55 protein-coding genes, 1 tRNA gene, 1 pseudogene, 1 riboswitch and 1 other annotated feature (1 of these 59 only partly in view) are annotated in these 57,493 nt (G+C 39.2%); of the genes and pseudogenes, 48 read left to right on the top strand and 9 right to left on the bottom strand.

Annotated features, from left to right (window positions below; translation table 11 throughout):
- A protein-coding gene (atpD, locus tag HMPREF2987_RS01735) for a F0F1 ATP synthase subunit beta (protein WP_036757320.1) crosses the window boundary here: on the top strand, window positions 1-1,373 show its 3' portion. 34 nt of this gene lie to the left of the window's left edge; 1,373 of the gene's 1,407 nt are visible here — the last part of the coding sequence; the start codon falls outside the window, past its left edge; it ends in the stop codon at window positions 1,371-1,373.
- Between the two features lie 10 nt (window positions 1,374-1,383).
- Window positions 1,384-1,803 (top strand): F0F1 ATP synthase subunit epsilon, encoded by a 420-nt coding sequence (locus HMPREF2987_RS01730; protein ID WP_075229066.1) that lies wholly within the window; start codon window positions 1,384-1,386, stop codon window positions 1,801-1,803.
- 195 nt (window positions 1,804-1,998) lie between these two features.
- Here the strand turns inward: HMPREF2987_RS01730 and HMPREF2987_RS01725 are convergent, their stop codons facing one another.
- Window positions 1,999-3,012, bottom strand: a complete 1,014-nt coding sequence (locus HMPREF2987_RS01725) for a lactonase family protein (RefSeq protein ID WP_075229065.1) — start codon at window positions 3,010-3,012, stop codon at window positions 1,999-2,001.
- A gap of 209 nt (window positions 3,013-3,221) precedes the next feature.
- Between HMPREF2987_RS01725 and HMPREF2987_RS01720 the strand changes: the two genes are divergently transcribed.
- From HMPREF2987_RS01720 to HMPREF2987_RS01700, 5 genes are all read left to right on the top strand, one after another.
- Window positions 3,222-4,385, top strand: coding sequence for an AI-2E family transporter (locus HMPREF2987_RS01720; protein ID WP_075229064.1), 1,164 nt, complete (start codon window positions 3,222-3,224; stop codon window positions 4,383-4,385).
- Window positions 4,375-5,607 (top strand): tetratricopeptide repeat protein, encoded by a 1,233-nt coding sequence (locus tag HMPREF2987_RS01715; protein ID WP_075229063.1) that lies wholly within the window; start codon window positions 4,375-4,377, stop codon window positions 5,605-5,607. Before HMPREF2987_RS01720 ends, HMPREF2987_RS01715 begins: the two co-directional genes overlap by 11 nt.
- A gap of 183 nt (window positions 5,608-5,790) precedes the next feature.
- Window positions 5,791-6,627, top strand: a complete 837-nt coding sequence (locus HMPREF2987_RS01710; protein ID WP_075229062.1) for a DegV family protein — start codon at window positions 5,791-5,793, stop codon at window positions 6,625-6,627.
- A gap of 106 nt (window positions 6,628-6,733) precedes the next feature.
- On the top strand, window positions 6,734-7,009 hold the full coding sequence (locus tag HMPREF2987_RS01705) for an HU family DNA-binding protein (protein ID WP_001284633.1): 276 nt from the start codon (window positions 6,734-6,736) through the stop codon (window positions 7,007-7,009).
- Between the two features lie 318 nt (window positions 7,010-7,327).
- On the top strand, window positions 7,328-7,648 hold the full coding sequence (locus tag HMPREF2987_RS01700) for a heavy metal-binding domain-containing protein (RefSeq protein ID WP_075229061.1): 321 nt from the start codon (window positions 7,328-7,330) through the stop codon (window positions 7,646-7,648).
- A gap of 44 nt (window positions 7,649-7,692) precedes the next feature.
- Here HMPREF2987_RS01700 and HMPREF2987_RS01695 read toward each other — a convergent pair whose 3' ends face one another.
- Both HMPREF2987_RS01695 and HMPREF2987_RS01690 read right to left on the bottom strand, forming a co-directional pair.
- Window positions 7,693-7,935 (bottom strand): type B 50S ribosomal protein L31, encoded by a 243-nt coding sequence (locus tag HMPREF2987_RS01695; RefSeq protein WP_000710764.1) that lies wholly within the window; start codon window positions 7,933-7,935, stop codon window positions 7,693-7,695.
- A 96-nt stretch (window positions 7,936-8,031) separates the two neighbouring features.
- On the bottom strand, window positions 8,032-8,967 hold the full coding sequence (locus HMPREF2987_RS01690; protein ID WP_075229060.1) for a DHH family phosphoesterase: 936 nt from the start codon (window positions 8,965-8,967) through the stop codon (window positions 8,032-8,034).
- Window positions 8,968-9,070: 103 nt separating this feature from the next.
- Here HMPREF2987_RS01690 and HMPREF2987_RS01685 point away from each other — a divergent pair, with 103 nt between their 5' ends.
- From HMPREF2987_RS01685 to HMPREF2987_RS01655, 7 genes are all read left to right on the top strand, one after another.
- Complete coding sequence (locus HMPREF2987_RS01685; protein ID WP_075229059.1) at window positions 9,071-9,514, top strand: flavodoxin; 444 nt, start codon at window positions 9,071-9,073, stop codon at window positions 9,512-9,514.
- 121 nt (window positions 9,515-9,635) lie between these two features.
- Window positions 9,636-9,902 (top strand): chorismate mutase, encoded by a 267-nt coding sequence (locus HMPREF2987_RS01680; protein ID WP_075229058.1) that lies wholly within the window; start codon window positions 9,636-9,638, stop codon window positions 9,900-9,902.
- On the top strand, window positions 9,899-10,273 hold the full coding sequence (gene crcB / locus HMPREF2987_RS01675) for a fluoride efflux transporter CrcB (RefSeq protein ID WP_075229057.1): 375 nt from the start codon (window positions 9,899-9,901) through the stop codon (window positions 10,271-10,273). Before HMPREF2987_RS01680 ends, crcB (HMPREF2987_RS01675) begins: the two co-directional genes overlap by 4 nt.
- Window positions 10,267-10,596 (top strand): fluoride efflux transporter CrcB, encoded by a 330-nt coding sequence (crcB, locus tag HMPREF2987_RS01670; RefSeq protein WP_075229056.1) that lies wholly within the window; start codon window positions 10,267-10,269, stop codon window positions 10,594-10,596. The genes crcB (HMPREF2987_RS01675) and crcB (HMPREF2987_RS01670) overlap by 7 nt, the downstream gene beginning before the upstream one ends.
- A 118-nt stretch (window positions 10,597-10,714) precedes the next feature.
- Complete coding sequence (rplS, locus tag HMPREF2987_RS01665) at window positions 10,715-11,062, top strand: 50S ribosomal protein L19 (RefSeq protein ID WP_001068669.1); 348 nt, start codon at window positions 10,715-10,717, stop codon at window positions 11,060-11,062.
- 42 nt (window positions 11,063-11,104) lie between these two features.
- A tRNA-Arg gene (locus tag HMPREF2987_RS01660) sits at window positions 11,105-11,176 on the top strand.
- A gap of 271 nt (window positions 11,177-11,447) precedes the next feature.
- Window positions 11,448-13,514, top strand: a complete 2,067-nt coding sequence (locus HMPREF2987_RS01655; RefSeq protein WP_075229055.1) for an SEC10/PgrA surface exclusion domain-containing protein — start codon at window positions 11,448-11,450, stop codon at window positions 13,512-13,514.
- Between the two features lie 238 nt (window positions 13,515-13,752).
- Here HMPREF2987_RS01655 and yidA read toward each other — a convergent pair whose 3' ends face one another.
- Both yidA and HMPREF2987_RS01645 read right to left on the bottom strand, forming a co-directional pair.
- A complete protein-coding gene (gene yidA, locus HMPREF2987_RS01650) occupies window positions 13,753-14,559 on the bottom strand; it encodes a sugar-phosphatase (RefSeq protein ID WP_075229054.1) in 807 nt (268 codons plus the stop codon).
- A 12-nt stretch (window positions 14,560-14,571) separates the two neighbouring features.
- A complete protein-coding gene (locus HMPREF2987_RS01645) occupies window positions 14,572-15,876 on the bottom strand; it encodes an HD domain-containing protein (RefSeq protein WP_075229053.1) in 1,305 nt (434 codons plus the stop codon).
- Window positions 15,877-15,947: 71 nt separating this feature from the next.
- Here HMPREF2987_RS01645 and HMPREF2987_RS01640 point away from each other — a divergent pair, with 71 nt between their 5' ends.
- Window positions 15,948-16,325 carry a YwiB family protein gene (locus tag HMPREF2987_RS01640; protein ID WP_142995333.1) on the top strand — a complete coding sequence of 126 codons (378 nt, stop codon included), beginning with the start codon at window positions 15,948-15,950 and terminating at the stop codon, window positions 16,323-16,325.
- A 179-nt stretch (window positions 16,326-16,504) separates the two neighbouring features.
- Here HMPREF2987_RS01640 and HMPREF2987_RS01635 read toward each other — a convergent pair whose 3' ends face one another.
- Window positions 16,505-17,587, bottom strand: coding sequence for a DEAD/DEAH box helicase (locus tag HMPREF2987_RS01635; RefSeq protein WP_075229051.1), 1,083 nt, complete (start codon window positions 17,585-17,587; stop codon window positions 16,505-16,507).
- Window positions 17,584-18,561: a Gfo/Idh/MocA family protein gene (locus HMPREF2987_RS01630; RefSeq protein WP_075229050.1), complete on the bottom strand. Its 978-nt coding sequence runs from the start codon at window positions 18,559-18,561 to the stop codon at window positions 17,584-17,586. Before HMPREF2987_RS01630 ends, HMPREF2987_RS01635 begins: the two co-directional genes overlap by 4 nt.
- 145 nt (window positions 18,562-18,706) lie before the next feature.
- Here HMPREF2987_RS01630 and HMPREF2987_RS01625 point away from each other — a divergent pair, with 145 nt between their 5' ends.
- The 10 genes from HMPREF2987_RS01625 to sdbB all read left to right on the top strand — a co-directional run bounded on the left by HMPREF2987_RS01625 (window position 18,707) and on the right by sdbB (window position 26,482).
- Entirely contained in the window at window positions 18,707-19,393 is a 687-nt protein-coding gene (locus tag HMPREF2987_RS01625) for a YoaK family protein (RefSeq protein WP_075229049.1), read from the top strand.
- Between the two features lie 64 nt (window positions 19,394-19,457).
- Window positions 19,458-19,637 (top strand) — a sequence feature (ribosomal protein L21 leader region).
- A gap of 34 nt (window positions 19,638-19,671) precedes the next feature.
- On the top strand, window positions 19,672-19,986 hold the full coding sequence (gene rplU / locus HMPREF2987_RS01620; RefSeq protein ID WP_000109141.1) for a 50S ribosomal protein L21: 315 nt from the start codon (window positions 19,672-19,674) through the stop codon (window positions 19,984-19,986).
- 15 nt (window positions 19,987-20,001) lie between these two features.
- A complete protein-coding gene (locus HMPREF2987_RS01615) occupies window positions 20,002-20,346 on the top strand; it encodes a ribosomal-processing cysteine protease Prp (RefSeq protein ID WP_075229048.1) in 345 nt (114 codons plus the stop codon).
- A gap of 16 nt (window positions 20,347-20,362) precedes the next feature.
- A complete protein-coding gene (gene rpmA, locus HMPREF2987_RS01610) occupies window positions 20,363-20,656 on the top strand; it encodes a 50S ribosomal protein L27 (protein WP_075229047.1) in 294 nt (97 codons plus the stop codon).
- A gap of 289 nt (window positions 20,657-20,945) precedes the next feature.
- Window positions 20,946-22,205, top strand: a complete 1,260-nt coding sequence (locus tag HMPREF2987_RS01605) for a UDP-N-acetylglucosamine 1-carboxyvinyltransferase (RefSeq protein WP_075229046.1) — start codon at window positions 20,946-20,948, stop codon at window positions 22,203-22,205.
- 15 nt (window positions 22,206-22,220) lie between these two features.
- Window positions 22,221-22,772, top strand: coding sequence for a GNAT family N-acetyltransferase (locus tag HMPREF2987_RS01600; RefSeq protein WP_075229045.1), 552 nt, complete (start codon window positions 22,221-22,223; stop codon window positions 22,770-22,772).
- Window positions 22,765-24,042: a CBS-HotDog domain-containing transcription factor SpxR gene (gene spxR, locus HMPREF2987_RS01595; protein ID WP_075229044.1), complete on the top strand. Its 1,278-nt coding sequence runs from the start codon at window positions 22,765-22,767 to the stop codon at window positions 24,040-24,042. The genes HMPREF2987_RS01600 and spxR overlap by 8 nt, the downstream gene beginning before the upstream one ends.
- Before the next feature lie 15 nt (window positions 24,043-24,057).
- Window positions 24,058-24,918 (top strand): methionyl aminopeptidase, encoded by an 861-nt coding sequence (locus tag HMPREF2987_RS01590; protein WP_075229043.1) that lies wholly within the window; start codon window positions 24,058-24,060, stop codon window positions 24,916-24,918.
- A 298-nt stretch (window positions 24,919-25,216) separates the two neighbouring features.
- Window positions 25,217-25,924 carry a thiol-disulfide oxidoreductase-associated membrane protein CcdA2 gene (gene ccdA2 / locus HMPREF2987_RS01585; protein ID WP_075229042.1) on the top strand — a complete coding sequence of 236 codons (708 nt, stop codon included), beginning with the start codon at window positions 25,217-25,219 and terminating at the stop codon, window positions 25,922-25,924.
- 12 nt (window positions 25,925-25,936) lie between these two features.
- On the top strand, window positions 25,937-26,482 hold the full coding sequence (sdbB, locus tag HMPREF2987_RS01580; RefSeq protein WP_075229041.1) for a thiol-disulfide oxidoreductase-associated lipoprotein SdbB: 546 nt from the start codon (window positions 25,937-25,939) through the stop codon (window positions 26,480-26,482).
- Between the two features lie 55 nt (window positions 26,483-26,537).
- Here sdbB and HMPREF2987_RS01575 read toward each other — a convergent pair whose 3' ends face one another.
- Window positions 26,538-27,524, bottom strand: coding sequence for an L-lactate dehydrogenase (locus HMPREF2987_RS01575; RefSeq protein WP_075229040.1), 987 nt, complete (start codon window positions 27,522-27,524; stop codon window positions 26,538-26,540).
- 194 nt (window positions 27,525-27,718) lie between these two features.
- On the opposite strand from HMPREF2987_RS01575, the gene gyrA reads away from it, so the two are divergent.
- From gyrA to HMPREF2987_RS01500, 15 genes are all read left to right on the top strand, one after another.
- Window positions 27,719-30,187 carry a DNA gyrase subunit A gene (gene gyrA / locus HMPREF2987_RS01570; protein ID WP_075229039.1) on the top strand — a complete coding sequence of 823 codons (2,469 nt, stop codon included), beginning with the start codon at window positions 27,719-27,721 and terminating at the stop codon, window positions 30,185-30,187.
- Window positions 30,187-30,933 carry a class A sortase gene (locus tag HMPREF2987_RS01565; RefSeq protein WP_075229038.1) on the top strand — a complete coding sequence of 249 codons (747 nt, stop codon included), beginning with the start codon at window positions 30,187-30,189 and terminating at the stop codon, window positions 30,931-30,933. The genes gyrA and HMPREF2987_RS01565 overlap by 1 nt, the downstream gene beginning before the upstream one ends.
- A 155-nt stretch (window positions 30,934-31,088) precedes the next feature.
- Window positions 31,089-32,165 carry an aspartate-semialdehyde dehydrogenase gene (locus HMPREF2987_RS01560; protein WP_075229037.1) on the top strand — a complete coding sequence of 359 codons (1,077 nt, stop codon included), beginning with the start codon at window positions 31,089-31,091 and terminating at the stop codon, window positions 32,163-32,165.
- Between the two features lie 358 nt (window positions 32,166-32,523).
- Window positions 32,524-33,459 carry a 4-hydroxy-tetrahydrodipicolinate synthase gene (gene dapA / locus HMPREF2987_RS01555; protein ID WP_075229036.1) on the top strand — a complete coding sequence of 312 codons (936 nt, stop codon included), beginning with the start codon at window positions 32,524-32,526 and terminating at the stop codon, window positions 33,457-33,459.
- Between the two features lie 103 nt (window positions 33,460-33,562).
- On the top strand, window positions 33,563-34,426 hold the full coding sequence (dprA, locus tag HMPREF2987_RS01550; protein WP_075229035.1) for a DNA-processing protein DprA: 864 nt from the start codon (window positions 33,563-33,565) through the stop codon (window positions 34,424-34,426).
- A 118-nt stretch (window positions 34,427-34,544) separates the two neighbouring features.
- Window positions 34,545-36,632, top strand: coding sequence for a type I DNA topoisomerase (gene topA, locus HMPREF2987_RS01545; protein ID WP_075229034.1), 2,088 nt, complete (start codon window positions 34,545-34,547; stop codon window positions 36,630-36,632).
- 107 nt (window positions 36,633-36,739) lie between these two features.
- The gene (locus HMPREF2987_RS01540) at window positions 36,740-37,099 is read left to right on the top strand and encodes a YbaN family protein (RefSeq protein ID WP_075229033.1); all 360 of its coding nucleotides are present in this window, start codon (window positions 36,740-36,742) and stop codon (window positions 37,097-37,099) included.
- Between the two features lie 92 nt (window positions 37,100-37,191).
- Complete coding sequence (locus HMPREF2987_RS01535) at window positions 37,192-37,824, top strand: copper homeostasis protein CutC (RefSeq protein WP_075229032.1); 633 nt, start codon at window positions 37,192-37,194, stop codon at window positions 37,822-37,824.
- 43 nt (window positions 37,825-37,867) lie between these two features.
- Entirely contained in the window at window positions 37,868-38,524 is a 657-nt protein-coding gene (locus HMPREF2987_RS01530; RefSeq protein ID WP_075229031.1) for an MmcQ/YjbR family DNA-binding protein, read from the top strand.
- A gap of 314 nt (window positions 38,525-38,838) precedes the next feature.
- The gene (locus tag HMPREF2987_RS01525; RefSeq protein WP_075229030.1) at window positions 38,839-40,401 is read left to right on the top strand and encodes a 2-isopropylmalate synthase; all 1,563 of its coding nucleotides are present in this window, start codon (window positions 38,839-38,841) and stop codon (window positions 40,399-40,401) included.
- Between the two features lie 11 nt (window positions 40,402-40,412).
- The gene (gene leuB, locus HMPREF2987_RS01520; protein WP_075229029.1) at window positions 40,413-41,450 is read left to right on the top strand and encodes a 3-isopropylmalate dehydrogenase; all 1,038 of its coding nucleotides are present in this window, start codon (window positions 40,413-40,415) and stop codon (window positions 41,448-41,450) included.
- Complete coding sequence (locus HMPREF2987_RS01515; RefSeq protein ID WP_075229028.1) at window positions 41,447-41,716, top strand: DUF1294 domain-containing protein; 270 nt, start codon at window positions 41,447-41,449, stop codon at window positions 41,714-41,716. The genes leuB and HMPREF2987_RS01515 overlap by 4 nt, the downstream gene beginning before the upstream one ends.
- 3 nt (window positions 41,717-41,719) lie before the next feature.
- Window positions 41,720-43,102, top strand: coding sequence for a 3-isopropylmalate dehydratase large subunit (gene leuC, locus HMPREF2987_RS01510; RefSeq protein WP_075229027.1), 1,383 nt, complete (start codon window positions 41,720-41,722; stop codon window positions 43,100-43,102).
- A gap of 9 nt (window positions 43,103-43,111) precedes the next feature.
- Window positions 43,112-43,705 carry a 3-isopropylmalate dehydratase small subunit gene (leuD, locus tag HMPREF2987_RS01505; protein ID WP_075229026.1) on the top strand — a complete coding sequence of 198 codons (594 nt, stop codon included), beginning with the start codon at window positions 43,112-43,114 and terminating at the stop codon, window positions 43,703-43,705.
- Between the two features lie 27 nt (window positions 43,706-43,732).
- A complete protein-coding gene (locus HMPREF2987_RS01500; protein WP_075229025.1) occupies window positions 43,733-44,512 on the top strand; it encodes an L-threonylcarbamoyladenylate synthase in 780 nt (259 codons plus the stop codon).
- Window positions 44,513-44,954: 442 nt separating this feature from the next.
- Here the strand turns inward: HMPREF2987_RS01500 and HMPREF2987_RS01495 are convergent, their stop codons facing one another.
- Window positions 44,955-46,658, bottom strand: a complete 1,704-nt coding sequence (locus tag HMPREF2987_RS01495; RefSeq protein WP_075229024.1) for a thiol-activated cytolysin family protein — start codon at window positions 46,656-46,658, stop codon at window positions 44,955-44,957.
- Between the two features lie 176 nt (window positions 46,659-46,834).
- On the opposite strand from HMPREF2987_RS01495, the pseudogene HMPREF2987_RS01490 reads away from it, so the two are divergent.
- The 8 genes and pseudogenes from HMPREF2987_RS01490 to HMPREF2987_RS01455 all read left to right on the top strand — a co-directional run.
- Window positions 46,835-47,620: pseudogene (locus HMPREF2987_RS01490) on the top strand (3-isopropylmalate dehydrogenase); the annotation flags it as partial.
- Between the two features lie 170 nt (window positions 47,621-47,790).
- Window positions 47,791-48,774 (top strand): GMP reductase, encoded by a 984-nt coding sequence (gene guaC, locus HMPREF2987_RS01485; protein ID WP_075229023.1) that lies wholly within the window; start codon window positions 47,791-47,793, stop codon window positions 48,772-48,774.
- Window positions 48,767-48,863: riboswitch (purine riboswitch) on the top strand. It overlaps the preceding gene by 8 nt.
- A gap of 76 nt (window positions 48,864-48,939) precedes the next feature.
- The gene (locus HMPREF2987_RS01480) at window positions 48,940-49,521 is read left to right on the top strand and encodes a xanthine phosphoribosyltransferase (protein ID WP_075229022.1); all 582 of its coding nucleotides are present in this window, start codon (window positions 48,940-48,942) and stop codon (window positions 49,519-49,521) included.
- Window positions 49,521-50,780, top strand: a complete 1,260-nt coding sequence (locus HMPREF2987_RS01475; protein ID WP_075229021.1) for a nucleobase:cation symporter-2 family protein — start codon at window positions 49,521-49,523, stop codon at window positions 50,778-50,780. Before HMPREF2987_RS01480 ends, HMPREF2987_RS01475 begins: the two co-directional genes overlap by 1 nt.
- 92 nt (window positions 50,781-50,872) lie before the next feature.
- Window positions 50,873-52,831: an NAD-dependent DNA ligase LigA gene (gene ligA / locus HMPREF2987_RS01470; protein ID WP_075229020.1), complete on the top strand. Its 1,959-nt coding sequence runs from the start codon at window positions 50,873-50,875 to the stop codon at window positions 52,829-52,831.
- A gap of 3 nt (window positions 52,832-52,834) precedes the next feature.
- The gene (locus HMPREF2987_RS01465; protein ID WP_075229019.1) at window positions 52,835-53,767 is read left to right on the top strand and encodes a diacylglycerol kinase family lipid kinase; all 933 of its coding nucleotides are present in this window, start codon (window positions 52,835-52,837) and stop codon (window positions 53,765-53,767) included.
- A 49-nt stretch (window positions 53,768-53,816) separates the two neighbouring features.
- Window positions 53,817-56,099: a type I pullulanase gene (pulA, locus tag HMPREF2987_RS01460; protein WP_075229018.1), complete on the top strand. Its 2,283-nt coding sequence runs from the start codon at window positions 53,817-53,819 to the stop codon at window positions 56,097-56,099.
- A gap of 286 nt (window positions 56,100-56,385) precedes the next feature.
- Entirely contained in the window at window positions 56,386-57,426 is a 1,041-nt protein-coding gene (locus HMPREF2987_RS01455) for a DMP19 family protein (RefSeq protein WP_075229017.1), read from the top strand.
- The last annotated feature ends 67 nt before the right edge of the window (window positions 57,427-57,493 follow it).

The following is a 57,493-nucleotide window of genomic DNA, read 5'->3' as shown; positions in this document are numbered from 1 at the left end:
CCGTTGTAGACGTCATGTTTGCAGCAGGTGAGAAACTACCAGAGATTAATAATGCACTTGTCGTCTACAAAAATGACGAAAGAAAAACAAAAATCGTCCTTGAAGTAGCCTTGGAGTTGGGAGATGGTATGATTCGTACCATCGCTATGGAATCAACTGATGGCTTGACTCGTGGTTTGGAAGTATTGGACACAGGCCGTCCAATCTCAGTACCAGTTGGGAAAGAAACTCTAGGACGTGTCTTCAACGTTTTGGGAGATACCATTGACTTGGAAGCTCCTTTTGGTGAAGATGCAGAGCGTCAGCCAATTCATAAAAAAGCACCAACTTTTGATGAATTGTCTACCTCTTCAGAAATTCTAGAAACCGGGATCAAGGTTATCGACCTTCTTGCCCCTTACCTTAAAGGTGGTAAGGTCGGACTCTTCGGTGGTGCCGGAGTTGGTAAGACCGTATTGATCCAAGAATTGATTCACAACATTGCCCAAGAACACGGTGGAATCTCAGTATTTACTGGTGTTGGGGAACGTACTCGTGAAGGGAACGACCTCTACTGGGAAATGAAAGAATCAGGCGTTATCGAAAAAACAGCCATGGTATTTGGTCAAATGAATGAGCCACCAGGAGCACGTATGCGTGTTGCCCTTACTGGTTTGACAATTGCTGAATACTTCCGTGATGTAGAAGGTCAAGACGTTCTTCTCTTCATTGACAACATTTTCCGTTTCACACAAGCTGGTTCAGAAGTGTCTGCCCTTTTGGGTCGTATGCCATCAGCCGTTGGTTATCAGCCAACCCTCGCAACAGAAATGGGTCAATTGCAAGAACGTATCACGTCAACTAAGAAGGGTTCTGTAACCTCTATCCAGGCTATCTACGTGCCAGCGGATGACTATACTGACCCAGCGCCAGCAACAGCCTTCGCTCACTTGGACTCTACAACAAACTTGGAGCGTAAATTGGTTCAATTGGGGATTTACCCAGCCGTTGACCCACTTGCTTCAAGCTCACGTGCCTTGGCACCTGAAATTGTTGGAGAAGAGCACTATGCAGTAGCTGCAGAAGTTAAACGTGTTCTTCAACGTTACCATGAATTGCAAGATATTATTGCCATCCTTGGTATGGATGAACTTTCTGACGAAGAAAAGACTTTGGTTGCTCGTGCACGTCGTATCCAGTTCTTCTTGTCACAAAACTTCAACGTTGCGGAACAATTTACTGGTCAACCAGGTTCTTATGTTCCAGTAGCTGAAACAGTTCGTGGCTTCAAAGAAATTCTTGACGGTAAATACGATCATCTCCCAGAAGATGCCTTCCGTGGAGTAGGTTCAATCGAAGATGTTATTGCTAAGGCTGAAAAAATGGGATTTTAAGAGGTGATCTATGGCTCATTTAACTGTCCAGATCGTGACACCAGATGGCCTCGTCTATGACCACCATGCCAGCTTTGTATCGGTACGAACTCTGGATGGTGAGATGGGGATCTTGCCACGACATGAAAATATGATTGCGGTTTTAGCGGTTGATGAAGTTAAAGTCAAACGCATCGATGATGATACTCATGTGAACTGGATTGCAGTAAACGGAGGAATCATTGAGATTGCTAAAGATGTCATTACCATCATCGCCGACTCAGCTGAACGTGCTCGTGATATCGATATTAGCCGTGCAGAACGTGCTAAACTTCGTGCAGAGCGTGAAATTGAAGAGGCACAAGACAAGAATCTTATCGACCAAGAACGTCGTGCTAAGATTGCGCTTCAGCGTGCCATTAACCGTATCAATGTCGGAAATAAATTATAAAATAAAAATGAACTTGATTAGACAAGTTCATTTTTATTTTATCTTATACTCAATGAAAATCAAAGAGCAAACTAGGAAGCTAGCCGCAGGCTGCTCAAAGCACTGCTTTGAGGTTGTAGATAAGACTGACGAAGTCAGTCACATATATAATCCAAGGCGAAGCTGACGTGGTTTGAATTTGATTTTCGAAGAGTATTAGTCAGCAAAACTGATACAAACTGCCTCTGGGACATGGAAGTCATTAGACAATTCTGCCAGGCGACCTGTTTCTGGGTTGCGCTTAAAGACTGTTGCATTGTCAGAATCTTGATGAACTGCGATGAGAAATTCTTGATCAGGAGTCAAATCAAAGTCACGAGGGGTTTTACCACTTGTAGGGACAAATTCAAGTAGTTCTAAACTACCGTCAGCGAGAATAGTGTATACCGCAATAGAATCATGTCCACGATTAGATGCGTAGAGATATTTTCCATCTTTTGATAAACGAATAGCAGCAGTACCATTAAATCCATCATAATCTTGTGGTAAAGTAGAGATGGTCTGCATGCGTTCAAATTCACCAACACCGTCGTAAATCAATACCTCAATTGTACTATTTAATTCACAAATCAGGTAGGCAATCTTATAGTGATGATGGAAAACAAGATGGCGAGCACCTGCACCAGCTTGACAGTTATAAGTCGCGATTTTACTTAGCTTACCCTCTGCTGTCACATGGTAGCTAGTCACTTCATCAGTACCCAAATCACAAGTCACTAAATATTGGTCTGGAGTCAAATCAGTGTAGTGGACGTGGGGAGAAGTTTGATTTGCATGAGGACCATGGCCACTATGTTGGTCCATGTCAGTCAATACAAGACTGCCATCCTCTTTTCGTTTATAGACTAAAACTTGTCCCTTGTGGTAGTTAGCACCATATACTAGGCCACGTTTCTCATCGACGGCAACATAACAATGTGGGGCACCCTCTTCGACTACATGATTTAGTAAAGTACCATCAGTCTGATAAGCAGCGATACCACCTTGCCCGTCTTTACTACCTACTGAATAGAGGTGATTTTTTTGATCAAATGCAAGATAGGTAGGACTTGGCTCAGCAGCAAACAGTTTAAGATTTGCTAATTGTCCAGTTTCTGTATCAAAATCAGCTTGGTAAATACCTTGGGACAAACGACGAGTGTAGGTCCCGAAATAAATAGTTTCAATCATATCTATACCTCGAAATAAAGATGTTTCTATTATATCATAAATTAGGAGACCTGAAAAAATAGAGGGTAGAAGTCTAGCAATTCTAAGTATAAAAGTAGTAAAAGACGTGAGCATGGTTTCGAGATATTCTCATCTTCCTTAAACGCTTTAAAAACGGTTTATTCTTAGTAAAAATGGTATAATGAAAAGACAAAAGAAAGGAAGTAGATATGGAACAAAAAGAGAAACAGTTTAATCTATCTTGGTTTTTTAAGTGGTTTTTAGATAATAAAGCCGTCACTTTTTTCCTAGTAGCCTTGCTATTGGGACTCAATATTTTTATTCTCAGTAAAATCAGCTTTTTATTTATCCCTGTTGTGGATTTTCTATCGGTCGTTATGCTGCCAGTTATTTTATCGGGCTTACTTTTCTATCTTTTAAATCCTATTGTTGATTTGCTTGAACGATACAAGGTAAACCGTGTCCTTGCTATTAGTATGATCTTCGTTGTGATTGCTATTCTCTTGATTGTTGGACTAGCCGTGGCAATTCCAAATCTTCAACGTCAAGTAATTGTTTTTGCGCAAAATGTACCAAGTTATCTCGAAGATGCTGACAGAGTTATTAATGACCTTGTAACCAAGCGTTTACCAGATGATTTCAGACCCCAACTGGAACAGGTTCTTGCTAATTTTTCAACACAAGCAACTGCCTGGGCAAGTAATATTTCATCAAAAGCTGTGAACTGGGTGAGTGCTCTTATTAGCGGAACGTCACAAGTCATCGTCGCTCTAATTATCATGCCGTTTATGCTCTTTTATCTCCTAAGAGATGGAAAAGGTTTAAGAGATCATATCACTCAATTCTTACCAAATAAATTGAGAGAACCAGTTGGTAAGGTTCTTTCAGATGTCAATCAGCAACTTGCTAATTATGTTCGAGGTCAAATTACTGTAGCCGTTATCGTGGCTATCATGTTTATTATCTTGTTCAAGATCATTGGCTTAAGATATGCGGTGACACTTGGAATTACTGCGGGTGTTTTAAATCTCGTTCCTTACCTTGGAAGTTTCCTTGCCATGATTCCAGCCCTAGTCTTAGGTTTGATTGCTGGACCTGTCATGCTCTTAAAGGTTATCATCGTCTTTATCGTTGAGCAAACCATTGAAGGTCGTTTTGTTTCGCCACTGATTTTAGGTAGCCAGCTTAATATTCATCCAATTACCATTCTATTTGTTTTGTTAACATCTGGCTCTATGTTTGGTATTTGGGGAGTATTGTTGGGAATTCCTGTCTATGCTTCAGCCAAGGTTGTTATTTCTGCGATTTTTGAATGGTATAAAACTGTCAGTGGTCTCTATGAGCTAGAAGAGGAGGTTGAAGGTGAACAATAGTCAAGAAATGCTTGAGGCCTTAAATCAGCAGGATTTAACAAGGGCTGAACATTATTTCCAAAAAGCACTTGTAGAAGACCCCGATGACCTACTGCTAGAGCTCGCATATTATCTAGAAGGTATTGGATTTTATCCTCAAGCTCGTCAAATCTACGAAAAACTTGCTCCAGTATTTCCAGAGGTAAATCTCAATCTAGCAACTATTGCTAGTGAAGATGGTCAAATAGAAGAAGCATTTGCTTATCTGGAAGAAATTCAACCTAACAGCGATTGGTATGTATCTGCACTTGTTTTGAAGGCAGATTTCTACCAAATGGAAGGCTTGACGGATGTAGCTCGTGAGAAGCTCCTAGAGGCGCGTAGCTACTCTGATGATCCTCTCCTAATATTTGGTCTAGCTGAATTAGATAGTGAGCTAGGAAATGATTTAGAAGCGATTAAGGGCTATGCACAACTAGATAATCGCGAGCTATATGAACAAACTGGGATTTCAACCTATCAGCGAATTGGAACTGCCTACGCTCGTCTTGGAAAGTTTGAATCTGCAATTGAATTTTTAGAAAAAGCTTTGGAGTTAGAGTATGAAGATCAAACTGCTTTTGAATTAGCGAGTCTTTACTTTGACCAAGAGGAATATCAAAAAGCTGTCTTATATTTTAAACAGTTGGATACTATTTCTCCAGATTTTGAAGGTTATGAATATGGCTATAGCCAGGCTCTACATAAGGAACATCAAACTGAGCAAGCCTTACAGATAGCTCAACAAGGTTTGGAAAAAAATCCTTTCGAGACACGTTTGCTACTCCTTGCCTCACAATTATCTTACGAATTACATCAACCTGAACAAGCAGAAGCTTACCTTCTTCAAGCCCAAGAAGATGCAGAGGACCAAGAGGAAATCTTATTGCGTCTAGCAACTATGTATCAAGAACAGGAACGTTATGAGGATATTCTAGCCTTAGAAGTTTATGAGCCAGAAAATCTCTTAACTAAATGGATGATCGCAAGGAGCTATCAAGAAACTGAAGATTTGGATGCAGCATTTGAATCTTATCAGGAATTGCTTCCAGAATTAAAGGAAAATCCAGAGTTTTTGGAGCTATATATTTACCTCTTGCGTGAACTTGGGAAATTCGAAGAAGCTAAAGTCCAGATTCAAAGTTATCTCAACCTGGTTCCTGATGATATACAGATGCAGGATTTGTATGAACGTTTATTGTAATGTTAAAGTAGTCGTCTTACTAGGCGGCTATTTTTATATTCATCTATAATACGAAGAAAATTACTGAAATTAGGTTACGAAATTCAAAGGATACAGTATGAATTTTTAGCATTTTTTTGATATAATTGATATAGTTAAATTGAAAAACTCGCTTTATCGGTGAGACATAGAAAGATTTGAATTATGACACAAGTAAAAATTGTAACGGATTCGTCAGTTACCATTGAACCAGAAGTGGTCAAAGCATTAAATATTACCGTTGTTCCTCTCTCTGTAATGATTGATAGTGTTCTTTATTCGGATGCTGATCTTGAAGAAGGGGAGTTCCTTCGTTTGATGAAAGAGAGTAAAAATCTCCCTAAAACGAGTCAACCTCCAGTGGGACTTTTTGCTGAGATTTTTGAAGAGTTGAGTAAGGATGGTAGTCAGATTTTAGCCATTCATATGTCGCATGCCTTATCTGGCACTGTAGAAGCAGCTCGTCAGGGAGCCAGCCTATCGACTGCTAAAGTAACTGTAGTAGATAGTTCTTTTACAGACCAAGCTCTCAAGTTTCAAGTTGTTGAAGCAGCCAAATTAGCTCAAGAAGGGAAAGATTTAGAAACAATCTTGGCGCATGTAGAAGAAGTCAAGAAAAATACAGAGCTCTTCATTGGTGTTTCTACCTTGGAAAATCTTGTTAAAGGTGGTCGTATTGGCCGAGTTACAGGTCTTTTAAGCTCTCTATTAAATATCCGAGTAGTCATGCAGATGAAGGATGACGAGTTGCAACCTATCGTGAAAGGACGTGGTTCCAAGACCTTTAAAAAATGGTTGGATGAGCTAGCTTCAAAATTATCAGAACGTTCTGTTGCAGAAATTGGAATTTCTTATTCAGGCACTAATGACTGGGCTAAAGAGATGAAAGAAGTCCTACAAGCCTATGTTGAAAAACCAATCTCTGTCTTAGAAACAGGTTCAATTATTCAAACTCACACAGGTGAAAATGCTTGGGCTATTTTGATAAGATATGATTCCTAAAAAAATAAAGAAAATCGCAAGAAATAGCGTTTTTGACTTGACCTATAAGAGATTTTAGGATATGATTGTAATTGTTAATTAGAAATTATTTGGAGGAATTATTAACATGGCAAACAAACAAGATTTGATCGCTAAAGTAGCAGAAGCTACAGAATTGACTAAGAAAGATTCAGCAGCAGCAGTAGACGCTGTATTCGCAGCAGTAGCTGATTACCTTGCAGCTGGTGAAAAAGTTCAATTGATCGGTTTTGGTAATTTCGAAGTTCGTGAGCGTGCAGCACGTAAAGGTCGCAACCCACAAACTGGTAAAGAAATTACAATCGCAGCTTCAAAAGTTCCAGCATTCAAAGCTGGTAAAGCTCTTAAAGACGCTGTTAAATAATAAATTTCGAAAAAGCCCGTCTTATCAAGCATTTGAGCTTGTGTGACAGGCTTTTTTATGTATAGCGGAGGGCAGAACAGCCTCTTCTTTGCCAGTCATGAATTCCAAGCTATACCCATTGGTAAGATTGATGAAGCTGAGAAAGCTATCCAGAGCTAGGTTCGCAAAGGAAACATTCAAGTCTTTATCAGTACAGTTGGTACTAAACGGAAAGCAGACAAGGATGGTGAGCAGAGCTTCTGAGCCCCTTATAGAATTTCTTGACAAAAGTAATGAAAGGGAATAGAATCTTGTCAAAGAAGTAAGGAGGAAATGAATATGATTATTTCAACTACGGGAATTGAAGGAAAGAAAATCCTAGCCTACAAAGGAATTGTCTTTGGTGAAGTGGTTGCTGGCGTTAATATGCTCAAAGATATGGCTGCTGGCTTCCGTAATGTTTTTGGTGGTCGTGCTAGTAGTTATGAAGGTGAATTGACTCAAGCTAGGGAAGAAGCTCTAGCGGAAATGATGGAGCGTGCAAGTGAACGTGGAGCAAATGCTATTATAGGCGTAAAAATGGACTATGAAACTTTAGGTGCTGAAAATGGTATGCTGATGGTCACCTGTAGTGGAACAGCAGTGGTGGTTGAATCTTAATTTTAGGAACAAAAAAAGAACAGTCGGAACTGTTCTTTTTATGATTATTTGAGACCGTATTTTTTGTTGAAACGATCCACGCGTCCATCTGCTTGAGTGAACTTTTGACGTCCAGTGTAGAATGGGTGTGAGTCTGATGAAATTTCCACACGGATCAATGGGTAAGTTTCGCCTTCGAACTCAACAGTTTCGTTAGAGCGTTTTGTTGAACCGCTAAGGAATTGGTAACCAGTAGTTGTGTCCATGAAGACAACTGGGCGATATTCTGGATGGATATCTTTTTTCATTTTGCAATATTTCCTTTCTGCCATGGTCTCTTTGCGAGCCATAGATTGTTACCATACTAGTCTATCAGATTCTGATAAGTTTGGCAAGCTTTTTATCTATTTTTTCAGTAAGTTTTTTAATTTTTGGTAGATGACTTCATTTTCCTCTAGGCTATAGGAGTTAGCACCACTTGCAAGGGGATGGCCACCGCCATCATGTTCTTTTGCAACACCATTGATTGGGACAAATTTACTACGAAGACGAACGCGATAGTGGCCATCTGCTTGTTCCACAAATATTCCCCAAAGGTTAACAGTATCAATACGACCTGGAGCTCCGACAATAGCAGCTGTTTCAGAATCAGTTATTTGGTAAGACTGGAGAAGTTCTTGGCTTAGAATCACACGGGCAACTCCATTTTCATCGACTTCTAGGTGATCATAGACATAACCTTGTAGTTTGGCAATTTTGAAACTAATCGTGTCCATCTTACGAGTTAATTCAGCATAGTCAAAATTATGTTCGCGTAGATGGCTTGCGATTCGAAGAGTACGACTAGAAGTAGAAGGATATAAGAAACGACCAGTATCACCAATAATACCCGCACACAACAGTTTAGCAGCATAATCCGAAAGCTCAAGCTTTGTTTCTTCTGCAAAGAGGGCAATCATCTCACTAGCACTACTTGAATTAGTATCCACCCAGACCAAGTCCCCATAAACTTCGTCATTTGGATGGTGGTCAATCTTGATAACAGTTTCAGCCTGTTGGTAACTCTTGTCATCAATACGAGCCGTATTGGCAGTATCACAGATAATTGCAAGAGCACCGTGGTAGTCACTATCTGCAACCTGATCCATCTTTGCAAGCCATGTTAGAGTTGGTTCATCATAACCGACTACCTTGATATTTTTCTCTGGGAAATGATGTTCCAAGAGAGCCTTCAGTCCGACCTGACTTCCCAAGGCATCAGGGTCTGGTTTCATATGACGGTGAATGATAATGGTATCGTATTCTTTAATTTTTTCTAAAATTTGGTGGCAAATCTCCATAAATAACCTCAATTCTTTCTCATTTCATTGTAGCACAAGAGTTTTTATTTTTAAAATGAAAAAGATGTGATATAATGGAGAAAGATAAATTGAGGAGGACGATATGGCATTAGCAAAAATTGTATTTGCCAGTATGACCGGTAATACCGAAGAAATTGCAGATATTGTAGCAGATAAATTACGTGACTTGGGATTGGATGTCGATGTGGACGAGTGTACAACTGTTGACGCTTCAGACTTCCTAGAAGCAGATATCGTAATTGTAGCAACCTATACCTACGGAGATGGAGAATTACCTGATGAGATGATGGACTTCTATGAAGACCTTGCAGATCTCAACTTGAATGGCAAAATCTACGGAGTGGTCGGTTCAGGTGATACTTTCTACGATGAATTCTGTAAGGCTGTTGATGATTTTGATCATGTATTTGCTTCTACAGGAGCTGAAAAGGGTTCAGAATCTGTCAAAGTAGATCTTTCTGCAGAAGAAGAAGATATTGAACGCTTAGAGCAATTCGCAGAAGAGTTAGCTGCTAAAGTAGGGTAAAGATCTGACTGTGCTGACTAAACAAGGTTGGTGCAGTCTTTTTCGTTTCTTAGCAGTTTCTTTTTTGAGCCACTTTGAAGAAGACTTTTGTATAAAACCATGAAAGAAAAAAGGAGACGAGATGGATTTGGAAGTTATTCGTCAACAGATAGATCAAGTTGACCAAGAATTAGTTGGCCTTTTAGAAAAACGTATGACCTTAGTAGATCAGGTGGCGACCTTTAAAAAAACGTCAGGAAAGCCAGTCTTTGATAGTAAAAGAGAGGGAATAATATTTGAGAAAGTAAGAAATCGGGTAGAGGATAAGCAGTATCAGGAGCCGATAGTTGCGACTTTTTCAGATATTCTCAAGCGGTCTAGAGACTACCAGGAGCAGAAACTCTTATGAAAAAAGAACGATTCTATCCGTTAGGAATTTTTCTAGCTGCTATGTTGGGTGGCCTTGTCCGCTATCTGATTTCTACATGGTTACCAGCTAGTCCAGGCTTCCCTTGGGGAACTCTTTTTGCTAACTATCTAGGGATTTTTTGCTTAGTTTATCTTGTAAAAGGCTATCTGGTTTATAAGGGGACCAGTAAGGGCCTGATTTTGGCACTTGGTACTGGCTTTTGTGGCGGTTTGACCACTTTTTCTAGTCTCATGTTAGATGCCGTAAAATTGCTGGATACAGGTTCTTATCCAAATCTAGTTATCTATCTAGTTTTGAGTATTGGTGGAGGGCTTTTATCGGCTTATTATCTAGGGAGGAAGAAATGGTAATCATTTATCTAGCACTTGCTTGTGGAGTCGGAGCACTTGTCCGTTATTTCCTATCTAGTCTCAATCAAGAGAGGGTTTTACCACTAGGGACACTTCTTGCAAATCTTCTAGGTTGCTTTTTAATTGGTTTATTCTATAATTATGTGGAAGATAAAGAGATCTATACTATTCTTGCTACAGGTTTTTGTGGAGGTCTAACCACTTTTTCAACCTTGAATGATGAACTTCAAAGACTGTTGAGCGATAAGAAAGTATTTTTCAGCTATTTTATCTTAACCTACCTAGGTGGTTTGGTTGCGATTTTTTTAGGAATTTTGCTATAAATTTCTTTACTTTTTTTTAGAAATTTGATAAACTGTATCTTGTGTGTAATGGACGCACAAAAATACAGTTTATCCGCTGAGGAAGTTTCCTCAAGATTGACAAAGATAGGAGAATAAAATGAATCCATTAATCCAAAGCTTGACTGAAGGTCAACTTCGTACTGATATCCCATCATTCCGTCCTGGTGACACTGTTCGTGTACACGCGAAAGTTGTCGAAGGAAACCGTGAACGTATCCAGATTTTTGAAGGTGTTGTTATTGCACGTAAAGGTGCTGGCATCTCAGAAAACTACACAGTTCGTAAAATCTCTAACGGTGTAGGTGTTGAACGTATCTTCCCAATTCACACTCCACGTGTTGAAAAGATCGAAGTTGTTCGTTACGGTAAAGTACGTCGTGCGAAATTGTACTACTTGCGTGCTCTTCAAGGTAAAGCAGCTCGTATCAAAGAAATCCGTCGTTAATTCGACCAAAAAACTCTGCTCATTCGGCAGAGTTTTTCTCTAGCTCCCTTAGTTCAATGGATATAACAACTCCCTCCTAAGGAGTAGTTGCAGGTTCGATTCCTGCAGGGGGCATTTTTAGAAATGTAAAGAAAGACAAAGAAAATTCAAAGTGTTTACTTAATGGCTTTTTCCACAATTTCATTTTTAAAAATAATTTAGTATTTTTTGTCTTTTTGACCAAATCATGACTAAAATTTGACTAAAAGTCAATGAATATAGAATGAAGTAGATTAGGAGACTGATCTATTTTATTTTCAATACTTTAAAATGGGATCCTCAGTATGTTTAGTACTTATTTATGGTATAATACAATAAAAAATATTATTTCAAAGGGGATTTTAGAATGAATTTCAAGAGGTCGTTGACTTTACTGACTACTGCAACTTTATTTGCATTTAGTTGTAGTGTTGTTCATGCTGATTCTGCAAGACAATCTAAGATTAAAGAATTAGATAATCAAAGAAGTGAACTTGCTAAGAAGAATGGTGTTACTAGCTATTCAGGTGATGGTCGTTGGTATTCACTTGTTGAATCTGAGGATAAGGTTGATACCTTGAAGAAACAAGTTGAAGCCTTGAAAGTTCCATATAGTGAGAAGAATACGATTAAGGTAAGTCCTGCTTATGCTAAAGCATTAAAGGATAACTTTGATTTTAGTAAGAGTGAACAAGAGCGAGATCAGGCAGAAGAAATTTTGAAAAGTGAAAGTGCGAAGTTAGCTTTACAGAAAAATGACTTTGTAACTGTTGGTTCTGATGAAGCTGAGGTTTATGATCTAGATAGTCTTCCTAAAGAAGTATTGATTGAATTGAACTATTTTGCCTTTGATATGATAAATCAAGTAAGAAGGCAAATGGGAACTAAGGAACTAGTTCTTGCTGAATCGTCTATTGATTTTGCTAGTAAACTCTCTGTTAAAATGCAAAAAGCAGATAGAAGTGTATGGGATTGGCACTATGTGAAGGGAATCAATGAGGTAGCTAGAGAGTATGGTTTGCTTACCTCTACTAAGGAAGATGAAGAAAAAAAATATGGTGGTCAATATTATGAAAATGGCGCAGGTACGACTCAGCGTTTAAATGATGTTACTAAAGCAGAATTAAAACGAGTTATTTATGATGCCATTTTAGATTTTATGTATAATGGTTATGAATACCTTCATGCTCAATCTATTGCTGGTTTGAATTGGGGGAATCCGAATAATGTAGATTATTTTGGTCTTTCAATTTTCTTGTTGAAAGATGGAACTCAAATGAGTTTCATTACTGTTTCGGACGAGGAAATTTCAAAATCAACTAAGAATAATTTTAGTATAAAAACTCCTGTGAATACTACAGAAAGTAACAGAAAATCAACTCTTGGAAAGAAAGAAAAAGAATTGGAAACTGAAAAAAGTAAGCTGGAAAAATTGCAAATTTCTTATAAAGAGTATGAAAGGATTTCTAAAGAAATTGATAAGTTAAATGAAGAGGAAGAGAAAGAAAAGGAGAAAGAGCGTAAAGCAAAAGAAGCCTTAAAAGAGAAAAAAGGCTGGATAAGAGAAGGAAATGATTGGTATTTCTACAAGAATAATCAACCTTTAAAAAATACCTGGGAAAGTGATTATTGGTTCGGTTCTGATGGAAAAATGGCTACCGATTCATGGGTAGACAATGGACGTTATTACGTTGACAAGTCAGGAAAATATGTTCAAAATAAAAATCAAAAGTATGGTTGGGTTCAAGAAGGAACAGCATGGTATTTCTATAAAAATAATAAACCTATAAAAAATACCTGGGAAGGTGATTATTGGTTCGGTTCTGATGGAAAAATGGTTACCGATTCATGGGTAGACAATGGTCGATACTATGTTGATGGAACTGGAAGATATGTTCAGAATAAAAAACAAGTAGAAAAAACTCCTTCTAAGCCTGCTATAGTTCCTTCATCTAAGAAGAATGGCTGGATTCAAGAAGGTAAAACATGGTATTTCTATAAGAATAATCAACCATTGAGAAATACTTGGCAAGGTTCATATTATTTGAAATCAGATGGTAAAATGGCTGTGAATGAATGGGTTTATGACTCATATTACAAATCATGGTACTATTTGAAGTCTGATGGAAACTATTCACGTAGTAGCTGGCAAGGTTCATATTATCTGAAATCTAATGGTAAGATGGCCGTAAGTGAATGGATTTATGACTCGTATTACAAAGCATGGTACTATTTGAAGTCTGATGGAAGCTATTTACGTAGTAGCTGGCAAGGTTCATATTATCTGAAATCTAATGGTAAGATGGCCACAAGTGAATGGATTTATGACTCAAGCTATAAAGCGTGGTATTATTTAAAATCTAATGGTGTGTATGCTCGAAATGAAGTGATTGAAGGTAAATATAAATTAGATTATTCAGGTAAGTGGATATAATTTTAAAAGTCAGTTTTAACTGGCTTTTTTTGTTTATAGAAAAGGATAAAAAATGATTTTAGTGTTTTATAAACGATCTCGTTCACCTTCATAGAATTGGGATTGTAAAATTGAAAAAATATTTAATATTTCTCATTTTTTTGTACTCTCAAGATTTAAGTAACTGTACAACCAATACTGGAAATTGAGTTCTAACATAGTAAAAACCGCTCAGCAGAGCGGTTTTTGCCTATTCTTTCTACAACACCCATGTTCGGATGGCATGAGCAACGCCTGATTCGTCATTAGATTTAGTGATGTATTTGGCGATTTTTTTGAGTTCTGGATTTCCGTTTTCCATAACAACGGGGTTACCAACAACTTCAAGCATGGCACGGTCATTTTCCTCGTCACCGATAGCCATAGTTTCTTCCTTGGTAAATCCGAGTTTTTCAGCTAGGTGAGTGATAGCTGACCCCTTGTCTACATTCTTTTTAAGGAGCTCAAGGTAGAAAGGAGCAGATTTGTTGATAGAGTAGCGGTCGTAAAATTCTGCTGGAATCTTTTCAATCGCAGCATCGAGAATTTCCGGTTCATCGATAAACATACACTTGACGATTTCCTTATCAGCCATTTCTTCAGGTGTACGATAGAAGATTGGCATGCTGACGAGGGTTGATTCGTGAACAGTGTATTTTCCGATATTGCGATTGGCTGTGTAGATGCCATCCTTGGTAATGGCATGCATATGGACACCGAGCTTACGACTGAGGAATTCCATATCTAGATAATCCTCGTAAGTCAAGGATTCGCTGATAATTTCATGACCTGTAGCGGTTTCTTGAACAAGGGCACCGTTGAAGGTAACAACGTAGTCCCCTTCGTCTCTTAATTTCAAGTCATCTAGAAGTTTGGCAACTCCTGCGATAGGGCGACCAGTTGCAATCATAACTTTAACACCAGCTTGTTTGGCATCTTGGATGGCAGAAAAGACTTCTGGAGTGATTTCCTTTTGACTGTTGACAAGGGTTCCATCGATATCGACGGCGATTAGTTTAATACTCATATAGTTCCTCTTTTAGTTTTTATTTGGTTTAAAATGATCGTTTTCAATCAAGTGTAAAAATTGCTGAGTGATGCTTGCAAAGATGCTGTTTTGATCCAACATTTCTTTTGGGAAGTAGAAACGATTATCTCCGTGGCGACTGCCAGCAAGGGATTGAACGATAGGAGAAAGGCTAGAGAGTTCTGCTAGTTCTCCATTTTTTTGTATAATCTCAATCTGCGTTCGTGGGTTTTCAGATTCAGGGCGATAGATATCATAAGGAAGGTCAAAGTTCTTATGGATAGCTGTGTAATAGTCAGGGTCAAAGCCGATATCTTCTACCAGTTTTCTCATAGATGCAAGCTGTTCTTGATCTTCTTGTGAAAAGGTGATGGATTTAAAGACCTTGCGATTGACAAAGCGTTGTGAGAGGTCAGCTAAAATCTTGTCAGGACTGGTCATCCATAGTTGGAAATAGGTATTCATAACCCCGTCATCCAAAGATAGATAGTCAGCTAAGTTAACATTTTTTTCGAAAAATGGCAGTAGATGAGGAGAAGTTCGAGCAAAGAATTCTTTGTTGTCTGAATAAAGTTCTTTAGCACGTTTCAAAAGATTCTGCAGAAGTACTTCCATAGCACGTGTTGCTGGATGGAAATATACCTGCATATACATTTGATAGCGACTAAGAACATAGTCTTCGATGGCATGCATCCCGTTTCGTTGAAAAGCAATTCCGTTTTCGATAGGGCGAATAACTCGTAAGATACGTGTTAGGTCAAATTCCCCATAAGAAGCCCCTGTAAAATAGGAGTCACGTAAGAGATAGTCCATGCGGTCTGCATCGATTTGACTCGAAATCAATTGAACCACCTGCTTATTTGGATAAGTATGGTCTATAACACTAGCTACCTTTTCAGGGAAATCTGGAGCTACCTGTAAAAGAACCTGGTGAATCTCTGTTTCAGGGCTTTGGATAATTTCCTGCGTAATAGTCTCATGATCGGTATCAAAGAGATTTTCAAAGGTATGCGAGTAGGCACCATGTCCTAAGTCATGAAGGAGGGCTGCAGTCATGGTTAGGAGGGACTCCGAGGAATCCCATTCTTTAGGATACTTTTCCTCAAAAATCTCGGTGATGCGTCGTGCAATCTCGTAAACACCTAGACAGTGAGAGAAACGACTATGTTCTCCACCATGAAAGGTGTAACTGGATGTTCCGAGCTGCTTGATACGACGAAGCCGTTGAAATTCTTTGGTATTGATTAAGTCATAGATAATCTGATTATCAACATGGATATAATTGTGAACAGGGTCACGAAATACTTTTTCATTCATAAAACCATTATAGCAAAAAGCCACAGTTTTTGGTAAAATAGTAGGATAAGAGTGAAGAAAGAGGACTTGTAGTGAAGATTCGAATGAGAAATACCATCCAATTTGATGAACAATTGGAAGTGATCGACCAACTTTATGACGTTGAGTTACGTGAGAAAGGTGATTTTTCCTATCTCCTTTTTTACAATGAAGAGAAGGAAAAAGTGGTACTCAAGTTTAATGATACAGAGTTGGTGATGTCTCGATTTTCCAACCCTAAGACCATCATGCGTTTTCTGAAGGAAGCTGATAGTTTAGCCTATATTCCTACACCAATGGGGATTCAGGAGTTTATCATCCAAACAAGCCATTATCAAGTTGAACAACAAAAGATTGAACTAGCCTATCAACTACAAAACAAAGAAGGAAATCCATTTGCAAACTATCGCTTAGAAATTACCTGGGGATAAGAAAAAGAGGCTGGGACAAAAGTCCTAGTCTCTCAATTGTCTTTGGATTGTCGAGTAAGACGCAGTGGTTGAGTGGGCTCTACTACACTGATTTCATCAGCTTTTACAGACTTACTCAACTGTGCGGAGGTGGGACGACGAAATCGAATTCTAACGAATTAACTATTTCTGTCCCACTCTCATTTGATATAGAGTTCTTGATTTTTCAAAACAATTTCACGTACACTTGCAAATTTCTTAAGTTTTTTAAGATCTTCTGGATGTGTCACAAGAGTGATGACATAGCCTTCTTTACCCATGCGTCCTGTCCGACCCGCACGGTGAGTGTAAGTTTCCTTGTCTCTAGGGACATCAAAATTAATCACGCATTCCAAGCTATCAATGTCGATACCACGAGCGAGAAGGTCTGTGGCAAGAAGTAGTGTCAGTTGATTATCTTTGAATTTTTCTAGAATAACTTTTCTAAATTTAACGTTGACATCGCTAGCTAGCGAAACTGCTAAAACATCACGATATTGTAATTTTTCCTCTGCACTTCCAAGGTCTGACAAGCTATTAAAGAAGACAAGACCACGGAAATCTTCAACCTGTGCCAGTTTACGAAGCATATCTACTCTGTGACGTTGGTCTACTTGCATGTAGAAGTGTTGAATATTGTCTAACTTTTGGTCTGATAGGTCAATGATGCGCGTGTTAGGTGCAATCTTATCTTGGTCAAATTTGGTGGTGGCACTCATGTAAATGAGTTGATGGTCACGAGGTGCGTAGTTGGTAATTTTCTCGACAAAATGAATTTGAGAATCATCAAGGAGCTGATCAAATTCATCAAGAATGATTGTTTCCACATTCATCATCTTGATTTTTTTCAGTTTAATGAGTTCAAAGATACGACCAGGTGTCCCAATCAGAATTTCTGGTCCTTTTTTAAGTCGTTCAATTTGGCGTTTCTGGCTCGAACCGGAGAGAAATAGCTGAGCTGTTAATCCGATGGCCTCACCCCAGGTTTTAGTGACTTCAAAAATTTGTCCAGCAAGTTCGGTATTAGGTGCCAAGATCAAAAGTTGTTGGGCTTTTTTCATTTGCAGTTTGAGAAGACTAGGTAGGAGATAGGCTAAAGTTTTCCCTGTACCAGTTGGACTGACTCCAAGTAGGTTTTCACCTTCTGTTATAGGTTCAAAAAGTTGAATTTGAATGGGAGTAAATTCTTGGAATCCCAGTTGGTCAATCAATTCTTGCCATTCGGTAGGTAGTTTGGTTTTCATTTTTCTGCCTCAAATCTAATGCCAGCAGTCTGGCGCATGGTGTAGAGTAGCTTATGTACGTGTGTTGCATCATCCAGCCAAGCTTGGTAAAGTTCTAGGTTTGGCTGCTTGATCATGTTAGCAAAAGCAGCGACCTCCTCAGTCATGGTATGAGGTGCCTGCTGAATAGCTAGATGTGTTTCATTACCTTGATGATCTGTTAAAATAGCAGAGCGGATATGCTCAATGGTGTTGAGTGTCAAGGTTCCATCTGTTGTATATATTTCACAAGGCAGATTAGAAGTAATGTTTTTACCAGCTTTTATATGAACTTGATATTCAGGATAAGATAAGATACCATCTCCGTTTAGATCAATGGTGTTGTCAAGTTGCTGCGCTTGATAGGTCGCATCAAGTGCCTTTCCAAACAAGCGAACCGCAGCATAGATCGGATAAATTCCCAAGTCCATGAGAGCCCCACCAGCAAAACGGTCTGAAAAGACATTCGGAGTCTTTCCAGAAAGAAGGTCTGGCATCTTAGAAGAAAACTTGGCATAGTTAAAATCTGCCCCTAAAACTTGCTTGTCTGCAAGAAAGTCTTTAATTGTCGCAAAAGCATCTTCGTGATAGTTTCTTGCTGCTTCAAAGATAAAACCTTGATTTTCTTGAGCGGTTTCAACTAAATCCTGCCATTCTTGTGGTTGAGTGACAGCTGGTTTTTCAAGGATAACATGCTTGCCAGCAGATAAAGCGGCCTTAGCTTGAGTAAAGTGTAGAGAATTTGGACTTGCGATATAGACAACATCAAATTCAGACTGGAAGAAATCCTCTAAATTATCAAATAGACTAACATTTTGATAAGGACTAGCAAATTGCTGGGCAGTCGTAAGCTTTCTTGAATAAACAGCGACCAGCTGGAATTCCTGACTAGTATGAGTAGCTTCTATAAAGTGGTGACTGATTGCACCAGTACCGATAATACCAAGTTTTAGCATGAAATATCCTTTTCTACAAGTAATGACTGCTTTCATTATATCACAGATAGACTAAACTAGCCAAAGGGAGACAAATCTTTTATTTGACACTTCGAAAAATTAAGAGAAAATGGTACAATAGTTTTAGTAGAATTAGGAGTGTAGTATGAGATTATTACCAATGAGAAAAATTTCTCGTCATTCAAAAAGATTGGCGCTTTTTTTGACTTTTTGTGCAGGCTATGTAGACGCCTATACCTTTATCGAAAGAGGAAATACTCTAGTTGCAGGTCAAACTGGGAATGTGGTTTTTTTATCAGTTGGAATCGTTCAACACAATGTAGCAGATGCTGAAGTGAAAATATTGACCCTTTTGTCCTTCATGTTGGGAGTATTTCTCCTAACTATTTACAAGGAAAAATTGAAAATTGTAAAAAAACCAATTCTATCCCTTGTTCCTTTGGGAGTTTTATCCTTGATTATCGGATTTGTACCTTTAACAGTCGATAATCACTTTATAGTTCCGCCGCTTGCATTTTGTATGGGATTAGTAACGACTGCTTTTGGAGAAGTTTCAGGAATTGCCTATAACAATGCTTTTATGACGGGAAATATTAAACGAACTATGTTGGCTTTCGGGGACTATGTTCGAACCAAACATACCCCTTTTTTGCGAGAAGGTCTAATCTTTGTTAGTTTGCTATCGAGTTTTGTTCTTGGAGTTGTTTTCTCAGCTTATTTGAGTATTTTTTATGAAGAAAAAACAATTTTAGGGGTTCCACTCATGATGAGCATTTTTTATCTAAGTATGCTTTTTGCTGCTTGGAGGAAAAAAGTCGGAGAAAAAGCTTAATTTTGATGATAAATGCTTGTCAAAAAAAAGGATTCATGCTATACTTGTAGAGTTGACTATGCACGATCCTGTGCAACCGCACGAACATCGTTGCTCGTCGTATAACAAATTTAAACTTCGTCATTATCGCCTTGCCTAACATAAGTTATGTCTTTGGCTCAATTCCTAGTTTATTCTTTGTTATACTTAGAGCTCTTCTTTTAAGTGGTTCGTCCCACGATGCTAGGCGAGTCTTCACAAAAATACGGGGAAACCCAAAAAATCATAGGAGGTGCATAATGAGCACATACGCAATTATCAAAACTGGCGGAAAACAAGTTAAAGTTGAAGTTGGTCAAGCAGTTTACGTTGAAAAATTGAACGTTGAAGCTGGTCAAGAAGTTACTTTTAACGAAGTTGTTCTTGTTGGTGGTGAAAACACTGTTGTCGGAACTCCACTTGTTGCTGGAGCTACTGTAGTTGGAACTGTTGAAAAACAAGGAAAACAAAAGAAAGTTGTTACTTACAAGTACAAACCTAAAAAAGGTAGCCACCGTAAACAAGGTCACCGTCAACCATATACTAAAGTTGTCATCAACGCAATCAACGCTTAATTTTAAGGAGAACACATGATACAAGCAGTCTTTGAGAGAGCCGAAGATGGCGAGCTGAGGAGTGCGGAGATTACTGGACACGCCAAAATTGGCGAAAACGGCTTTGACGTCGTGTGTGCATCGGTTTCTACGCTTGCCACTAACTTTGTCAATTCTATTGAGAAATTTGCAGGCTATGAACCAATCTTACAATTAAACGAAGATGAAGATGGTTATCTAATGGTGGAAATTCCTAAAGATATCCCTTCACATCAGAGAGAAATGACTCAGTTGTTTTTTGAATCATTTTTCTTAGGTATGGCAAACTTATCGGAGGACTCTTCTGAGTTCGTCCAAACCAGAGTTATCACAGAAAACTAACACGGAGGAAAACATTATGTTAAAAATGACTCTTACTAACATGCAACTTTTCGCCCACAAAAAAGGTGGAGGTTCTACATCAAACGGACGTGATTCACAAGCGAAACGTCTTGGAGCTAAAGCAGCTGACGGACAAACTGTAACAGGTGGATCTATCCTTTACCGTCAACGTGGTACACACATCTATCCAGGTGTAAACGTTGGACGTGGTGGAGACGATACTTTGTTCGCTAAAGTTGAGGGCGTAGTACGCTTTGAACGTAAAGGTCGCGATAAAAAACAAGTTTCTGTTTACCCAATCGCAAAATAAAAAGGTCCAGTGAACCTTTTTATCCCGAGCCTTGAAATAAAAAGGCGAGGATGCTGAAAGTAGCATTAAATAAGGCTTTCCGAGCTTTCGGAGAGCCTATTTTTTTGTTTTGATACCCACGCTGATACCCATATTTAAAATCCGATAGAAATGCGAATTTGTTTCTAAGTTTTTTAAGCCTATCTAAAGACTAGTGTTGACTTATTTCTTTAATAGGAATAGCTATTATGGATCAAATATGGTATAATGTAGGGTGAGACCTTCATAATAAATAGTGAAAGAGTATAACATGAAAAAAATTGTCATTAACGGTGGAAGACCATTAAAAGGGGAAATCACGATTAGCGGTGCTAAAAATAGTGTCGTTGCTTTGATCCCCGCCATTATTTTAGCTGATGATGTGGTGATCCTGGATTGTGTTCCAGACATCTCTGATGTGGCGAGTCTTATTGAAATTATGGAAATCATGGGAGCTAGTGTCAAACGCTATGATGATGTTTTAGAGATTGACCCTCGTGGTGTTCAGAATAAACCGATGCCTTATGGTAAAATTAACAGTCTTCGAGCTTCCTATTACTTTTACGGTAGCCTTTTGGGGCGATTTGGTGAAGCAACTGTAGGGTTACCAGGAGGGTGTGACTTAGGTCCACGTCCAATCGACCTACACTTAAAAGCTTTTGAAGCAATGGGAGCTAAGACAAGCTATGAGGGAGATAACATGAATCTCTCTGCTCAGGGGGCAATGCTACATGGTGCAAATATTTACATGGATACAGTTAGTGTTGGTGCAACTATTAATACCATGTTAGCAGCTGTCAAAGCCAAGGGGCGTACAGTCATTGAGAATGCTGCCCGTGAGCCTGAAATTATCGATGTAGCTACTCTATTAAACAATATGGGAGCTCATATCCGTGGTGCAGGTACTGACATGATTATCATTGATGGTGTTGAGAGCCTTCATGGAACTCGCCATCAAGTTATTCCCGATCGTATTGAAGCAGGTACTTATATTTCCATGGCTGCAGCTGTTGGTCAAGGAATTCGTATCAATAATGTCTTGTACGAGCACTTGGAAGGTTTTATTGCCAAATTAGATGAAATGGGTGTTCGTATGACTGTGTCTGAAGATAGTATTTTTGTTGAAGAACAATCCAACTTAAAAGCTATCAACATTAAGACTGCGCCATATCCAGGTTTTGCCACTGACCTCCAACAACCAATTACACCTTTGCTATTAAAAGCAGAGGGGCGTGGAACATTGATTGACACTATTTATGAAAAACGTGTCAACCATGTTTTCGAATTGGCAAAAATGAATGCAGATATCTCCACAACAAACGATCACATCATTTATAAAGGAGGCAATCCTTTACACGGTGCAAATGTCAAGGCGACAGACCTACGTGCAGGTGCAGCACTGGTGATTGCTGGTTTGATGGCTGAAGGAAGAACTGAAATTACCAATGTTGAATTTATCCTTCGAGGCTACTCAAATATTATCGAGAAATTACGAAACCTCGGAGCAGATATTGAACTAATCGAAGACTAATCTTAGAGGATTAATATGAATATCTGGACAAAATTAGCAATGTTTTCTTTCTATGAGACGGAACGGTTATATTTCCGTCCCTTCTTTTTTACGGATGTAGATGACTTTCATCAATTAGCATCTGATCCGGAGAATCTACAATTTATCTTTCCAGCTCAAGCCAGTCTTGAAGAAAGTCAATATGCCCTTGCCAACTATTTTATGAAGTCACCTTTGGGAATCTGGGCGATTTGCGATAAGAAGGATGAGAAGATGATTGGTTCCATCAAGTTTGAGAAACTTGATGAGATTAAGAAGGAAGCTGAAATTGGCTATTTTTTAAAGAAAGAGTATTGGTCTAAGGGATATATGACAGAAGCGGTAACTAAGTTATGTGAACTGTCAATGGATCAATTTGGCTTAAAGCAATTATCAATCGTAACGCATTTGGAAAATGGTGCTAGTCAGAAGGTAGCGCAAAAGTCAGGTTTTAGTCTTTATCGTCGCTTTAAAGGCAGTGATCGCTATACCCGAAAGATGCGAGATTACCTAGAATTCCGCTATACTAAAGGAGATCTGAATGAGTAAACATCAGGACATATTGGCTTATTTAGAAGAATTACCAGTCGGAAAACGCGTTAGTGTTCGCAGTATTTCAAATCGACTCGGAGTAAGTGATGGTACTGCTTATCGGGCTATTAAAGAGGCTGAGAACAGAGGTTTAGTTGAAACCAGACCACGTAGTGGAACAGTTCGGGTAAAATCTAAAAAAGTAGCAATTGAAAAATTAACCTTTGCAGAGATTGCAGAAGTCACAGGATCAGAAGTTTTAGCTGGCCAAGCAGGTTTGGAGAGAGAATTCAGTAAATTCTCCATTGGAGCTATGACAGAAAAGAATATTCTTTCTTATCTTCATGATGGCGGTCTACTTATTGTCGGTGACAGAACACGAATCCAATTATTGGCACTTGAAAATGAAAATGCAGTTTTAGTCACAGGTGGATTTGAAGTTCACGAAGATGTTTTAGAATCAGCCAATAAGAAAAATATCCCAGTTTTACGTAGTAAACACGACACATTCACGATTGCGACCATGATTAACCGAGCTTTGTCAAATGTACAAATAAAGACAGATATTTTAACGGTTGAAAAAATCTATCGCACTTGTCATGAATATGGTTTTTTACAGGAGACAGACACAGTTAAAGACTATTTAGACTTGGTTCGTAAAAATAGAAGTAGCCGTTTTCCTGTTATTAATCAGCATCAGGTTGTCGTTGGTGTAGTAACCATGCGAGATGCAGGTGATAAATCACCTGGTACAACGATAGATAAGGTCATGACAAGGACAGTCTATATGACTGGTTTAGCGACGAATATCGCTAACGTTAGCCAGAGAATGATTGCTGAAGACTTTGAAATGGTACCTGTTGTGAGAAGCAATCAAACCTTACTTGGTGTCATTACTAGACGGGATGTCATGGAAAAGATGAGTCGCTCTCAAGTTTCAGCTTTACCAACATTTTCAGAACAAGTTGGTCAGAAGTTATCTTACCACCATGATGAAGTTGTCATTACGGTTGAACCATTTATGTTGGAAAAAAATGGAGTCCTAGCCAATGGAGTTCTTTCAGAAATCTTGACTCATATGACCCAAGATTTAGTCGTTAATAGCGGGCGTAACCTCATCATTGAACAGATGTTGATTTATTTCTTGCAAGCTGTTCAGATTGATGACATTTTACGGATTCAAGCTAGAATTATTCACCACACCAGACGTTCTGCTATCATTGATTATGATATTTACCTCAATCATCAGATTGTATCAAAAGCAAATGTAACTGTAAAAATTAATTAGAATCTAGGAGTAAACATGATTACATTAAAATCAGCAAGAGAAATTGAAGCAATGGATAAGGCTGGAGATTTCCTTGCGAGTATTCATATTGGCTTGCGTGATATCATCAAGCCAGGTGTAGATATGTGGGAAGTAGAAGAGTATGTTCGCCGACGTTGTAAAGAGGAAAATTATCTTCCTCTACAAATCGGTGTGGATGGAGCTATCATGGATTATCCATATGCGACTTGTTGTTCGCTCAATGACGAAGTAGCACACGCCTTCCCTCGTCATTATATTCTCAAAGAGGGTGACCTTCTCAAGGTTGATATGGTTCTAGGTGGACCTATTGCCAAGTCAGACCTCAATGTTTCTAAACTCAACTTTAACAAGGTTGAGCAGATGAAAAAATATACTCAAAGCTTTGCTGGTGGCTTGGCTGATTCTTGTTGGGCATATGCAGTTGGTAAACCATCAGAAGAAGTTAAAAACTTGATGGACGTGACCAAGGAAGCTATGTATAAAGGTATTGAACAGGCAGTTGTAGGAAATCGTATCGGTGATATCGGTGCGGCGATTCAGGAATATGCTGAGAGTCGTGGATACGGTGTTGTCCGTGATCTTGTTGGCCACGGTGTTGGTCCAACTATGCATGAAGAACCAATGGTTCCAAACTACGGTGTCGCAGGTCGTGGCCTTCGCCTTCGTGAAGGTATGGTTTTGACAATTGAACCTATGATTAATACAGGTGATTGGGAAATCGATACTGATATGAAAACAGGTTGGGCTCATAAAACCATCGATGGTGGTCTATCATGCCAGTACGAGCATCAGTTTGTTATTACCAAGGATGGCCCTGTAATCTTGACAAGTCAAGGTGAAGAGGGAACTTATTAATAATACTTTCAAGGAGCTAAGCTCCTTCAGACTGAAGAAAAAGTCCATTTTGGACAATTTTCTTCAGTCTTTTTCTTTTATTATAGAAACTAAAAAACTCTTAAGAATAGCGCTATATCAACATTCCTAAGAGTTTTTACAATATGGCAATTTTTCTATTGCTGGTAGGGTTTGTCTTCGTTCTGCAAGGAGCTAAGCTCCTTTTTGTTTTCTCTAAAATAATAGCGTAGCAAAGTTAAGACTTATAATGTTATTTGTAGTAAAATATAAAGTGAAAATTATGAAAGAAGGTATTTAATTGGAAAGTAGTTTATTTTTTATCTCCGTTTTTTTAGCGGGAGTTTTATCGTTCTTTTCTCCCTGCATTTTCCCCTTATTACCTGTCTATGCGGGTATACTATTGGATAATCAGGAGAAATCAAGTACCTTTCGTTTTTTGGGAAGAGATGTGGCATGGTCAGGCTTGATACGCACCCTTTGCTTTATTGGAGGGATATCGGTCATCTTCTTTATTCTGGGATTTGGAGCCGGCTTTCTTGGCCATTTACTCTATGCTGACTGGTTCCGCTATGTCATGGGCACTATCATTATAATCCTCGGTTTACATCAGATGGAGGTCCTCCATTTACGCAAGCTAGAAGTACAAAAGACGCTTAACTTCAAGCAGAGTCAATCTGGTCACTATCTATCAGCTTTTCTTCTTGGTATCACCTTTAGCTTTGGTTGGACGCCATGTATCGGTCCAGTCTTAAGCTCAGTGCTAGCTCTTGCAGCTTCAGGAGGCAATGGAGCCCTTCAAGGTGCTTTATTAACCTTAGTCTACACTATGGGAATGGCTCTTCCATTTTTACTATTAGCTTTGGCGTCTGGTTTTGTCATGCCTTATTTTAGTAAAATAAAACCTCATATTCTCTTGCTTAAGAAAATTGGAGGTCTGCTCATTATTCTTATGGGAATACTATTGATATTTGGGCAATTAAATGTACTATCAGGAATATTTGGATAAAAGGAGTTAAAGATGAAAAAAATTATATGTCTTGGACTTAGTTGTTTATCACTCTTTCTTTTGACTGCTTGTGGGCAAGAGGAAAGCAAACAAAGTCAAAATCAACAACAACCCAGCTTACAACAAGTTGCAGTCGGAAAAGAAGCACCAGATTTTACTTTGCAATCTATGGATGGAAAAGAAGTAAAATTGTCTGATTACAAAGGTAAAAAAGTTTATCTCAAATTCTGGGCATCTTGGTGTGGGCCTTGCCGTAAAAGTATGCCAGAATTGATGGAGCTTGCTGCTAAGACTGACCGTGATTTCGAAATTTTATCGGTGATTGCGCCAGGGCTTCAAGGTGAAAAAACTGTTGATCAATTCCCAAAATGGTATCAGGAACAAGGTTATAAAGATATTCCAGTCTTGTATGATACAGAAGGTTCAATATTCCAAGCCTATCAAATTCGAAGTATTCCAACAGAAATTTTGATTGACTCACAAGGGAAAATTGGAAAAATTCAGCTTGGAGCGATTAGTAATGCCGACGCTGAAAAAGCCTTTGCTGAGATGGAATAAATAAGATAAGAAAAGCTGTCTAAACGTTTGTCTAGACAGCTTTTTTAATATTAAATTAGTTTTTAGAAGCTGCTTGGAATTCTGGATTTTTCCATGCTTCGTCAATAATTTCTTGCAATTCACGAGCAGAAGCTTGCATTTTTTGCGTTTCAGCGTCGTTCAATGGGATGTTAACTGGACGAACGATACCATGTGCACCAACGATAGCTGGTTGACCGATAAAGACGTTCTCAACTCCGTATTGACCTTCTTGGAATACTGAAAGTGGTAGAACCGCATTTTCATCATCAAGGATTGCTTTTGTAATACGAGCTAGGGCAACAGCGATACCATAGTAGGTAGCACCTTTTTTGTTGATGATTGAGTAAGCTGCGTCACGAACTGAGATGAAGAGTTCAACAAGGTCAGCTTCATTCAAGTCACGGTTAGCTTGCAACCATTGTTCCAATTTAACACCAGCAACGTTAGCGTGTGACCAAACAGCAAACTCTGAGTCACCGTGTTCACCCATGATGTAGGCATGGACTGAACGAGCATCAACACCGATAGTTTCAGCAAGTGCTTGACGGAAACGAGCTGAGTCAAGTGAAGTACCTGAACCGATAACGCGTTCTTTAGGGAAACCTGAGAATTTCCAAGTTGAGTAAGTTAAAATGTCAACTGGGTTAGCCGCTACAAGGAAGATGCCATCAAAACCTGACGCTACAACTTGTTCAACGATGGATTTGTTGATTGCAAGGTTTTTACCAACAAGGTCAAGACGAGTTTCACCTGGTTTTTGTGGAGCACCTGCAGTGATAACTACAAGATCCGCATCTGCACAGTCATCGTAAGAAGCTGCGTAAATCTTCTTAGGTGAAGTGAAGGCAAGCGCGTGGCTAAGGTCTTCTGCATCACCAACAGCTTTTTCAAACAATTGAGGAATTTCAATGATACCAAGTTCTTGTGCAATACCTTGGTTAACAAGTGCAAAAGCGTAAGAAGAACCTACGGCACCGTCGCCGACAAGGATAACTTTTTTGTGTTGTTTAGTTAGTGTCATTTGTCTAAACATCTCCTTCATTTTTTTAAGGGCTTCCCCTATTTGATTTCATTTTATCACTTTTAAATAGCTTTGTCACGGATATAACCTCCATATGGATATGTAAACGTTTTAGTCGGATTGGAAGCCTGAAATCTAAGGCAAACTATGGTATAATATATCTAGTTACTAATAGTGAAATGAGGCATTTGTTAATGCAAGATAAAAATTTAGTGAATGTCAATCTGACAAAGGAGATGAAGACCAGCTTTATTGACTACGCCATGAGTGTTATCGTATCGCGGGCCCTTCCTGATGTTCGAGATGGATTGAAACCAGTTCATCGTCGTATTCTTTACGGTATGAACGAATTGGGTGTGACACCTGACAAACCCCATAAGAAATCTGCCCGTATTACAGGGGATGTCATGGGTAAATACCACCCACACGGGGACTCATCTATCTATGAAGCTATGGTTCGTATGGCTCAATGGTGGAGCTACCGTTACATGCTTGTAGACGGTCACGGAAACTTTGGTTCTATGGACGGTGATGGTGCCGCTGCCCAGCGTTATACTGAAGCACGCATGAGTAAGATTGCTCTTGAGATGCTTCGTGACATCAATAAAAATACGGTTGATTTTGTAGATAACTATGATGCCAATGAACGTGAACCTGTGGTTCTCCCAGCTCGTTTCCCAAATCTTTTGGTCAATGGAGCTACAGGGATTGCTGTTGGTATGGCGACCAATATCCCACCGCATAACTTGGGTGAAACGATTGATGCTGTTAAGTTGGTTATGGATAATCCAGAAATTACCACCAAAGATTTGATGGAAGTTTTGCCTGGTCCAGACTTCCCAACTGGTGCCCTAGTTATGGGTAAATCAGGTATCCATAAGGCTTATGAAACAGGTAAGGGTTCGATTATTCTTCGTTCTCGTACAGAAATCGAGGAAACAAAAACAGGTCGCGAACGTATCGTTGTTACCGAATTCCCATATATGGTCAACAAGACTAAAGTCCATGAGCATATCGTGCGTTTAGTTCAAGAAAAACGTATTGAAGGTATTACAGCCGTTCGTGACGAATCTAACCGTGAGGGTGTTCGCTTTGTAATCGAGGTGAAACGTGATGCATCTGCGAATGTTATTTTGAATAATTTGTTCAAGATGACTCAGATGCAAACTAGCTTTGGATTTAACATGCTAGCTATCCAGAATGGTGTTCCAAAGATCTTATCTCTTCGCCAAATCTTGGATGCTTATATTGAGCACCAAAAAGAAGTGGTGACTCGTCGTACTCAATTTGACAAAGAGAAAGCTGAAGCGCGTGCTCATATCTTAGAAGGTCTCTTGATTGCACTAGACCATATCGACGAAGTGATTCGTATCATCCGTGCTAGTGAAACGGATGCAGAAGCCCAAGCTGAATTGATGAGCAAGTTCAAGTTATCTGAACGTCAAAGTCAAGCAATTCTCGATATGCGTCTTCGTCGTTTGACAGGTTTGGAACGTGACAAGATTCAGTCAGAATATGATGAGCTTATTGCTTTGATTGCTGACTTGGCAGACATTCTTGCAAAACCAGAACGTGTAGCGCAAATCATCAAGGAAGAATTGGATGAGGTCAAACGTAAGTTTGGCGATCCACGTCGTACTGAGTTGATGGTTGGTGAAGTCTTGACGCTTGAAGATGAAGACTTGATTGAAGAGTCTGATGTTCTCATCACTCTATCAAATAAAGGTTATATCAAACGTTTGGACCAAGACGAGTTCACAGCTCAAAAACGAGGTGGACGTGGCGTTCAAGGAACTGGAGTCAAGGATGATGATTTTGTCCGTGAGTTGGTTTCGACCAGCACACATGATCATTTGCTCTTCTTTACCAATAAAGGACGTGTCTATCGTCTTAAGGGATATGAAATTCCAGAATATGGTCGAACTGCCAAGGGCTTGCCAGTCGTCAATCTTTTGAAACTAGACGAAGGTGAAAGTATTCAAACCATTATCAATGTCGAATCTGAACGTAGTGATGATGCCTATCTCTTCTTTACAACACGAGCTGGTATTGTTAAGAGAACCAGCGTTAAAGAATTTGCCAATATCCGACAAAATGGTCTCAAAGCCTTGAATCTGAAGGATGAGGACGAATTGATTAATGTCTTACTAACTGAGAAAGACACAGATATCATCATTGGTACTAAATTAGGATATGCAGTTCGATTCAACCAGTCTTCAGTCCGTGGTATGAGTCGCAGCGCTACAGGTGTTAAGGGAGTAAATCTCCGTGAAGGTGACACAGTAGTTGGCGCTAGAGTGATTACCGACCAAGATGAAGTCCTTATCATCACTGAAAAAGGGTATGGGAAACGTACAGTTGCCACTGAATATCCAACTAAGGGCCGTGCTGGTAAAGGAATGAAAACAGCCAATGTCACTGAGAAAAATGGTCCACTTGCGGGTCTTCTGACTGTTAAAGGAGATGAAGACTTGATGATCATTACAGATACTGGTGTGATGATTCGGACTAATGTCGCCAATATTTCTCAAACTGGACGCTCAACCATGGGAGTGAAAGTCATGCGTCTAGACGAGAATGCCAAGATTGTGACCTTTACAAGTGTTGCAGCTGCGGAGAAAGAAGAAGTTGGGACAGAAAAAGAAACAGAAAGTGAAGCATAATGTCTCAAAAAAAGAATGTAAGTAAAAAAAATAAACGTAAGAATCTACTCATTAATATCCTAGCAGGATTCTTAATCGTGCTATCAATTGCTCTGATCTTTAACTCGAAAATTCGTGATATCTTTATGGTTTGGAATACCAATAAGTATCAAGTGAGCCAAGTAACAAAGGAAAAGCTTGAAGAAAACTTGGAAATAGAAGGAAATTTTGATTTCGATTCTGTAAAGGCTATCTCATCCGAAGCGGTTTTATCTGCCCAGTGGGATGCCCAACAACTTCCTGTTATTGGAGGAATTGCCATTCCTGAAGTAGAGATTAACCTACCTATCTTTAAAGGTTTGGATAATGTTAACTTGTTCTATGGAGCAGGAACCATGAAACCAAATCAAAAAATGGGAGAGGGAAATTATTCTCTAGCTAGTCACCATATTTTTACCGCTGAAAATGCAAGTCAGATGCTCTTCTCACCTTTGGTCAATGCCAAAGAAGGCATGAAAATCTATCTGACTGACAAGGAAAAGGTTTATACCTACGTTATTCGTGAAGTCAAACACGTTACACCTGATCGTGTTGATGAAATAGAAGATCGTGAGGGTATTAATGAGATTACTTTGGTAACCTGTGTGGACTATAACGCAACAGAACGGATTATCGTAAAGGGAGATTTCAAAGAGATGAAATCTTATGCAGAAACTCCATCAGATGTCTTAGAGGCCTTTAATAAGCCTTACAAGCAAAGATATTAATAAATAAGATTATTGAAAAAGGATTCGCTAAAATTAGCGAGCCTTTTTCTTATTCATTCAGAAAATTGATATAGAAAAGACTTTTCATTTTTATGAAAAAGTAGTATAATGTTTCTATTATAGAAATTTTTAGAAAATTCCGAAAGAGGTTACTTATGGGATATACAGTTGCTGTAGTCGGCGCGACAGGTGCTGTCGGTGCTCAGATGATAAAAATGTTGGAAGAATCAACACTTCCAATCGAAAAAATCCGTTTACTTGCTTCTGCACGTTCAGCAGGTAAGACTTTGAAATTTAAAGATCAAGATATTACGATTGAGGAAACGACTGAAACAGCATTTGAAGGAGTTGACATTGCTCTCTTTTCAGCAGGTGGTTCGACATCAGCTAAGTATGCACCATATGCAGTTAAAGCAGGTGCAGTGGTAGTTGACAATACTTCTTATTTCCGTCAAAATCCAGATGTACCATTGGTTGTTCCTGAAGTCAATGCTCACGCCCTTGATGCCCATAACGGAATCATTGCCTGCCCTAACTGTTCAACAATCCAAATGATGGTGGCTCTTGAACCAGTTCGTCAAAAATGGGGCTTGGATCGTATCATCGTTTCAACTTATCAAGCTGTTTCAGGTGCGGGCATGGGTGCTATCCTTGAAACGCAACGTGAACTTCGTGAAGTTTTGAATGATGGTGTAAATCCACGTGATTTGCAAGCTGATATTCTGCCCTCAGGTGGTGATAAGAAGCATTATCCAATTGCCTTCAATGCTCTTCCACAAATCGATCTTTTCACAGATAATGATTACACTTATGAAGAGATGAAGATGACTAAGGAAACTAAGAAAATCATGGAAGACGATAGTATCGCTGTTTCAGCAACTTGCGTGCGTATTCCAGTATTGTCAGCTCACTCAGAATCAGTTTATATTGAAACAAAAGAGGTTGCTCCAATTGAAGATGTCAAAGCAGCTATCGCAGCTTTCCCAGGCGCAGTTTTAGAGGATGATGTAGCTAATCAAATCTATCCACAAGCAATCAACGCTGTTGGTTCACGCGATACCTTTGTAGGTCGTATTCGTAAGGACCTAGATGCTGAAAAAGGTATCCACATGTGGATAGTTTCTGATAACTTGCTTAAAGGTGCGGCTTGGAATTCAGTTCAAATCGCAGAAACTCTTCACGAACGTGGTCTTGTTCGTCCAACAGCTGAATTAAAATTTGAATTGAAATAGGGAGTAAAACAGAAATCAGCAACTCGAAGAGTTTGATTTCTTCCTCACTTTTTGGATTTAAGGCTCGGGCAAAAAAGGTTCGCAGGACCTTTTTAGTACCCCTGCACAGTTGATTAGGTTATCTTTAGGGATTTGATGGCATGTTAAAACTTAAGGAAGAACTTACTTCGTAAGTCTTATCTGCTACCTTAAAGCATTGCTTTGAGCAATCAACCACTGCGTTATGATACAGAAATCAGTAACTCGAGGAGTTTGATTTCTCCTTCGCTACCTAACGAATCTACTTGTTTTACTTACAGAACAGGAGGCAAAGGCAAGTATGCCCCAGCCTCTTTCTTATATAGAGAAAGGTGTTTATATGTCCTATCAAGATTTAAAAGAATGCAAAATCATCACAGCTTTTATAACTCCCTTTCATGCAGATGGCTCTATAAATTTTGATGCAATTCCAGATTTGATTGAGCACTTATTGGCCCATCATACAGATGGAATTCTATTAGCGGGAACTACTGCTGAAAGTCCAACTCTTACCCACGATGAGGAACTGGAGCTTTTTGCAGCGGTTCAAAAGGTGGTTCAGGGGCGTGTTCCTTTGATTGCTGGTATCGGTACAAATGACACACGTGACTCGATTGAGTTCGTCAAAGAAGTAGCAGAATTTGGTGGCTTTGCAGCAGGACTTGCCATTGTTCCTTACTACAATAAGCCTTCTCAAGAAGGGATGTACCAGCACTTTAAAGCTATTGCCGATGCATCTGATTTGCCAATTATCCTCTATAATATCCCAGGTCGTGTAGTGGTAGAATTAACTCCTGAGACCATGCTTCGTTTGGCTGAACATCCAAATATTATCGGTGTCAAAGAATGTACCAGCCTTGCTAATATGGCTTATTTGATCGAGCATAAACCAGAGGAATTCTTGATTTATACAGGTGAGGATGGTGATGCCTTCCATGCGATGAACTTGGGTGCTGATGGAGTTATCTCTGTCGCATCGCATACAAATGGTGATGAAATGTATGAGATGTTCACAGCTATCGCAAACAGTGATATTAAAAAAGCAGCTGCAATTCAAAGACAATTTATTCCTAAAGTCAATGCTCTCTTCTCATATCCAAGTCCAGCTCCTGTTAAAGCTGTGCTGAATTATATGGGATTTGAAGCTGGGCCAACTCGTTTGCCTTTAGTTCCAGCTCCAGAAGAAGATGCTAAACGCATCATCAAGGTTGTTATAGATGGTGACTATGAAGCAACTAAAGCGACAGTAACTGGTGTTCTTCGTCCAGACTATTAATAATTCGATGAATGATTAACTTCCTAAACAAAATATTTTTGTTAGGAAGTTTTTTTCTTTTATTTACGAATAAATAACTAGAGAGATAAACAAGGAGTCGATGATGAAGATAAAAATTGATAATTTTGAGATCTATAAGTTGAAGCAAGCAGGTTTAAGTAATCAGCAGGTATTGAAGGTTCTTCAATTTGGAGAAATTTATGATCAAGAGTTAAGCTTAGAAACAATTGCAGAAGCATCCGAGTGTCGCAATCCCGTTCTCTTTATGGAACGATACCACAAACTAAGCCTTGAGAGTATGGACCGTTTAAAGAGAGATTTTGAAAAATTTCCGTCCTTCTCCATTTTAGATGATGTCTATCCTTTTGCCCTTTGTGAAATCTACGATGCACCAGTTTTGCTTTTCTATAAGGGAGATATAAATTTATTAAAGTTGCCCAAAATTGCAGTTGTTGGAAGTCGCACTTGTAGCCAAACAGGTACAAAATCAGTTCGTAAGGTTGTTCAAGAATTGGAAAATGAACTAGTCATTGTCAGTGGTCTTGCTAGGGGAATTGATACGGCAGCTCATATGTCTATTCTTCAAAGTGGCGGAAAAACTATTGCTGTCATTGGTACTGGCTTAGATGTCTACTATCCTCGATCGAATAAACGTTTGCAGGACTACATCGGTCAACATCACTTGCTCCTCAGTGAATATGGGCCTGGTGAAGAACCTTTGAAATATCATTTTCCAGCAAGAAATCGGATTATAGCAGGATTATGTAGGGGTGTAATTGTTGCAGAAGCTAAGATGCGTTCAGGAAGTTTGATTACATGTGAACGAGCTATGGAAGAAGGAAGAGATGTCTTTGCCATTCCAGGTAGTATTCTAGATGGACGTTCAGATGGTTGTCATCATTTGGTACAAGAGGGGGCAAAGCTGGTTACAAGTGGTCAAGATGTCTTGGCAGAATTTGAATTTTAGAAGTCTATAAGATTTCAATAATCAAACTTTTCTTCTATATATAGTAGTTAAGTCTTGACAGGTCTCTAAAAATGGTTTACACTTTATAAAGTTTATTACTTTGAAAAGGTGTGATACTGTGGCTACGGCAACAAAGAAGAAAAAATCAACAGTTAAAAAAAATCTAGTAATCGTGGAGTCGCCTGCAAAGGCTAAAACGATTGAAAAATATTTGGGTAGAAACTATAAAGTTTTAGCAAGTGTCGGTCATATCCGTGATTTGAAAAAATCCAGTATGTCGGTCGATTTTGAGAATAACTACGAGCCCCAATATATCAATATTCGCGGAAAAGGTCCTCTGATCAATGACTTGAAAAAAGAAGCTAAAAAATCCAATAAAGTCTTCCTCGCAAGTGACCCGGACCGTGAAGGAGAAGCTATTTCTTGGCATTTGGCTCATATTTTGAATCTAGATGAGAATGATGCTAACCGTGTTGTTTTCAACGAGATTACAAAAGATGCGGTAAAAAATGCCTTTAAAGAACCTCGTAAGATTGACATGGATTTGGTGGATGCCCAACAAGCCCGTCGTGTCTTGGACCGCTTGGTAGGTTATTCAATTTCACCAATTTTATGGAAAAAGGTTAAGAAGGGCTTATCAGCAGGGCGCGTGCAATCTGTTGCCCTTAAGCTCATCATTGACCGTGAAAATGAAATCAATGCCTTTCAACCAGAAGAATATTGGACGATTGATGGAGTCTTCAAAAAGGGGACTAAGCAATTTCAAGCATCCTTCTATGGAATGAATGGCAAGAAAATGAAATTGGCTACCAATGAAGAGGTCAAAGAAGTTTTGTCTCATCTGTCTAGCAAAGACTTTACAGTGGATCAGGTAGATAAAAAAGAGCGCAAGCGTAACGCTCCACTACCTTATACTACCTCAACTATGCAGATGGATGCAGCCAACAAGATCAATTTCCGTACTCGAAAGACCATGATGGTTGCCCAACAGCTCTACGAAGGAATCAATATTGGTACAGGTGTCCAAGGTTTGATTACTTATATGCGTACGGATTCTACTCGTATTAGTCCAGTGGCGCAAAACGAAGCAGCAAGCTACATTAATGAACGTTTTGGTAGCAAGTATTCTAAGCATGGAAGCAAGATTAAGAATGCTTCTGGTGCCCAAGATGCCCATGAGGCTATTCGCCCATCAAGTGTCTTTAACACGCCAGAAAAAATTGCTAAATACTTAGATAAAGACCAACTCAAACTCTATACCCTTATCTGGAACCGTTTTGTAGCGAGTCAGATGACTGGTGCCATCTTTGATACCATGGCTGTTAAGCTCTCTCAAAATGGAGTTCAATTTGCAGCAAATGGTAGTCAAGTTAAGTTTGATGGTTACTTGGCCATTTACAATGACTCAGATAAGAATAAGATGTTGCCGGACATGGCAGTTGGTGATGTTGTCAAACAGGTCAATAGTAAACCTGAGCAACACTTTACTCAACCCCCAGCACGTTATTCTGAGGCTACTTTAATTAAGACCTTGGAAGAAAATGGGGTTGGACGTCCATCAACTTATGCACCAACCATTGAAACTATTCAAAAGCGCTATTATGTGCGTTTGGCAGCCAAGCGTTTTGAACCGACTGAATTGGGAGAAATTGTTAACAAACTGATTGTTGAGTACTTCCCTGATATTGTCAATGTGACCTTTACAGCTGAAATGGAAAGAAAACTTGATGATGTCGAAGTCGGTAAAGAACAATGGCAACGAGTCATTGATGAATTTTACAAACCCTTCTCTAAAGAGGTTGCCAAAGCCGAAGAGGAGATGGAAAAAATCCAAATCAAGGATGAGCCAGCAGGATTTGATTGTGAAGAGTGTGGTAGTCCGATGGTCATTAAACTTGGTCGTTTTGGTAAGTTTTATGCTTGTAGCAATTTCCCAGATTGCCGTCATACACAGGCTATCGTGAAAGAGATTGGTGTTGAGTGTCCAAGCTGTCATCAAGGACAAATCATTGAAAGAAAAACCAAGCGTAATCGTATCTTTTATGGTTGCAATCGCTATCCAGAGTGTGAATTCACTTCTTGGGATAAACCTGTTGGACGAGATTGTCCAAAATGTGGTAACTTCCTCATGGAGAAAAAAGTCCGTGGTGGCGGTAAGCAAATCGTTTGTAGCAATGGTGATTACGAAGAAGAAAAAATCAAATAAAAAAATGAGTCCTGAAAGTAAATTTCAGGCTCTTTTTAGTAAAGGCTTGACAAAATTCCTTACTTTGTGGGAAACTAGTAGTTGATTATTTTAAACTAGGAGAAGTTATGCGTATTATTTATCTGATTATTGGATTTCTGTCATTAGCTCTGGCTATTGTTGGAGTTGTCTTGCCCTTGTTGCCAACAACACCCTTTCTCTTGTTGTCCATTGCTTGCTTTTCCAAATCTTCTAAGCGTTTTGAAGATTGGCTTTATCATACCAAACTTTATCAGACTTACGTAGCGGACTTTCGTGAGACCAAGTCTATTGCGCGTGAACGTAAGAAAAAGATTATTGTATCGATTTATATCTTAATGGGAATTTCCATTTATTTTGCGCCTCTTTTACCAGTCAAAATCGGTTTGGGATGTTTAACCATCTTTATTACCTACTATCTTTTTAAGGTGATTCCTGATAAAGACTAGCTTTAATAAGTAAGGATTTCTCTTGATAAAAATAAAACATATTCAAAATAATATGATATAATAAATTTAAACTAATCTTCAAGGAGAATCAAATGATTTACGAATTTTGTGCTGAAAATGTGACCTTGCTTGAGAAAGCTATGCAGGCAGGAGCTCGCCGTATTGAACTCTGTGATAATTTAGCGGTTGGTGGAACGACACCAAGCTACGGAGTAACCAAGTCAGCTGTTGAACTTGCATCAAACTATGACACGACTATCATGACGATGATTCGTCCACGTGGTGGTGACTTTGTTTACAATGACCTCGAGATTTCTATTATGCTCGAGGATATTCGTCTAACTGCTCAAGCAGGTAGCCAAGGGGTTGTCTTTGGTGCCTTAACAGCAGATAAGAAATTGGATAAGGCTAACCTTGAAAAATTGATTGCTGCATCTAAAGGTATGGAGATTGTCTTTCATATGGCTTTCGATGATTTGAGCGATGAAGATCAGTTGGAAGCCATTGATTGGCTCAGCCAGGCTGGTGTAACACGCATCCTGACTCGAGCTGGTGTATCTGGCGATTCTTTAGAGAAACGCTTTTCTCACTATCATAGAATTCTAGAACACGCTGCAGGAAAAATTGAAATTTTACCTGGTGGGGGGATTGACATGGACAACCGTCAAACCTTTATCGATCAATTAGGTGTGACACAATTACATGGAACAAAGGTTGTCTTTTAAAAAATAGAAAGGAACTGCTAGCTTTTGGTAGCAGTTTTCGCTTATGTTTGAAATTTTTAAAGCTTATCAGTTTAATAGTAAAAAAGCCAAAGAGTATGGATTTGTAGAAAATCAAGGCGTATGGACCCATAGTTCGACTATCTTGCAGAGAGACTTTCTCATGATGGTTACAGTTGAGGATGGAGTCTTAGGTTTTCAAGTTTATGACCAAGAAACTGGTGATCTCTACCCACAAGTTCATATGACCAGTATGAGAGGTACGTTTGTTGGAACTGTTCGAGAGGCTTGTTTAGAAGTTCTTTATGACATTCGAAAGGCCTGTTTTGACGTGCAGGATTTTATCTGCCCTCAGACTAAGCGCATCATGGATCAAGCTCAAGAAAAGTATGGTAATCAGTTGGAATATCTATGGGAAAAATCACCTGATACGGCAGTTTTACGTCATGAAGATAATCAGAAGTGGTATGCTGTACTAATGAAGATTTCCTGGGAAAAACTAGATAAGTCACGGGAAGGACAAGTAGAAGTTGTTAATCTTAAGCATGATCAAGTAGCTGATTTATTAGTAGAAAAAGGCACTTACCCAGCTTTTCATATGAATAAACGTTATTGGATAAGTCTGCCACTTGATGATACTTTATCAGATGAACAGGTTCTTGAACTATTTGAAAGAAGCTGGTTTTTAACCTCTAAGAAATGAAGGAACATATTTGAGTTTTCAAATACTTTCAATCGGCAAAATATTCTTTATTGAAGAAATTTTCAGAAAATATTGGATTTTTTCTTGACAAGTGATTTTTCCTATGCTAGAATACTAAACAAGACATCAAACAAAGGAGAAAGCCAAACATGAAAACAGCTAAGTTTAATCAATTTGCTTTGTTGTTGAGGTACTCGGACTAGTGCAAAAGCATTAGTCCTGTTTGGCTTACCAAGCGGGAGTAAATCAACATCTCGCTTGGAACTCCGAGCGAGATGTTTTTTCTATATCGAAAATGTGAAGGGAGAATTCTCATGCGTGTAGTTGAGTTTTTAGATACCAGTCTCCGAGATGGTGAGCAGACGCCGGGTGTCAATTTTTCAATTAAAGAAAAGGTTGCTATAGCTAGACAACTTGAAAAATGGGGAATTTCAGCAATCGAAGCTGGTTTTCCAGCAGCTAGTCCAGATTCATTCACAGCTGTCCAAGAAATTGCTAAGGCTATGAAAAAAACAGCAGTAACAGGATTAGCTCGTTCTGTTAAATCTGACATTGACGCTTGTTATGAGGCACTGAAGGATGCCAAGTATCCACAAATCCATGTCTTTATTGCTACTAGTCCTATTCATCGTGAATTTAAGTTGAATAAAAGTAAAGAGGAAATATTGGAAGCTATTAATGAGCATGTTTCCTATGCAAGGAGCAAGTTTGAAGTAGTAGAATTCTCTCCTGAGGATGCGACAAGAACTGAGATTGATTTTCTTCTACAAGTCGTTCAGACAGCAGTTGACGCAGGCGCGACTTATATCAATATACCTGATACTGTTGGTTTTACTACTCCAGAGGAATATGGAAGTATCTTTAAATATCTGATTGACAATGTACAAACGGACCGTCAGATAATCTATTCCCCTCACTGTCACGATGACCTTGGAATGGCGGTAGCAAATAGCCTTGCTGCTGTAAAGAATGGGGCAGGACGTGTTGAAGGAACCATTAACGGAATCGGAGAAAGAGCTGGGAATGCTGCTTTAGAAGAAATAGCAGTGGCCCTAAATATTCGCCAAGATTACTACCAAGCAGAGACAAGTATCGTCCTAAACGAAACGATTAATACGTCCGAAATGGTCTCTCGCTTCTCAGGAATTCCAGTTCCAAAAAATAAGGCGGTTGTTGGAGGAAATGCCTTCTCTCACGAATCAGGTATTCACCAAGATGGCGTTCTTAAAAACCCACTTACCTATGAAATCATCACACCTGAATTGGTTGGTGTCAAGAGTAATAGTCTTCCGCTTGGGAAATTATCTGGTCGACATGCCTTTGTAGAGAAACTGAGAGAACTGGCCTTAGACTTCACAGAAGAGGATATCAAGCCACTCTTTGACAAATTCAAATCACTTGCAGATAAGAAACAAGAAGTCACAGACGCGGATATTCGTGCTCTGGTAGCTGGAACCATGGTTGAAAACCCAGAAGGCTTCCACTTTGATGATTTACAACTTCAAACTCATGCAGAAAATGAAATTGAAGCGACTGTCAGATTGGCTAATTTGGATGGTGAGAAAGTCGACTTTAATGCGACTGGACAAGGTTCTGTTGAAGCTATCTTTAACGCTGTTGACAAGTTCTTTAATCAATCTGTTCGCCTGGTATCCTACACCATTGATGCGGTAACGGATGGAATCGATGCTCAGGCAAGGGTTTTGGTTACTGTTGAAAATAGAGAAACAGAAACAATCTTTAACGCAGCCGGAATTGATTTCGATGTACTAAAGGCCTCAGCTATTGCCTACATCAATGCCAATACTTTTGTCCAAAAAGAGAATACCGGAGAGATAGGTCCAAATGTTTCCTATCGCGATATACCTAGTCTTTAAAGGAGAATACCATGACAAAGAAAATTGTTGTCCTAGCAGGTGATGGGATTGGACCAGAAATCATGGAAGCTGGTTTAGAAGTTCTAGCATCTATAGCCAAAAAAACAGACTTTGACTTTGAGATAGTCAGACAACCTTTTGGCGGTGCAGGTATTGATGTTGCAGGACATCCCTTGCCAGACGAAACGCTCAAGGCTTCTAGAGAAGCGGATGCTATTTTACTCGCTGCAATTGGTAGTCCTCAGTATGATGATGCTCCAGTGCGACCCGAACAAGGGCTTTTGGAACTCCGCAAGGAACTAAATCTCTATGCTAATATTCGTCCAGTTAAAATTTTTGATAGTCTTAAGCACTTATCGCCTCTCAAACCTGAACGAATTGCTGGTGTTGACTTTGTTGTAGTACGTGAGTTGACAGGTGGGATTTACTTTGGTGATCATATCCTTGAAGACCGAAAAGCGCGTGATATCAACGATTATAGCTATGAGGAAGTAGAGCGGATTATTCGCAAGGCCTTTGAAATCGCAAGAAGTCGGAGAAAAATCGTTACTAGTATCGATAAGCAAAATGTTCTAGCAACATCAAAACTCTGGCGCAGAGTAGCTGAGGAGGTTGCGCAAGATTTTCCAGATGTAACCTTGGAGCACCAGTTGGTCGACTCGGCTGCCATGTTCATGATTACCAATCCAGCCAAGTTTGATGTAATCGTGACAGAGAACCTTTTCGGAGATATCCTCTCAGACGAATCAAGTGTTCTATCTGGTACACTTGGGGTTATGCCATCAGCCAGTCACTCTGAGAATGGACCGAGTCTCTATGAACCCATTCATGGTTCGGCGCCTGATATAGCAGGCCGAGGAATCGCCAACCCTATTTCTATGATTTTATCAGTTGCTATGATGTTGCGAGATAGTTTTGGGCGATATGAGGATGCTGACCGTATCGAAGAAGCAGTTGAAGCAACTTTAGCTGCAGGAATTTTAACGAGAGATATAGGAGGACAGGCTTCAACAAAGGAAATGACGGAAGCTATTATTGCAAGGTTATGAAGTTAGACGAAAAAATTACTCTAGTACTTTTGATTTGGAATGTCATGGTTTTCTTGATTTATGGCATTGACAAATCCAAGGCTAGGAGAAGAGTTTGGCGCATCCCTGAGAAAATCTTACTCATTTTAGCCTTTACTTGTGGTGGTTTTGGTGCCTGGCTAGCAGGAATCACTTTTCACCACAAGACTCGAAAATGGTATTTTAAAACAGTTTGGTTTCTAGGAATGGTGACCACGCTAGTAGCCTTATATTTTATTTGGAGGTAATGGATGGCAGGAAAATCGATTTTTGATAAATTATGGGACCTCCATGTGATTACAGGAGAAGAAGGACAGCCCCAACTCATGTATGTAGATCAGCACTATATTCACGAGGTGACCAGTCCTCAAGCTTTTCAGGGATTGCGAGATTCAGGACGTAGATTGAGACGACCCGATTTAACATTTGGTACCTTTGACCACAATGTCCCGACGGTCAATATATATGATATTCGAGATGTAATCTCCAAAGCACAGATTGATAAGTTAGCTGAAAATGTTGAAGAGTTTGAAATCGAACATGCTGCCCACGGTTCAGAAAAACAAGGTATCGTTCATATGGTTGGTCCAGAAACAGGAAGAACACAACCAGGAAAATTTATCGTCTGTGGTGATAGCCATACTGCTACCCACGGTGCCTTTGGAGCTATTGCCTTCGGAATTGGAACCAGTGAGGTTGAACATGTCTTTGCAACCCAAACCATTTGGCAGGTTAAACCCAAGAAAATGTTGGTGGAATTCACAGGAGTTCCTCAAAAAGGGGTTTATGCCAAAGATTTCATTCTAGCCTTGATTGCCAAGTACGGTGTTGCTTGTGGTGTTGGCTACGTGGTGGAGTATCGAGGTCAGGCCATTGATGCACTTAGCATGGAAGAGCGAATGACCATCTGCAATATGTCCATTGAATTTGGCTCTAAGATGGGAATCATGAATCCAGATCAGACCACTTTTGATTATTTGAAGGGTCGAGAGTGTGTTCCCAAGGATTTTGATGCAGCAGTAGCTGATTGGAAAAGACTGGTTAGTGATGAAGATGCCGCTTATGATAAGGTTATTCGTCTGGATGTCTCAGAATTGGCTCCTATGGTGACTTGGGGTACTAATCCCGCTATGGGTGTTGACTTTGATACTAGTTTCCCAGAAATTACGGATATGAATGATGAACGAGCCTATCATTACATGGATTTGCAACCAGGTCAAAAACCAGCAGATATCCAACTAGGCTATGTCTTTATTGGTTCTTGTACAAATGCTCGTCTCAGTGATTTGCAACTGGCGGCTCGATTTGTAGAAGGGAAGAAGATTGCCCCTAACTTAACAGCTATTGTGGTACCTGGTTCTCGACCAGTCAAGCGAGCTGCTGAAAAGTTGGGCTTGGATAAGGTTTTCCAAGATGCTGGCTTTGAGTGGAGAGACCCAGGTTGCTCCATGTGTCTAGGAATGAATCCTGACAAAGTACCAGATGGTGTTCACTGCGCCTCAACCAGTAACCGCAACTTTGAAGATAGACAAGGTTTTGGTGCTAAAACACACCTCTGCAGTCCAGCAATGGCAGCAGCAGCAGCTATTGCTGGGCGCTTCGTAGATGTTCGACAAATGCCAGAAGCCCAGTAAGGAGAGGATATGGAGAAATTTACAGTTTATACGGGAACGACCGTTCCTCTCATGAATGATAACATCGATACCGACCAAATCCTACCCAAGCAGTTTCTAAAGTTAATTGATAAAAAAGGCTTTGGTAAGTACCTTATGTATGCTTGGCGTTATCTGGACGATCTCTATACTGAGGATCCAGACTTTGTCTTTAACCAACCTGAATATCGCAAGGCGAGTATTCTCATCACAGGAGATAACTTTGGGGCTGGTTCCTCTAGGGAACACGCTGCTTGGGCTCTAGCAGACTATGGCTTTAAGGTCGTGATTGCAGGATCTTTTGGAGATATTCATTACAATAATGAACTCAATAATGGCATGTTGCCTATTGTTCAGCCTAGGGAGGTTAGAGAAAATCTAGCCCAACTCAAACCGACCGACCGGGTAACTGTAGACTTGGAACAACAAAAAATCATCTCACCAGTTGGGGAATTCACTTTCGAAATCGATAGCGAATGGAAACACAAGCTCTTAAATGGTTTGGATGATATCGGTATTACTTTGCAGTATGAAGAATTGATTGCTGCCTATGAAAAACAACGACCGGCCTACTGGCAGGATTAGAATAAATATAGAAAAGGAAATAGAACTATGACAAAACACATTCAATGGAACGGAACACTTTCACAAGAAGGCTATGACATTTTAAAAGGTGTGGGCGGCTGTATCGTTTGCCCTACTAAAGTCGGTTACATTATCATGACTAGTGACAAGGCAGGACTTGAGCGTAAGTTTGAAGCCAAAGAACGTAATCGTAACAAACCAGGCGTTGTCCTCTGTGGTAGTATGGATGAGCTTCGCGATTTAGCACAACTCAATCCTGAAATCGAAGCATTCTACCAAAAACATTGGGACGAAGATATTCTCCTTGGTTGTATCCTTCCTTGGAAACCAGAAGCCTTTGAAAAACTAAAAGCTTATGGAGATGGCCGTGAAGAACTGATGACGGACGTGCGTGGTACTAGCTGCTTTGTTATCAAGTTCGGGAAAGCTGGTGAACAATTGGCTGCCAAACTTTGGGAAGAAGGTAAAATGGTCTATGCTTCATCTGCAAACCCTTCTGGAAAAGGAAATCGTGGTAAGGTGGAAGGTATCGGGGAACGTATCGAAGAAGCAGTGGACCTTGTTATAGAAGCTGACGACTATGTTGCTTCAATCCAGCCAGACAAAACAATTGAAACTCGCTACGAGCAAGGTGTGATGGTGTCTATGGTCGATAAAGACGGCAAGCTTATTCCAGAACAAGGAGGAGCACGTTCAACTTCACCAGCTCCAGTGGTTATCCGTAAAGGCCTTGACATCGATAAAATCATGATGCATCTGTCAGACACTTTTAACTCATGGGACTACCGTCAAGGTGAGTATTATTAGGATGTAGAAGAAGTGTGGTTTAGTCATTATCGATAAAAACAGATTTTTTAAAAGTATTCATACACAGTTAAAATCAAAGTTCTTTTTTGTTGATAGATGGCTTAAGAAACATCGTAACACAAGTATAAACTTGTAAATTTACCAGCCAATCAATGAACCATACTATATTCAGGGCAAGCAAGTAATGAGTTTCTAACAAAAACTTTAATATGTTTGTTTATACAGTAACATTTCTCCTCTTTTTGATTTTAAATGAGTATTAAATTGCGATAAGTTGAGTTAATTGGATTAAGAACCTCAAAAACAAAAAGGAAAGCATCTCATGAAAAGATGTTTTCCTTTTATTGTATGTATAAGTTATAGGATAGAGTTATCTTAAATTTCAGAAAGTTTCAAAAATGATACTTGATGAATAATGATACTCTGTAGTTTAACCATTTTATTAGTTGTTTTCGACTTGTTCACTATATTTTGGTTTTAGTGTTGTTCCTGAATTGATAATAGTGCGTTTTTGAACTAAAGGCAATTCTGTACGATTATAAACTGTTCTCCAAGGTTCCCAAGCAAGACCTGTTTTTTCTTGAATTTTTACGCGAAGATTGCGAACGTTTCCTCTAAATTGTAGTTCAGTTTGGAAACCAGCAGTTCTATTTTTTCCATTATCTTCCCATTCACGAGATCGGATGCTTTCAATTCCATTTTCGTCATATGTGACTTCGTCCCAGTAAACGTAGTAACGAGCGACATACCCACCCTTATGTTGCAAATTGAGATAGCCATTCTTGTAAGAGGTAATTTTAGTTTCAATATAATCAGTACTGTTTTGGATTGTTGCAACTTGATTATCTCTTAAAAAGGCAGTTTTATAAGAAATAGGGACTGCAGGATTTTGTGTACTAAAATTAGCTCCTTCTTGAATTAATTTTTTAAGATCCTCAGGTGTTCCAGTAACTACTCGAGCAGCGCCATCAGCGTTACCGCCAACAATAACAGCTGTTACAGAAGTATTTTTCAAAACACGAGCCCATTCAGATTCAGGGTTAATAGGCACACCTTTAATGACAGCATTTATAGCTGCTTTAAGTTCTGTACTTGTACTTGTTGTTTCAAATTTAACATACATTTGACGGCCATAAGACATACTAGAAACATAAACAGGAGGTGTTTGTTCATCCAAGCCGCGATCTTGTAAATCGTTGACTGTTACATTATCACCAAAGACATCTCCAGGATTTTTTGGTGCATCAAAGTTAGCGGTAAAGTAAATTTGTTTAAAGTCGACAACTTCAATTTGTTTTTCACCTTTTTGTGCAGCTTCAAAGTCAATTTTTAAATCAACCCCAATTTTTTCAAAGTTGCTACCAAATTTTGCTTTTAGTTGATTCATACTATATGCTGAAGTAGAATCGTATTGCATACGGGCAGGTGCAGGATTACTTGATGCATAATTGGCATTCCATCTATTTACCAGAGTGTTAATTCCTTCCTGCATACCACTGACTGTAGGATTTGCATCTGTATAACTATCTGCTCCAGCCATTCCTGGAAGGTCAACGCTGATTCTACCCTGTTTTCTATCAATGCTAACAAGTTGAGGGTTATTTTCTAATAACCCTTGATCTGCTCGGAACAAAGCGCCTAAGAAGATGTTGCCATTACCGTTAATTGAAACATCAGCTGAATTATTAGAAATACTCTTTTTCACTTTTTCAATTACAACAAATTCATTTCCTTGTTGTTTTGAAGATGTATTTGAATAATTTTCGATTGCTTCACCTCTACGAGTTAAAATATCAATTTTGTTGTAGTTTAATCCGAAAAGATATTTATTCAAGTCCTTATCGGCCTGATTAGTAGATCTCATGAGGTTTTCCATAACATCTGCTTTTGGTGCTTCAGTTACAGTAGTGGCATCTTTTTCTTCGGTTTTTGAATTGAGGTTTGGAGTACTTTCTTGTTCGTTTACTGTAGGTTCTGTTTTTGGATTAGAACTACTTGAAATTGGGGGTTCAGTAGCTTTTACAGTATTATTTTGAATAATCGAAGCTGTACTTAATAAAAAAGTTGCAATAACAACACCACAGACACCAATGCTACGTTTTCGGATAGAATAACGAAAACCTTTTTCAAGATTATTTTGAATCATATAAAGCTCCTAGTTTATTATTTCATTTTATTATCTCTTGAATGCGCTTTCTCGGGATAAAAATATTCTAGCAGAAATAAAAATCTAATGCAATCGTTTTCTTAACAAAATGGACATATTTATATATATGTTTATTTTTAGAGATTTATGCTTTTTAGTGTAATTTCTCTCTCGCTAGAGAGTTTACCTATGATAATCCTCTCATGCAACTGATCCGTCACACAATTGAATTCATGAAGAATCAGAAAAGTATAGGGAGAGGAGTTCTTGAAAATCTCTCAACTAGCCGTGAAAATGTGGCAGAAATCGTGCGAGTAACGCCCTCTTATAAATTAGCTGATCGTGCTAAGATTATCAGACTAAATCAAACCAAACCTCTTCGTCATGCCTACTTTCGAGAGTACAGAAAATTGCAAGAGCTTTGCCTGATGATCCTAAATAGAGAAGAGCATGGTTTAGGATACCAAGAGCAAAAAATCCATGGTATTCTTTTTGATGTTGCTTGGCTTTGGGAAGAGTATGTTCATACCTTGTTGCCAAAAGAGTTCATCCATCCTAGAAATAAGGATAAGACGGATGGTATTTCAGTATTTTCTAATCGTGAAAGAAAAATATTTCCAGATTTTTATCATAAAGAGTTAAAAATCGTTTTAGATGCTAAATATAAAAAACTGGAATTGACTGAAAAGGGAATCAATCGTGAAGACTTGTTCCAGTTGATTTCCTATTCTTATATTTTAGAAGCTGAACAGGCTGGGCTTGTTTTTCCCAGCAAGGAAAAGGTAGTTGATAATGAGATAGGTAAGCTAGCAGGTTATGGAGCCTTGTTGAAGAAATGGTCTATCCAAGTTCCTGGACAAGCCGAAAGCTATCAAGATTTTGTCAGGAAGATGGAGTCCTTTGAAAAAGTCTTTATCGAAAATCTAGGTAGAAATTTAAAAGGTAAGACAAATTCAGGGTAAATGTCTAGTTATCTCCTTGATCAAAAATACGAAACACGAACATTATTTGTTTTTGAACATAATAATTGACAAAAAACGGACATTATTGTAAACTTGTTAGAGTAATTGTCTGGAAAAGACGAGGCTATTCCTAACTTTAGGAAAGTCTAAAGAAGAGAAATGAGAGATATATGTTAAACGAATTTCCGATTTTTGACTATGAAGATATTCAGCTAATCCCAAATAAGTGTGTCCTTCAAAGTCGAGCAGAAGCTGATACACATGTGACCTTGGGGAAACATACCTTTAAGTTGCCAGTTGTCCCTTCTAATATGCAGACGATCTTGGATGAAGATGTTGCAGAACAACTTGCCAAGGGTGGCTATTTCTACATCATGCACCGTTTTGATGAAGCTGGACGAATTCCTTTTGTGAAACGCATGCATGAAAAAGGGTTGATTGCTTCTATCTCTGTTGGTGTTAAAGATTACGAGTACGACTTTGTTAGTCAATTAAAGGAAGATGCTCCAGAGTACATCACTATTGATATCGCTCATGGTCATGCTGACAGCGTGATTTCTATGATTCAGCACATCAAGAAAGAATTGCCAGAGACTTTTGTCATCGCTGGTAACGTTGGGACTCCAGAAGCTGTGCGAGAACTTGAAAATGCTGGTGCGGATGCGACTAAGGTTGGAATCGGTCCAGGTAAGGTTTGTATCACTAAAGTAAAAACTGGTTTTGGTACTGGTGGATGGCAGTTAGCGGCCCTTCGCTGGTGTGCTAAAGCTGCGCGTAAACCGATTATTGCCGATGGTGGTATCCGTACACACGGAGATATTGCCAAGTCAATCCGCTTTGGTGCAAGTATGGTTATGATTGGTTCTTTATTTGCAGGCCATATCGAAAGCCCTGGTAAAACTGTCGAAGTCGATGGTAAACAATTTAAAGAATACTATGGTTCCGCTTCAGAATACCAAAAAGGTGCCTATAAGAATGTCGAAGGTAAGAAAATTCTTCTTCCTGCCAAAGGACATTTACAAGATACCCTAACTGAGATGGAACAAGATTTGCAAAGTTCGATTTCTTATGCTGGAGGTCGAAAGGTAGCTGATCTTAGACATGTAGATTATGTGATTGTGAAGAACTCTATCTGGAATGGAGATGCTCACTAAAAATATGATTACTTATTTATGTCGCGAATTGGCGTGGCGTTTCTACAAGGTACCGTAAATACCTAACAATGAGTAAGTCGAAGAGAGATAAAAGAAGCAGTACTATTTGTTTCTATGTTTCCGAGGGACTTGCTTTGTGAGTCCCTTTTTATTTCGGAGGTTATTGTGAAATTACTAGAGGAACGTATTTTAAAAGATGGGAATATTCTAGGTGAGAATATTCTTAAGGTGGATTCATTCTTGACCCACCAAGTGGATTTTTCCTTAATGCGCGAGGTTGGTCGTACTTTTGCAGAGCATTTTAAAAATGCTGGTATTACCAAAGTCGTAACCATTGAGGCATCTGGAATTGCCCCAGCCCTTTATGTTGCAGAACAGTTAGATCTACCTATGATTTTTGCTAAAAAGGCAAAAAATATCACTATGAATGAAGGAATTTTAACCGCTGAAGTTTATTCTTTCACTAAACAAGTTACTAGTACCGTATCCATTGCAGGGAAGTTCTTATCTCCAGGAGATAAAGTATTAATTATTGATGATTTCTTGGCTAATGGTCAAGCAGCTAAAGGTTTGATTCAGATTATCGAGCAAGCTGGTGCTACAGTTGAGGCCGTCGGAATTGTGATTGAAAAATCCTTCCAAGATGGTCGTGAGCTGTTAGAAAAATCAGGTCATCAGGTAGTATCACTTGCTCGTTTAGAGCGTTTTGAAAATGGAAAAGTTATCTTCAAGGAGGCAGACATCTAATGAAGCAACAGGAAAACCACTCAAAAGCGGCCGTATTGGGCTTGCAACACTTACTTGCTATGTACTCAGGTTCAATCCTAGTACCAATCATGATTGCTGGAGCCTTAGGTTACTCGCCTCAACAACTGACATACCTTATCTCTACAGATATCTTTATGTGCGGGGTTGCAACTCTATTGCAGTTACAGTTAAATAAATATTTCGGTGTCGGTTTACCGGTTGTTCTGGGTGTGGCCTTTCAGTCTGTTGCTCCACTTATTATGATTGGACAAAGTCACGGTAGTGGTGCTATGTTTGGTGCCTTGATTGCTTCTGGTATTTATGTCGTTCTTGTAGCAGGTGTATTTTCTAAGATTGCTAATCTGTTCCCTTCAATCGTAACGGGTTCTGTCATTACAACAATCGGATTGACCTTGATTCCAGTAGCTATCGGAAATATGGGAAATAACGTCGAAAAACCAACGGGACAAAGTTTAGCATTAGCAACAATCACCATTCTCATCATTCTTTTGGTCAATATCTTTACAAAAGGATTTATTAAGTCAATTTCTATTTTGATTGGTTTGATTGCAGGTACTATCATCGCTGCGACTATGGGCTTGGTTGATTTCTCTCCAGTAGCAGAAGCTCCACTTGTTCATATCCCAACTCCATTCTACTTTGGTGCTCCACAATTTGAGATTTCTTCTATTGTCATGATGTGTATTATCGCTACTGTATCAATGGTAGAATCAACTGGTGTATATCTTGCCCTTTCTGATATTACTAAAGATCCAATTGATAGCACTCGTCTCCGTAATGGTTATCGTGCTGAAGGTCTTGCTGTTTTACTTGGTGGACTTTTCAACACCTTCCCTTATACAGGGTTTTCACAAAACGTAGGTTTGGTGAAACTTTCAGGTATTCGTACACGTTTACCGATCTACTACGCTGGTGGTTTCCTCATCTTACTTGGTCTCTTGCCTAAGTTCGGTGCCTTAGCACAGATTATTCCTAGCCCTGTTCTAGGTGGAGCCATGCTGGTCATGTTTGGTTTTGTTTCTCTACAAGGAATGCAAATCTTGGCACGTGTGGACTTCGAACATAATGAACATAACTTCCTCATTGCAGCAGTTTCTATTGCTGCCGGTGTGGGATTAAACGGAAGCAACCTCTTCAATACATTACCGACTGAATTACAAATGTTCTTTTCAAATGGTATTGTTATTGCAAGTACAGTAGCCATCGTCTTGAATGCTATTTTGAATCGTAAAAAATAAAAATAAGTGAGAAGGATAGAAATATCCTTCTCATTTTCTTTTTTAGAGCTTGAGTATTGTTTATAGAGTCCTTTTTATGGTAAAATGGTTCTATGAATGAAAGAATGAAAGAGCTCGTTGAACTGCTCAATCGCTATGCGACAGAGTATTATACAAGTGATAATCCATCTGTATCTGATAGTGAGTATGACCGTCTTTATCGTGAATTGGTAGAGTTAGAAAAAGCTCATCCTGACCAAATCTTGCCAGAAAGTCCGACACACCGTGTAGGCGGAAAGATTCTTGATGGGTTTGAGAAATATAGTCATCAGTATCCTCTTTATAGTTTGCAGGATGCTTTTTCACGTGAAGAACTGGATGCCTTTGATGCGCGTGTTCGTAAAGAATTGGATGATGTCACTTATATTTGTGAGTTGAAGATTGATGGTTTATCGATTTCCTTGACTTATGAGCAAGGAATTTTTGTTGCTGGAGCTACTCGTGGTGATGGCTCCATTGGTGAAAACATCACTGAAAATCTTAAACGAGTGAAAGACATTCCTTTATCATTATCTGAAAAAATAGATATAACAGTTCGTGGTGAATGTTATATGCCGAGAGCTTCTTTTGATCAGGTCAATCAATCTCGTCAAGAAAACGGGGAGCCAGAATTTGCCAATCCAAGAAATGCTGCTGCAGGAACACTTCGCCAGTTAGATACAGCAGTAGTAGCCAAACGTAATCTTGCAACCTTCCTTTATCAGGAAGCTAGTCCTTCAACTCGGGATAGTCAAGAGAAGGTTTTGAAACATTTAGAACAATTAGGCTTTGTAGTTAATCAAAGACGTCTATTAGCTCATAGTATGGACGAGGTTTGGGCGTTTATTCAAGAAATTGGTCAAGAAAGAGATCAGTTGCCTTATGATATCGATGGAGTTGTGATTAAGGTCAATGATCTAGCTGGTCAGGAGCAACTAGGATTTACAGTCAAAGCACCTAAATGGGCAGTAGCATATAAATTCCCAGCAGAAGAAAAAGAAGCGAAACTTCTTTCTGTTGACTGGACAGTAGGGCGTACAGGAGTTGTGACTCCGACTGCTAATCTTACTCCAGTGCAACTTGCAGGTACAACTGTAAGTCGTGCAACTCTTCATAATGTCGACTATATCGCTGAAAAGGATATCCGTAAGGATGACACAGTCATTGTCTACAAAGCGGGTGATATTATACCAGCCGTTCTACGAGTGGTGGAGTCTAAACGTGTGTCGGAGGAAAAACTAGATATTCCAACAAACTGTCCAAGTTGTGAGAGTAAGTTGTTACACTTTGAAGATGAGGTGGCTCTTCGTTGTATAAACCCACGTTGTCCAGCTCAGATTAAGGAAGGTTTGACGCATTTCGCATCGCGTGATGCTATGAATATCTCTGGCCTTGGCCCATCAATCGTGGAGAAATTATTTGCTGCCAATTTGGTTAAGGATGTTGCAGATATTTATCGTTTGACTGTGGAAGATTTGCTCTTGCTAGATGGGATCAAGGAAAAATCTGCTCAAAAGCTCTACCAGGCTATTCAAGCATCCAAAGAAAATTCTGCTGAAAAACTCTTGTTTGGTTTGGGGATTCGTCATGTGGGAAGTAAGGCAAGTCAGTTGCTTTTACAAAACTTCCACTCAATCGAATCGCTAGCACAAGCCAATCCTGAAGAAATTGCAAATATTGAAAGTTTGGGTAGTGTCATTGCTCAAAGCCTACAGACCTATTTTGCTACAGAGGGTTCTGAAATCCTTTTAAGGGAATTGAAAGAATCAGGTGTTAATCTAGACTACAAAGGACAGACAGTTGCAGCAAATGCTGCCTTGTCTGGTCTAACTGTCGTATTGACAGGAAAGCTAGAGCGTCTTAATCGCTCAGAAGCTAAAAATAAATTAGAAAGTCTAGGAGCCAAGGTTACTGGTAGTGTGTCGAAAAAGACAGACCTTGTTGTAGCAGGAGCAGATGCAGGAAGCAAGCTCCAAAAAGCACAAGAACTGGGAATAGAGATTCGTGACGAAGCTTGGCTTGAGAGTTTGTAAGCTATGAAAGAAGAAAAAAAACGCGCACGTCTCATTTATAATCCGACCTCAGGCCAGGAAATTATCAAGCAAAATATCGCAGAAGTTCTAGAAGTGTTAGAGAGCATAGGATATGAAACAAGTGCTTTTCAGACCAAACCTGAACACTTATCAGCCCAGAAAGAAGCAGAAAGAGCTACAAAAGCTGGATTTGATTTGGTTTTGGTAGCTGGTGGCGATGGTACTATCAATGAAGTGGTTAATGGAATTGCACCTCTGGAACATCGTCCAAAGATAGCCATCATTCCTACTGGAACTACCAATGACTATGCAAGAGCATTGAAAATCCCTATGGGGGATCCAGTTGCTGCAGCGAAGATCATTGCTAAAAATGAAACCAAGCAAATTGATATTGGTCGTGCTTATGGTGATAAGTATTTCATCAATATTGCTGCGGCAGGAACTCTTACGGAGTTAACTTTTAGCGTTCCGAGTGAACTAAAGAAGCGTTTGGGTTATCTGGCCTACGTTGCTAAAGGCTTCGAGATGTTTCCAAAATCCAAAGCCCGTCCTGTTCGTATTTACCACGATTGGGGAATTTTTACAGGAGAAGTTTCTCTTGTCTTTGTTGCCTTGACCAATTCTATTGGTGGATTTGAGCAATTTGCACCTGATACCAAACTGGATGATGGCAATTTTACGCTTATTCTAGTAAAGACAGATAAAATCTTCGATATGTTGAGTCTGCTAGTTCAGGCCATGAACGGAGGCCAACACGTGTCAGATGTCAATGTTGAATATCTGAAAACTAGTAAACTCCGAATTGAAACTTTAGATCAGGAAGAGCCATTTATGCTCAATCTTGATGGAGAATACGGTGGCGACACACCAGTAGATTTGGAAGTGTGCCATAATCACATTGAATTTTTTGTGAATCGTGAGGCACTTGATCAATAAATTATTAGTCACATATAAAATCAAATTTATTTAGAAATTAGGGAGAACCATGTACAATTATCCTGTACTTATTCATTATCATCGTAAAGATGAAGCTTACGAGGCTTGCAGTTTTAGCAAAAAGCCTCTAGATTCAGTAGAGCTTATCAAAGAAGAAGAATATTTTGGAGCTAAATTCTCACTGACTCAATCGAGTGAAGTAGCTCTTGAGACCATGACTTTTAGTGTTGAAAAAGATGGTGTCAGCAAAGAATATCCTATTCGTTTCAATTACTATCCACTTTTGACAGAGGTTTGGATTTTGGATGGAGATGATACAGTTTATTATTCTGAAAATCCAGCTATTGCAAGTACTCATTATAAAGACCAAAATCCTTTTGCCTTCGACAAGGCAATCAATAGCGCTAGTTTTGACCACCACTGGGGTTATCAAGGAGAGTTGGGATGTCAAGTTTCTGAAACTGAAACAAGATTTAGCCTATGGGCACCAACAGCTACATCTGTCCAAGTAGTAGTCTATGAATCTGCAAGTAACGACGCACCTATCCTTAAAACCTTTGAAATGGAGCGAGGAAATAGTTACTCCTATAGTCACAAGTATAATACAATTGGTGTTTGGAGTTTATCAGTTCCAGAAAGCTTAGCAGGTCGTGCCTACCACTACCAAATTGACTTTCCTCATCACCAGTCACTAACTCGTGATCCATATACCATTGCAACGAGTCCTGATGGAAAACGTTCAGCCATTGTCTCAAATCAAGATCGTCAGGTCGAAGGTTTTGAGGTTAAGCATGGTACAGAAGCAACTTGGCGTTTGGAAAATCCTTGCCAGGCAGTTGTGTATGAAATGCATATCCGTGATTTGACTAAGTCTGAAACATCTGGTGTTGCGCCAGAATTAAGAGGAACCTTCTTAGGTGCAGCTCAAACTGGAACAGTTAATCAATATGGTCAATCGACAGCGTTTGATTACATCAAAGAACTTGGTGTCAACTATGTTCAGTTGCAACCAATTGCTGACCGTCATAAAGAATACGACGCTGATGGAAATGTAACTTATAACTGGGGATATGATCCACAAAACTATAATGCTCCAGAAACTAGTATGTCTACAAATCCAAATGATCCAGGTCAAGCTATCCGTGATTTGAAAGCCATGGTCCAAGCTTATCATGATGCTGGTATCGGTGTTATTATGGACGTTGTTTACAATCATACCTTCTCAACGGTGGATGCGCCATTCCAAACAACGGTTCCCGATTATTATTATCGAATGAACCATGATGGAACCTACCAAAATGGAACAGGGGTCGGTAACGAAACTGCCAGTGAGCATGAAATGTTCCGTAAATATATGATTGATTCGCTTCTCTACTGGGTAAAAGAGTACAATATTGACGGATTCCGCTTTGACTTGATGGGAATTCACGATGTTAAAACCATGCAGATGATTCGTTGGGCTATGGACGAAGTCGATCCGAAAATCATCCTGTATGGAGAAGGTTGGGATATGGGAACAGGTCTTGCTCCTTATGACAAGGCTAAGAAAGACAATGCCTATCAGTTGCCAAACATTGGATTCTTTAATGATAATCAACGTGATGCGGTCAAAGGTTGTGAAGTCTATGGCTCTATCAAATCTGGCTTCATCAGTGGAGCAGGTACTGAGCCGATCCTCGCAAAGGCTATTCTTGGAAGTCGTGAGCTGGGTTCTTACCTCAGCCCCAATCAGGTTCTTAACTACGTAGAAGCCCACGATAACTACAATTTGCATGATTTACTTAAAACTCTTCATCCGATGGAGAGTGATAAACGCATCATGAAGAAAGTAGAAACAGCAACGGCTATGAACCTCCTCATGCAAGGGATGGCCTTCATGGAACTGGGGCAAGAGTTTGGCCGTACTAAACTCGTAGCTACAGGCGAAAATGGAGAGTTGACTCACGCAGATCGTGAGCGAGCAATGAACAGTTACAATGCTCCTGATAGCGTCAACCAAGTTAACTGGGATTTGATCAATGAGCGTCAAGATAGCGTCGAGTTTGTCCGTCAGATTATCCGTCTTAAAACACAAACCAGTGCCTTTTCATACCCTACCTATGAAGAAGTCTACCGTCATGTCTTTGTTCACACAGCCATTGAAAATAGTGGTTGGATTGTCTACGAGATTCATGGTGGAGAAGAGCACTTCTTGGTTGTATTCAATGCCAAAGGGGCTTCATATTACTATGAAAATGCAGGGAACCTTGAAATGTTGGTAACTAATAGTCGTTCTGACCAAGAAAATGCTATTGACGATGTCAGTGTGGCAGTCTTGAATGTTTTAGCGTAAGTCTTAGATTGAAGACAGAGTCAGTGAAGTGTAGGACAAAACTATCTTGCAGAGTCCAATGAATGAACAAAAATGTTTCAAAGACTCATTTCTACTAAAAAGCGAGGTCGGGATTTTTGATCCCGGCCTATACTTCTAGAAAGTCTCCGTTGAAGTTCAAAGTAAACCTAAAATTTTTCAGAAAAAGTAGTTTATTTTCAAGTCCTAGACAGATAAAAAAAGTAGAAGTTTCATTAATAATTGAATTAAAATTATTAAAGCTCATTATTTTTAGCGGGAGATAGCTATGGATATCAATACAATTACTCTGGAAAAATTCATCACCTTAAATGAAGAGGAGAAACTTCAGTGTATCAAAGACATTAAGCATACCTACCAATTCGAAAAGATAAAGGAAATCCTCTCAGAGCTTGGGTTCGAAAATTTAAGTGGCCAAGTACTTAGTGAACTAGCCAAAGTTTGTAATAATTGGAGTCAATTTGAAGAGGCAAAAACAGTTTTAGAGATGGTCTCTGAAGAAGATAGAGATGCTATTTGGTATTATCGAAATGGTTTTACTCATTGGCGTTTATCTAGTGATTCGAACAAGGACTTTGAAACTGAAGCTAATCAGGCTCTAGATTTATTAGAAAATGCTATCAAAAATGCTGGATCCCCAACAAATCCAGTCATTGAATGGTGTATTGAGTTGGTTAAAGTAGGTTCTCTAAAGCAAGTTTTTGAAAACAGGCCAACAGACTATCCCTTGCTACAAAAATACTATTTTGAAGATGTTAATGAAACTAATCAAGAAATAAAAATTGCACAGAATAAGAAATTATACAAGAATATTACGGTAGAAGACGTCCAAAAGGCAAAAGACTCATGGGATATTATTAAACCAGTATACGAAACTGTTAACATTTATAACACCTATGAAGACTATCTTGATTCCGCAAAAATCTTTACTTTAGAACAAAGATACCTTCTGGCAATTATCTGGTATTTTATCGAAGTAAACAATGGAGGCCACTATCAATTTTTCGATAATTCGACAGGGATTGTCTGGGAAGATACTTTAAAGGGCTTCGAACTATTTGGAATGAAGGAGCATGCTGCTAATTTCAAAAATCTCCTTACATACTTTGGCGGAACTATCTCCTTTGATAGAGAAGAGAGATCGGAGCTGCTAGCACAGATGGAAGAAGAGTATGGTGATGCTTTTTATGAGAAATTGGATGAAGCAGATGATTTTATCTATGATTATGATGGAAATGAGAATGAACTAAGTTTTATCAAAAAATATCCAGAGAAATTTATTTTTCAGGGAAGCGCAGATAAATCGTAAAGAATAGTAAATAAAGATGAGGCTGGGACAAAGGTCCTAGCCTCTCAATTGTCTTTGGAATGTCGAG

Source organism: Streptococcus sp. HMSC067H01 (assembly GCF_001814775.1).
Classification (GTDB): domain Bacteria; phylum Bacillota; class Bacilli; order Lactobacillales; family Streptococcaceae; genus Streptococcus.
Note: the sequence above shows the minus strand (reverse complement) of the source record. Positions and strands in the feature narration are given on the sequence as shown.

What these genes read in the sequence shown, in the direction of transcription:
- HMPREF2987_RS01730 (WP_075229066.1), top strand. Translation starts at nt 1,384, where the DNA reads ATGGCTCATTTAACTGTCCAGATCGTGACACCAGATGGCCTCGTCTAT.
- HMPREF2987_RS01725 (WP_075229065.1), bottom strand. Translation starts at nt 3,012, where the DNA reads ATGATTGAAACTATTTATTTCGGGACCTACACTCGTCGTTTGTCCCAA.
- HMPREF2987_RS01720 (WP_075229064.1), top strand. Translation starts at nt 3,222, where the DNA reads ATGGAACAAAAAGAGAAACAGTTTAATCTATCTTGGTTTTTTAAGTGG.
- HMPREF2987_RS01710 (WP_075229062.1), top strand. Translation starts at nt 5,791, where the DNA reads ATGACACAAGTAAAAATTGTAACGGATTCGTCAGTTACCATTGAACCA.
- HMPREF2987_RS01705 (WP_001284633.1), top strand. Translation starts at nt 6,734, where the DNA reads ATGGCAAACAAACAAGATTTGATCGCTAAAGTAGCAGAAGCTACAGAA.
- HMPREF2987_RS01700 (WP_075229061.1), top strand. Translation starts at nt 7,328, where the DNA reads ATGATTATTTCAACTACGGGAATTGAAGGAAAGAAAATCCTAGCCTAC.
- HMPREF2987_RS01695 (WP_000710764.1), bottom strand. Translation starts at nt 7,935, where the DNA reads ATGAAAAAAGATATCCATCCAGAATATCGCCCAGTTGTCTTCATGGAC.
- HMPREF2987_RS01690 (WP_075229060.1), bottom strand. Translation starts at nt 8,967, where the DNA reads ATGGAGATTTGCCACCAAATTTTAGAAAAAATTAAAGAATACGATACC.
- HMPREF2987_RS01685 (WP_075229059.1), top strand. Translation starts at nt 9,071, where the DNA reads ATGGCATTAGCAAAAATTGTATTTGCCAGTATGACCGGTAATACCGAA.
- HMPREF2987_RS01680 (WP_075229058.1), top strand. Translation starts at nt 9,636, where the DNA reads ATGGATTTGGAAGTTATTCGTCAACAGATAGATCAAGTTGACCAAGAA.
- crcB (WP_075229057.1), top strand. Translation starts at nt 9,899, where the DNA reads ATGAAAAAAGAACGATTCTATCCGTTAGGAATTTTTCTAGCTGCTATG.
- crcB (WP_075229056.1), top strand. Translation starts at nt 10,267, where the DNA reads ATGGTAATCATTTATCTAGCACTTGCTTGTGGAGTCGGAGCACTTGTC.
- rplS (WP_001068669.1), top strand. Translation starts at nt 10,715, where the DNA reads ATGAATCCATTAATCCAAAGCTTGACTGAAGGTCAACTTCGTACTGAT.
- HMPREF2987_RS01655 (WP_075229055.1), top strand. Translation starts at nt 11,448, where the DNA reads ATGAATTTCAAGAGGTCGTTGACTTTACTGACTACTGCAACTTTATTT.
- yidA (WP_075229054.1), bottom strand. Translation starts at nt 14,559, where the DNA reads ATGAGTATTAAACTAATCGCCGTCGATATCGATGGAACCCTTGTCAAC.
- HMPREF2987_RS01645 (WP_075229053.1), bottom strand. Translation starts at nt 15,876, where the DNA reads ATGAATGAAAAAGTATTTCGTGACCCTGTTCACAATTATATCCATGTT.
- HMPREF2987_RS01635 (WP_075229051.1), bottom strand. Translation starts at nt 17,587, where the DNA reads ATGAAAACCAAACTACCTACCGAATGGCAAGAATTGATTGACCAACTG.
- HMPREF2987_RS01630 (WP_075229050.1), bottom strand. Translation starts at nt 18,561, where the DNA reads ATGCTAAAACTTGGTATTATCGGTACTGGTGCAATCAGTCACCACTTT.
- HMPREF2987_RS01625 (WP_075229049.1), top strand. Translation starts at nt 18,707, where the DNA reads ATGAGATTATTACCAATGAGAAAAATTTCTCGTCATTCAAAAAGATTG.
- rplU (WP_000109141.1), top strand. Translation starts at nt 19,672, where the DNA reads ATGAGCACATACGCAATTATCAAAACTGGCGGAAAACAAGTTAAAGTT.
- HMPREF2987_RS01615 (WP_075229048.1), top strand. Translation starts at nt 20,002, where the DNA reads ATGATACAAGCAGTCTTTGAGAGAGCCGAAGATGGCGAGCTGAGGAGT.
- rpmA (WP_075229047.1), top strand. Translation starts at nt 20,363, where the DNA reads ATGTTAAAAATGACTCTTACTAACATGCAACTTTTCGCCCACAAAAAA.
- HMPREF2987_RS01605 (WP_075229046.1), top strand. Translation starts at nt 20,946, where the DNA reads ATGAAAAAAATTGTCATTAACGGTGGAAGACCATTAAAAGGGGAAATC.
- HMPREF2987_RS01600 (WP_075229045.1), top strand. Translation starts at nt 22,221, where the DNA reads ATGAATATCTGGACAAAATTAGCAATGTTTTCTTTCTATGAGACGGAA.
- spxR (WP_075229044.1), top strand. Translation starts at nt 22,765, where the DNA reads ATGAGTAAACATCAGGACATATTGGCTTATTTAGAAGAATTACCAGTC.
- HMPREF2987_RS01590 (WP_075229043.1), top strand. Translation starts at nt 24,058, where the DNA reads ATGATTACATTAAAATCAGCAAGAGAAATTGAAGCAATGGATAAGGCT.
- sdbB (WP_075229041.1), top strand. Translation starts at nt 25,937, where the DNA reads ATGAAAAAAATTATATGTCTTGGACTTAGTTGTTTATCACTCTTTCTT.
- HMPREF2987_RS01575 (WP_075229040.1), bottom strand. Translation starts at nt 27,524, where the DNA reads ATGACACTAACTAAACAACACAAAAAAGTTATCCTTGTCGGCGACGGT.
- gyrA (WP_075229039.1), top strand. Translation starts at nt 27,719, where the DNA reads ATGCAAGATAAAAATTTAGTGAATGTCAATCTGACAAAGGAGATGAAG.
- HMPREF2987_RS01565 (WP_075229038.1), top strand. Translation starts at nt 30,187, where the DNA reads ATGTCTCAAAAAAAGAATGTAAGTAAAAAAAATAAACGTAAGAATCTA.
- HMPREF2987_RS01560 (WP_075229037.1), top strand. Translation starts at nt 31,089, where the DNA reads ATGGGATATACAGTTGCTGTAGTCGGCGCGACAGGTGCTGTCGGTGCT.
- dapA (WP_075229036.1), top strand. Translation starts at nt 32,524, where the DNA reads ATGTCCTATCAAGATTTAAAAGAATGCAAAATCATCACAGCTTTTATA.
- dprA (WP_075229035.1), top strand. Translation starts at nt 33,563, where the DNA reads ATGAAGATAAAAATTGATAATTTTGAGATCTATAAGTTGAAGCAAGCA.
- HMPREF2987_RS01540 (WP_075229033.1), top strand. Translation starts at nt 36,740, where the DNA reads ATGCGTATTATTTATCTGATTATTGGATTTCTGTCATTAGCTCTGGCT.
- HMPREF2987_RS01535 (WP_075229032.1), top strand. Translation starts at nt 37,192, where the DNA reads ATGATTTACGAATTTTGTGCTGAAAATGTGACCTTGCTTGAGAAAGCT.
- HMPREF2987_RS01530 (WP_075229031.1), top strand. Translation starts at nt 37,868, where the DNA reads ATGTTTGAAATTTTTAAAGCTTATCAGTTTAATAGTAAAAAAGCCAAA.
- HMPREF2987_RS01525 (WP_075229030.1), top strand. Translation starts at nt 38,839, where the DNA reads ATGCGTGTAGTTGAGTTTTTAGATACCAGTCTCCGAGATGGTGAGCAG.
- leuB (WP_075229029.1), top strand. Translation starts at nt 40,413, where the DNA reads ATGACAAAGAAAATTGTTGTCCTAGCAGGTGATGGGATTGGACCAGAA.
- HMPREF2987_RS01515 (WP_075229028.1), top strand. Translation starts at nt 41,447, where the DNA reads ATGAAGTTAGACGAAAAAATTACTCTAGTACTTTTGATTTGGAATGTC.
- leuC (WP_075229027.1), top strand. Translation starts at nt 41,720, where the DNA reads ATGGCAGGAAAATCGATTTTTGATAAATTATGGGACCTCCATGTGATT.
- leuD (WP_075229026.1), top strand. Translation starts at nt 43,112, where the DNA reads ATGGAGAAATTTACAGTTTATACGGGAACGACCGTTCCTCTCATGAAT.
- HMPREF2987_RS01500 (WP_075229025.1), top strand. Translation starts at nt 43,733, where the DNA reads ATGACAAAACACATTCAATGGAACGGAACACTTTCACAAGAAGGCTAT.
- HMPREF2987_RS01495 (WP_075229024.1), bottom strand. Translation starts at nt 46,658, where the DNA reads ATGATTCAAAATAATCTTGAAAAAGGTTTTCGTTATTCTATCCGAAAA.
- guaC (WP_075229023.1), top strand. Translation starts at nt 47,791, where the DNA reads ATGTTAAACGAATTTCCGATTTTTGACTATGAAGATATTCAGCTAATC.
- HMPREF2987_RS01475 (WP_075229021.1), top strand. Translation starts at nt 49,521, where the DNA reads ATGAAGCAACAGGAAAACCACTCAAAAGCGGCCGTATTGGGCTTGCAA.
- ligA (WP_075229020.1), top strand. Translation starts at nt 50,873, where the DNA reads ATGAATGAAAGAATGAAAGAGCTCGTTGAACTGCTCAATCGCTATGCG.
- HMPREF2987_RS01465 (WP_075229019.1), top strand. Translation starts at nt 52,835, where the DNA reads ATGAAAGAAGAAAAAAAACGCGCACGTCTCATTTATAATCCGACCTCA.
- pulA (WP_075229018.1), top strand. Translation starts at nt 53,817, where the DNA reads ATGTACAATTATCCTGTACTTATTCATTATCATCGTAAAGATGAAGCT.
- HMPREF2987_RS01455 (WP_075229017.1), top strand. Translation starts at nt 56,386, where the DNA reads ATGGATATCAATACAATTACTCTGGAAAAATTCATCACCTTAAATGAA.